We start from the raw sequence: 57,671 nt of genomic DNA, 5'->3' as shown, positions 1-57,671 counted from the left end.
CCTGACGGATATCCCGCGGTGACCAGCTAAATTCGCGGCGAAAAAGCGTCGAAAAGTGGTTGCTGTCGCCGAAACCGCAGCGAAACGCAATGTCGGTAACGCTTTCATCGCTGTGGCGCAGCAGGTGGCGGGCCTTAATCAGGCGCAGGCGGTTGAGGTAGCGCTGCGGGGTCATGCCCGTGTGCTGCTTCAGCTGACGGTGCAGCGTACGCAGCGAGAGAGAGAAACGGTCAGCCAGCGACGCCCAGCAAACCTCATCCGCGAAGTGATCCTCCAGCCACGCCATCATCTGATTCAGGCGGGCATCGTTGTTAACGGCCCCCTCCTCAAGACTGCTCTTCCGCAGCAGCACCAGCAGCTGCATAAACAGGATCTCCCGGCTGGCAAGAGCGGCGGTGCTCTCCTCCTCGGCGCTCTGCTCCATCTGGCCGACGATCTGCCGCACCTGCTGTAGCGCCCCCTGGTTAACCCGCCAGTGGGAGGCATAGTGTCCGTCCTGCTCCTGAGGCAGCAGCTGGTTCAGCCCCGTCAGGAACTGGAAAGCCTCCGGCGAGCGGTAGAGCACGTTGGTCAGACAGAGATTATCCGTGTGTTCGTAGAGATGGCGATCGTGGTCACGGATGAAACAGACGCTGCCCCCGCTGATGGAGTAGGGCTGACCGTTAAAAACATGAATGCCCGTACCATGCTCAACAATAACAATCTCATGGAAATCATGGTGATGCTCAGGAAACGCCGACTGGGGAAGGCGCGGCTCAATAGCCACAGGCGTTTTACCTGACGGAAAAAAATCTACGCTGTGGAGTACGGTCATGACGGCTTCCTGAAATGGAGAACATGCCAAAAAGAGTAATGAAAGGCTGGCAATCCCACCTTGAATTTTTGACATCAAAGCGCGCAAACCCGGTCGCTTTTTCAAGAAACGGTGGGAAAGATCCGGAAATGCGGCTGGCGTCACACCAGTGATAAGAGGCGCTATTACTGGAAATTGTGAACGCTATCACGTTCATCTTTGCTTTCTTGCCAGCGCCTAATTTTGCCTGTCCATAGCAAGAAGGTACGCCGCTGAGGGGGTTCGTAGACTGTCGGCATTGACTCTCAGAGGACTCCACTATGACCTTTCGCCATTGTGTCGCGGTCGATCTCGGCGCATCCAGTGGGCGCGTCATGCTGGCGCGTTACGACAGTGAACAGCGCGCCCTGAGGCTGCGTGAAATTCACCGCTTCGTCAACTGCCTGCAAAACGTGAACGGCTTTGCTACCTGGGATATCGACAGCCTGGAGAGTGAGATTCGCCTTGGGCTAAACAAGGTCAGCGAGCAGGGTATTCAGATCGATAGCATCGGCATTGATACCTGGGGCGTGGACTATGTGCTGCTTGATGAACACGGCCAGCGCGTCGGTCTGCCGGTGTCGTACCGCGACGGGCGCACCCACGGCGTAATGGCCCGCGCCCAGGCGCAGCTCGGCAGAGAGACAATTTACCGCCGCAGCGGTATCCAGTTTCTGCCTTTCAACACGCTCTATCAGCTGCACACATTTGTCGAACAGCAGCCAGAGCAGGCGGCGCAGGTAGCTCATGCCCTGCTGATCCCAGACTACTTCAGCTTTCGTCTGACGGGCAAAATGAACTGGGAGTACACCAACGCCACCACGACCCAACTGGTGAATATCAATAGCAATGACTGGGATGACATCCTGCTGGCCTGGACCGGCGCTAACCCAGCGTGGTTTGGCACACCGACCCAGCCGGGCAACGTGATTGGCCACTGGCGAGGCCCGCAGGGGAGTGAAATTCCCGTCGTGGCCGTCGCCAGCCATGATACCGCCAGCGCCGTGATCGCCTCGCCGCTGAGCGATGCGGACAGCGCCTACCTCTCCTCTGGAACCTGGTCCCTGATGGGTTTTGAGAGCCAAACCCCCTATACCGACGAGGCGGCGCTGGCGGCCAATATCACCAACGAGGGCGGTGCCGAAGGGCGCTACCGGGTGCTGAAAAACATCATGGGCCTGTGGCTGCTACAGCGCGTGTTGAAAGAGCAGAACGTCACCGACCTGCCCGCCTTGATTGCGGAAACCGAGCAGCTAACCGCATGCCGGATGCTGATTAATCCCAACGATGAGCGCTTTATCAACCCGGAAAACATGAGCGCCGAGATCCGCGCTGCCTGCCGCGAGTCAAGCCAGCCAGAGCCAGCCAGCCAGGCTGAACTGGCGCGCTGCATCTTCGACAGCCTTGCCCTGCTCTACGCCGACGTGCTCGGCGAGCTGGCGGCGCTGCGCGGCAAACGGTTCAGCCAGCTGCACATTGTTGGCGGCGGCTGCCAGAACCGTCTCCTCAACCAGCTCTGCGCCGACGCCTGCGGCGTCACGGTGGTCGCGGGCCCCATCGAAGCCTCAACGCTGGGCAATATCGGTATTCAACTCATGACCCTGGACGAGCTGGACAACGTCGACGCTTTCCGTCAGGTCGTGACGGCCAATTACCCCCTGACAACCTTTATTCCACAACCTGACAGTGAAATTGCCCGCCACGTCGCGCAGTTTCAAACCAAACAACAGAGAAAGGAGCTTTGCGCATGACCACTCCCATTGAACAAGCCTGGGAACTTGCTAAGCAGCGGTTTGCCGCGGTAGGCGTTGACGTTGAGGAGGCGCTGCGCCAGCTCGATCGCCTGCCGGTTTCCATGCACTGCTGGCAGGGCGATGACGTGGCTGGGTTTGAGAACCCGCAGGGCGGCCTGACCGGCGGGATCCAGGCCACCGGCAACTACCCTGGCAAAGCGCGCAGCGCCCAGGAGCTGCGGGCGGATCTGGAGCAGGCTCTGAGCCTGATCCCCGGGCCAATACGTCTGAATCTGCATGCAATCTACCTTGAATCAGAGACGCCGGTGGAGCGTAACGCCATCAGGCCCGAGCACTTTACCAACTGGGTGGCGTGGGCAAAAGCGCAGAAGCTGGGCCTGGACTTTAACCCCTCTTGCTTCTCGCATCCGCTGAGCGCCGATGGCTTTACCCTCTCCCACGCCAACGACGAGATCCGCCAGTTCTGGATCGACCACGTTAAAGCCTGCCGCCGCGTATCTGCCTGGTTTGGCGAGCAGCTGGGTACGCCGTCGGTGATGAATATCTGGGTTCCGGACGGCATGAAAGACGTCACCGTTGACCGCCTCGCCCCGCGTCAGCGCCTGCTTGCCGCGCTGGATGAAGCCCTGAGCGAAAAGCTGAGCCTCGACCACCACATCGATGCCGTAGAGAGCAAGCTGTTCGGTATCGGTGCGGAGAGCTACACCGTCGGCTCGAACGAGTTTTATATGGGCTACGCCACCAGCCGCCAGACCGCGCTCTGCCTGGATGCGGGCCACTTCCATCCGACGGAGGTGATCTCCGACAAGATCTCCGCCGCCATGCTCTATATCCCGCGCCTGCTGCTGCACGTTAGCCGCCCGGTGCGCTGGGACAGCGATCATGTGGTGCTGCTGGATGACGAAACCCAGGCCATTGCCAGCGAAATCATTCGCCACGATCTCTTTGACCGGGTGCACATTGGTCTCGACTTCTTTGATGCGTCAATCAACCGCATCGCCGCCTGGGTGATCGGCACCCGCAATATGAAAAAAGCCCTGCTGCGTGCCCTGCTGGAGCCGACCGACCAGCTGCGCACGCTGGAGGCCGAGGGCGACTACACCGCCCGGCTGGCGCTGCTGGAAGAGCAAAAATCGCTGCCGTGGCAGGCGGTATGGGAGATGTACTGCCAGCGTCACGATACCCCGGCGGGGAGCCAGTGGCTGGACAGCGTGCGGGCCTATGAAAAAGAGATTTTAAGTCACCGTAAATAAACAGTAGGCCGGGTAAGCGCAGCGCCACCCGGCATTTTCAAAGGAACTATAAGACTATGCAGACCATCACTACTTCATGGTTCGTCCAGGGGATGATCAAAGCGACCTCTGACGCCTGGCTGAAGGGCTGGGACGAGCGCAACGGCGGCAACCTGACCCTGCGGCTGGACGACGGCGATATCGCCCCGTTTACGGCCGAATTCCACGCCAGCCCGCGCTATATCGCCCTGAGCCAGCCGATGCCACTGCTGGCCAATACGCCGTTTATCGTCACTGGCTCCGGCAAGTTTTTCCGTAACGTGCAGCTCGACCCGGTAGCTAACCTCGGGATCGTTAAAGTCGACAGCGACGGCGCGGGCTACCACATTCTCTGGGGGCTCACCGATGAAGCGGTTCCTACCTCCGAGCTGCCGGCGCACTTTCTCTCCCACTGCGAGCGCATCAAGGCTACCGATGGCAAAGACCGGGTGATTATGCACTGCCACGCCACCAACCTGATCGCCCTCACCTATGTGTTGGAAAACGATACGGATGTGATCACCCGCAAACTGTGGGAAGGCAGTACCGAATGCCTGGTTGTGTTTCCTGATGGCGTTGGCATTCTGCCATGGATGGTCCCCGGCACCGATGAGATTGGCCAGGCCACCGCAGGGCAGATGTCACGGCACTCGCTGGTGCTGTGGCCGTTCCACGGCGTCTTCGGCAGCGGTCCAACGCTGGACGAAGCCTTTGGCCTGATCGACACCGCCGAGAAGTCTGCCGAGGTACTGGTGAAGGTCTACTCGATGGGCGGCATGAAGCAGACCATCACTCAAGAGGAGTTAATTGCCCTCGGTAAACGTTTTGGCGTCACCCCGATGGCCAGCGCACTACAGCTTTATAAATAAGAACATCGCGCCCCGCTCATTGAGACGGGGCGAAACCACACCTGCAAGCCCTACATAACTCACTCAATATCAGTGGAGTAAAAGCAATGAGAATAAAGACAAGCTTGATCCTCACCGTTGCCGCTCTGGCGTTGTCCGGTTCCGCATTAGCAGAAGTCAAAATTGCCCTGGTCGCAAAATCCCTCGGCAATGGTTTTTTTGAGGCAGCGAACGTCGGTGCCCAGGAGGCGGCTAAAGAGTTAGGGGATGTTAAAGTCATTTATACCGGCCCGACCACCACCACGGCGGAAGCGCAGATCGAAGTGCTTAACGGGTTGATCGCTCAGGGGGTAGATGCGATCGCTATCTCAGCAAACGATCCGGACGCCGTTGTGCCGGTACTGAAAAAAGCGATGCAGCGCGGGATCAAAGTTGTCTCGTGGGACTCCGGCGTGGCGAAAGCGGGTCGCCAGATCCATCTCAATCCATCCAACAATGCGCTGATTGGGGAAACCAACGTTAAGCTCGCCGCCGAGGCGCTGAAGGCGCTGAACGTGGAGAAAGGCGACGTGGCGATCCTCAGCGCAACGCCAACCTCGACCAACCAGAACATCTGGATTGAAGAGATGAAAAAGGTGCTGCCGAAGTACCCCTCCGTCAACCTGGTGACAGTGGCCTACGGCGATGACCTCTCCGATAAGAGCTACCGCGAAGCGGTCGGCCTGCTGAAAACCTACCCGGATCTGAAGGTGATCGTCTCCCCCTCCTCGGTAGGTATCGTGGCTGCCGCCCAGGCGGTGAAAGATCAGGGCAAGATTGGCAAGGTGTACGTCACCGGATTAGGCCTGCCGTCTGAGATGGCGGGCGCGGTGAAATCGGGCGCAACCAAGAGCTTTGCTATCTGGAACCCGATCGATCTGGGCTATGCCGCTACCTATCTGGCGGACGATCTGGTCAAAGGCACGGCCACTAAAACGGAAGCCAATATGGGCAAACTCGGCAAGGTGAAGCTGGATGCAGACGGCAGTGGTGCGATGTCTGAGCCGTTTGTCTACGATGCCAGCAATATTGATAAGTTTTCCAAAATTTTCTGATGTGATTTGTAGGAGAGATAAGCGCCAGCATCAACCGCCGTTCTGCCGGATGGCGCTGCGCTTATCCGGCCTACGATCCCCCGTCGATACGGAGACTTATCATGACACCACTGCTTCAGCTCAAGGGGATCACCAAGGTGTTCCCTGGCGTGCGCGCTCTTGAGAACGTACAGCTTGACCTCTGGCCTGGCAAAGTTACCGCGCTGATTGGTGAAAATGGCGCAGGCAAATCCACGCTGGTTAAAGTGATGACCGGCATCTATCAGCCTGAAGAGGGTGAAATCCTCTATAAGGCGATCCCTATCCAACTACCCGCGCCGGAATCCGCCCATCGGGTGGGCATTACGGCGATCCACCAGGAGACCGTGCTGTTTGATGAGCTGTCGGTAACGGAGAACATTTTTGTCGGTCAGTACCTCTATAAGGGCTTTTTGAAAAAGCTCGACTGGCCCGCCATGCACCAGAAAGCCCGGGATATCCTCGCTCGCCTCGAAGTGCAGATCGATCCCCATGCGACCCTGAAAACCCTGAGCATCGCCCAGCGCCACATGGTCGCCATTGCACGCGCCCTCTCCTTTGATGCGCAGGTAGTGATCCTCGACGAGCCTACTGCCGCGCTCTCCCAGCACGAGATTCTGGAGTTCTACCAGATCGTTGAGCGCCTGAAGCAGGAGGGCAAGGCGATCCTGTTTATCTCCCATAAATTCGACGAGATTTTTGAGCTGGCGGATCACTACACCATCCTACGCGACGGGGTGTACGTCGGCTCCGGGGCGATGAGCGAGATTAGCGAAGAGCGGATGGTGACGATGATGGTAGGCCGCGCCATTACCCAGACCTATCCCAAGATCGCCTGCGATCCTGGCGAAACGGTGCTGGAGGTGAAGGATCTCTGCCATCCCACCGAGTTTGCCCACATCAACTTTACCCTGCGCAAGGGCGAGATCCTTGGCTTTTACGGACTGGTGGGCGCAGGTCGTACCGAGCTGATGCAGGCGCTTTCCGGCGTGTCGCGCCCCTCTTCCGGCAGCATCGTGCTTAACGGCAAAACGGTGCAGTTCCACCAGCCTGCGGATGCCATCCGGGCCGGTATCGTCTGCGTGCCGGAGGAGCGGCAGAAGCAGGGTGCCATTATTGCCCTGCCTATCGCCCAGAACATCAGCCTGCCGCAGCTCGGCAAGCTAAATCCGAATGGCGTGCTGCACGACGACCGTGAGTGGCGACTCGCCGACGAGTATGCCAGACGGCTCCAGGTCAAAGCGTTCAGCTGGCAACAGCCGGTGGAGACGCTCTCCGGCGGCAACCAGCAGAAGGTGGTGATCGGTAAATGGCTCGCCACGCACCCCGACGTCATCATTCTTGATGAGCCTACCAAAGGCATCGATATCGGCTCGAAGGCGGCCGTACATCAGTTTATGTCCGAGCTGGTCGGCCAGGGGCTGGCAGTGATCATGGTCTCCTCGGAGCTGCCTGAGGTAATGGGCATGGCCGATCGGATCGTGGTGATGCATGAGGGGCGGATGGTCGCCGAATACGCGGCGGGTGAAGCCACCGCCGAGACCATCGTTAGCGCTGCCAGCGGTGCGAAACAGGAGGCAGCATAATGTGGCAACAACTGCTTAAAAACCGCGAGGCGCTGCTGGCCGCGGTGATCGTCCTGATGGTGCTGGCTATCGGCAGCCGCGTACCGTCGTTTATCGCCCCGGGCAACCTGGCAGAGATGTTTAACGATACGGCGATCCTGATTATTCTCGCCCTCGGCCAGATGATGGTGCTGCTGACCAAGGGCATCGATCTGTCGATGGCCGCCAACCTGGCGCTGACCGGGATGATTGTCGCCCTGCTCAACTTCCATCATCCTGATATTCCGGTCTGGGCGCTGCTGATCCTGGCGACCGGCCTCGGACTGGTGATGGGCGCGATCAACGGCCTGCTGGTGTGGAAGATGGGCATCCCGTCGATTGTGGTGACGCTCGGCACCATGAGCATCTATCGCGGCATTATCTTTCTACTTTCTGACGGGGGCTGGATCAACTCCCACCAGATGAGCGGTGATTTCCTTGCCCTGCCGCGTGCCAGCGTGCTGGGGCTGCCGCTGCTGAGCTGGTGCGCCGTCGCCGCGCTGCTGCTGGTAGGCTACTTCCTGCGCTACAGCCGCACCGGGCGGGCGCTCTATACCGCAGGCGGCAACGCCACGGCAGCCTACTACACCGGCATCAACGCTGGAAAAATGCAGTTCGTCAGCTTCTGCCTCTCTGGCGCGCTGGCCGGGTTCTGCGGCTACCTGTGGATCTCCCGCTTCGCCGTGGCCTATGTCGACGTCGCTAACGGCTTTGAGCTGCAGGTGGTGGCCGCCTGCGTAATCGGTGGGGTTAGCACCATGGGCGGTACGGGCCGCGTGCTCGGCTGCTTGTTTGGTGCGCTGTTCCTCGGCGTGATCAACAACGCGCTGCCGGTGATCGGTATCTCACCCTTCTGGCAGATGGCCATCTCCGGCACGGTGATTGTGATAGCGGTTCTGCTTAATGAGCGCGGCAATAAACGTAAAGGTCGGCTGATCCTGCGCGACGCGGCGCTGGCCCGACAGAAACAGGCGGTGAAATCATGAGTAAAATGTTAACCACTGACGGCCCAGGCAACCCTCCCGCAACGCTGCCGCTGCTGAAACGGCTCCTGTGCTGGGAGGGTTTCTTACTCGCCGTCACGCTGCTGGTGTTTTTAATTAACGCCTTCGCCTCTCCCTACTTTCTCAATATCTGGAACCTCTCTGACGCCACCTTTAACTTCACCGAGAAGGCGATCATCGTTCTGCCGATGGCGATGCTGATTATCGCCCGGGAGATTGACCTGTCGGTAGCCTCCACTATCGCCCTGAGCTCTACCGTGATGGGCTTTTGCGCCCAGGCGGGAGTGGATACACCGCTGCTGGTCGTTGTGGGGTTAGGTGTCGGTCTGCTGTGCGGGCTGTTTAACGGCCTGCTGGTGACGCGGTTTAATCTCTCCTCTATCGTCATCACCATCGGCACCATGAGCCTCTATCGCGGCATCACCTACATTCTGCTTGGCGATAAGGCGCTGAACGCATACCCCGAAAGCTTCGCGTGGTTCGGCCAGGGCTACGTCTGGGGGGCGCTGTCGTTTGAGTTTGCGCTCTTTATCGTGCTGGCGGGCATCTTTGCGTTCGTGCTGCACCGCACTAACTTTGGCCGCCGCACCTACGCCATCGGCAATAACCCAACTGGAGCATGGTACTCCGGCATCAACGTCAAGCGTCACAACCTGCTGCTTTTTGCCCTGGTGGGGCTGATGGCCGGACTGGCCTCGGTGCTGCTCACCTCGCGCCTCGGCAGTACCCGCCCCACTATCGCTACCGGCTGGGAGCTGGCGGTAGTGACTATGGCGGTGCTGGGTGGGGTCAATATTCTTGGCGGCTCCGGCAGCATGGTGGGCGTGATTATCGCCGCCTTCCTGATGGGGCTGGTGACCTTTGGCCTGAGCCTGCTCAACGTGCCGGGCATCGTGATGTCGATCATCATTGGCGCGATGCTGATTGTGGTCATCTCCCTGCCGATCATCACCCGCCGGATTGTGCAACGAAGACGAATATAGCTGCCGGGTGGCACTACGTTTACCCGGCCTACGATCCTGTAGGCCCGCGCAAGCGCAGCGCCGCCGGGCATAAAAATCACAGTAATGAACGGAGATCTATCATGAGCTTTATGTTGGCACTGCCTAAAATCAGCCTGCATGGCGCAGGCGCAATTGGCGATATGGTTAATCTGGTAGCAAACAAGCAGTGGGGCAAGGCGCTGGTTGTCACCGACGGTCAGCTGGTTAAGCTGGGCCTGCTCGACAGCCTGTTTGCCGCCCTGGATGCGCACCAGATGTCCTACCACCTCTTCGATAGCGTCTTCCCTAACCCCACCGAGGAGCTGGTGCAGGCGGGCTACGCGGCCTGGCAGGCGGCGGAGTGTGACTACATCATCGCCTTCGGCGGCGGTAGTCCGATCGATACCGCGAAAGCGGTAAAAATCCTCACCGCTAACCCTGGCCCCTCAACCGCCTACTCCGGTGTCGGTAAAGTGGTTAATCCCGGCGTGCCGCTGGTAGCCATTAATACTACCGCCGGTACCGCGGCGGAGATGACCAGTAACGCGGTGATCATCGACTCGGCGCGTCAGGTAAAAGAGGTGATTATCGACGCCAACATCATTCCGGATATCGCTGTCGACGACGCCAGCGTAATGCTGGCGATCCCGGCATCGGTCACCGCCGCCACCGGCATGGATGCCCTGACCCACGCGGTAGAGGCCTTTGTCTCCGTCGGCGCGCATCCGCTAACCGACGCCAACGCGCTGGAGGCAATTCGGCTGATCAACCTTTGGCTGCCGAAAGCGGTTGGCGACGGGCAAAACATCGAGGCCCGGGAACAGATGGCCTTCGGCCAGTATCTGGCGGGGATGGCGTTTAACAGCGCCGGGCTGGGCCTGGTACACGCTCTGGCACACCAGCCGGGGGCGACGCACAACCTGCCTCACGGCGTCTGCAACGCCATCCTGCTGCCGATCATCGAAAACTTTAACCGCCCGAACGCGGTGGCGCGCTTTGCCCGCATCGCTCAGGCGATGGGGGTCGATACCCGCGGCATGAGCGACGAAGCCGCCAGCATGACGGCCATTCAGGCGATTCGCGATCTCAGCGCTCGGGTAGGTATCCCTTCCGGCTTCAGCCAGCTCGGCGTGACCAAAGAGGATATCGAAGGCTGGCTGGACAAGGCCCTGGCCGACCCCTGCGCCCCCTGCAACCCGCGTACCGCCAGCCGGGACGAGGTGCGTGAGCTCTATCTGGAGGCATTATGATCCGCAAAGCCTTTGTGATGCAGGTCAACGCCAACGCCCACGAGGAGTACGAGCGCCGCCATACTCCTATCTGGCCCGAGCTGGAGGCGGTCCTGAAGGACCACGGTGCGCATCACTACGCGATCTACCTCGATAAGGCGCGTAACCTGCTGTTCGCCAGCGTAGAGATCGAGTCTGAGGAGCGCTGGAACGCGGTCGCTAACACCGACGTCTGCCAGCGCTGGTGGCAACATATGCGCGATGTAATGCCGACTAACGCCGATAACAGCCCGGTAAGCGCCGAGCTAAAAGAGGTGTTCTACCTGGCGTGAGGTGTTGCCAGGCTACTCCTGTTCAAACGTTTGTGCTCAGTCGCTGAGGCGTTGCGCCAGACTTGTCAGCAGCTGCTCCTTATCCGTGACCGCGTATGAGGCATAATATTGCTCTGCGCCCTGGGCGGTGAACATTACTGCTTTTGGCGTATTGGCAATAAAAATACCGCAGGCCTCCAGCCAGCCGGGGGCCTGCTGCAGCAGTTCTGGTGCCATATCGCTGCCGTCCTGTTTGAAGATCAAATACAGCGTTGCCAGGCCGTCACCCAGGCTTCTGAACACCGGAGTGGTACTGATGTGTTGATTGGTCAGTAATGCCTGGCATACTGCCTGCGCCCGTTCTGTCTCTGCTTGCCAGCCATGCTGTCGGCTATCCACGGTCATCGCCAGGGTGGGTAAATACCAGTCAATCTGCTGATATTCTCCGTCGGTGAGTGCCTGAGCGCGTTGATAGAACAGGGGTAAAGGGACATCGCCAGGAATAAACTGTAGATGAGGCGTATTTCTATCGCTGCTGGTTTCCAGCGAGTTTTGTACCAAAATATCCCCAGCCTGGCTGTAGCGGGTTAAATACTCGACCATCGCGGTGAAGTATTGCGTTTTATTCAAAAAATTGTCGCCGGCACGCAGCGCTGACTCATTGGCAAAAACATCATCGTTATACGTTTTTAGCTCAGCGATCGGAGCCTGATTGAAATAGAGCGCGCTATCATCACGCGTTTTGCACAATAAGAGATTATTTCTTTGCTGCTTTTGCTCCGCTCGGTACAGAGTGAAATCTGGCGTGACGATTTTCTGTCCAGCAAAGTAAGGTCGGGTAGGCTCCTGTTCAATAAAAGGCTGGCCGTTTAATGCGATCCTTTTGGGTTGTAATGCGTCATCACGCTGATAGAAGCGAGTGAGAGACGTCAGTTCGGCGTGTAGCTGGGCATGGCGCTCGGCTTTATTTCGGTCATCAATACCCAGCTGGTCCAGCAGGCGTTTTCTCGGCGCCTGAAGCACTTTTTCAGCAAAATTCAGCGCTTTTTGATCGCCAAGCAGGGCTATCATATAGGGCGACATGCCCCCCTCTTCACTGCACCCTGCCAGCGGATGGGTCATTTTCTCAATGCTGCTGGTGCTATTACCCGGCACGACATCCATTTTGATACATTCCCCGGCTGGCCTCTCCTGGGTTAGATGTGCCGTACGGGGTTTATTGCTCTCTTGCTGGAGCGGTATAAATTGGCCGATCGTGGATCGGTAATTATGGTTAATCATATTAGTTATTTCTTTATTGGGGGAGAAAGGGGCCATGATGGCCCCAGGTAAACCGGATCAGGCTGCCAGCCGATCGTTTAACAGACGGTGGGTAATGAAATGCTGCAGTAGCGGCTGCTGCTGCTCTTTGATGCGGTCAAACAGGGTGCTATCGACGTTGGCCCGGAAGTTATGCAGGGCGGAAACGGCCTGGTCCAGATCGTCAATCATGTAGTAGGTGAATAGTGACAGCACCTGATGGGTTTCGGGCTGGCTTGCGCGCAGCGGGAATTGGCTAACATACTCCCGGGCCAACTCTGCCCGGCTGTCAAACAACGCCGTCAGCTTCGGGTCGGCCTTGAGTGCGTTGAGGGACTGAGTTGCCGTTTGGTAAAAGCCCTGAATGTCATGGGTGATATCAATCAGTTTATCCATCGGCAACAGATTATTGGGGCTGTTACTGAACTGGATGTGTGGCAAATCGCGTTTCAGCGGCGCCTTGAACTGTTCGTTGGTGCGTTCCCGCAGTTGGGTTCTGGCTGGAAATGCCCTGTTCTCGGAACAATCGGGCTTCAACTCGGCATTTTGATCGTAGTTCATTAGCAGGGGAACGACAGCGAGCACCGTCTCGGGTAAATCGGCAGAGGAGAGATCCAGTTTAGGGATCTTATCCAGAACTTCGGGTAGGTTATCGTAAGTGGTAAGCTGCTTATTGAATAAAGCCTCGTTGGTAATTTGTAGCCCCTGCCCGCTGAATTTAGCCACGGTTATTTTTTCCAGCGGTTTAAAGGTATTGGCCGTCAGATTTTGCCTTATTTGTGCGTTGAGGATCTCTTTCTGTTCTTTTAATGCTGCGACAAACTGTTGGGGATCGGCATCACGGAATTTGCCCAAGACAAAACGTTGTAATGACGTGAGATGCGAGGCCTGGTCCAGCTCTTCTGCGGTAAGAAAAGGCTGGCACCGGTCGGTACCATGGAAGGTCATTAATTCAGAATCGCGTGATTCCGTTTCGTTTTGGCTGCTTGCAGAGCGGTGATGCGCGATCATTTCAGTACGAATACCCGTTTCAATCGGTGTTGTACTGTCTGGGTTGTGAATAACTACATAGCTCGCCCCCGGAATATGGCTGAACTCTTTTTGCAGATCGTCCATGGTTGGGAATTTAGTTGCCGCTTCGTTTTGGGTAAAACGGATACTTTTTTCGGTATCATAAGGAAACGCGGCCAGGCACTGTTCCGTGTTGGCCCGATCGGTACCGGCGGTACGTGTGGTAATCAGCTTAAACTCGGCAGCATAATTACTGTTGTCAAAGTGATACATCCACTCCCGGTATTTTCCGTCTTCTTTACTGGCCGGATTGTTCATAAAGCGGAAGTTGGACACTCCCGGAATATCGCCTAGCTGATAAGCTGCCTTGAACAGCTGCAGCGGCGTCAGTTTGGCATTTAAACAGCGCGGGTCGGTAATCTGCGATTTGATATTTTGCGCAGCAAAATCCAGTTTCGCGTAGTCGTCCTTTTTAACCGCGTGGTTTGCCATTTTTTCGTCATAGAATTGTTTGAAATCGGCATAGGTTTCCCTGTCGATCTCGCTGGCAGAAACGCCATAGGTTCCCCACTCTTTTAACAGCGTATTAAAAGAGCCTTTCAGATCGTCGTCAACGAGGGAGAGGAGCTCCAGCCGGAGCTGCGCCGTTTTGTCAGTGTCTGATAGCTGTTTATATTGGCTCTTTTCAACCTCGCCTAAATCGGTGATAGCCTGGAATCGGCTAGGCTGCGCAGTACTAAAGCTATACTGGCTAAGAACGGTATTAATCAAGTTCGGATTTTTAATTATCTCCATGGCATTACAGTGGGTGATCTTATCTATAAAATTTATGCCCATTGCCTCCACCGTGGAGAAAGCGACCGGGTTTAGTTTTACACTACTGTTTGTCACTGCTGAGAGCTGATATACCAGCCCTTTGTTTTTATCAATCAAAAAACATTCATTACCACTGTCCGTTTTTGCCTCAACAACGGCGACAGGATAATGAGTTGGCGTCAAATTGGTATTATTAATAACAGGCATACTTTGCATTTTCCCATGATTTTTAAAAGCGCCGTATTTTTTAGCTACCGCTATTTTTTGTCTTTCAAAAATCGATTATGGGATGCGTATCTGCAATGCTATCGGTAAAACCCACCTCTGGTGGGTTTTACCTTTTTAAACACCTTACCGATCAGCGCCTGGCTGGAAGCGGCGTTGTGTCTGAGGTGTTCTCTGTACGCCCTCTGCCGCTCAGCGTAAACGCCGATACCACCGTAATTGCCAGTACAAAGCAGCCCAGCATCAGGTAGGTATCCTGGAAGCCGATCCGGTCATACATATTCCCGGCAAAAGCGGAGAGGAATATCGCCGCGAGCTGCTTAGCAAACTGGAAGCCAATCAGGTAGATAGTGGCAGACAAACGGGTATCAAATACACCGGTAATGTATTTAAAGGCCCCTACCAGCAGGAACGGCACCTCCAGCGCATGCAGCATCTTCAGGGCGACCACCTCAACCACCGTCGTGGCAAACGACGAGCCAATAATACGCGTCGCCATAATCAGTCCGGCAATCAGCAGCGTGTTTTTTGCCCCGATGCGGTTAATGATCCACGGCGAGCAGAACATGATGATAGCGTTGCAGATCTCCCCGGCCGTGGTGGCAAAACCAAAGGCGCGGGTGCCCTCCTGCGGCGTAGCAAAGAAGGATTTGAAGAAGGTGGCAAACTGCTGGTCGAATACGTCATAGACGCAGGCAACGCCCACCACGTAGAGAATAAACAGCCACATTTTGCGCTGGCGGAACAGATTAAATACCGTTTTCGCCGTGATTTGCGGCTGGTTGGCCCCGAGCGCGTTCATCACCTCTGCCGTCTGATTTGGTTTTGGTTTGGCGATAATCAACAGCAGCATCAGCAATAGTGCCGCCGCCGAGCCCATCCAGAATACGTATGATGAGTCGATACCGAACAGGATCCCACCTGTCGAAGCGCAGAGTCCCCAGCCAAGGCAGCCAAACATGCGCGCCTTGCCATATTCGAAGTAGCTGTTGCGGCTTACGCGCTCAATATAGGCTTCGATAGCCCCCGAACCCGCCGAGAAAACAAAGCCAATGTACAGGCCGCCGCTTAATGCCCCCAGCCAGATGCTGGTTTTCAACAACGGGGCGAAAACGTAGAGGAAAAACGGTGCGAATAGAAACAGCAGCACCGCAATGATCCACAGCATGTGTTTTTTCAGCCCCAGCTTGTCCGAAATCACGCCCAGTACGGGCTGGAAAGCGATAGCAGAGAGCGAGATACAGGAGAAGACGATCCCCGTATGGGTTTTATTCAGGCCGATGATATCCGACAGCCAGATCGGCAGGAACGGAAAGCAGGTGGCCATAATGAAGAAGTAGAAAAAGAAAAACAGCCCGAAGATCCAGAAGTTAGGGTTGTCTTTATGGGTACAGGTTGTTGTGCTCATTATTATTATCCTCAGCCTGGGCCGGCTCCCCGGCCCATCACCATTACACCCGTTCGACACCAATCAGGATGGCGCTTTCCGGATCCAGAATCGGCAGTGCAATGCCCGCCTGCATCAACCACTCACCGCTTACCGTCTGCGGGGCTTCCATCCATGCAGGTAGTTTGCGCATGGTATGTCCGCCCTCGCCGGTTAAGCGAATGTCAGGATGATCGAGCAGCGTGATACGGTATTGCGCGCCCGCCTCCAGCCCCGGCATACGCAGCGGCATCATCAGGGTGTAATCTGGCATCTGAAGCTGGCTGACGATAAACAAGCCCTGGCCTCGATCCTGACTCACGACGCCCTGCACCAGCGTAGTGGTATCCGGCATATCCACGCGCCACTGAGTACCCGTGTGGATCACCTCGCGCCACCGCTTGTGCAGCGCGGCGTAATGCCGGTAGCCCTCACGCTCCTGCTGGTCGACGCTGAGCGGATCCAGCTCCAGCCCCATGTGGCCAAACAGCGCCGTCAGCCCGCGAAACGCAATGCTGTGCTGGCGGAAGGTGGCGTGGCATTTATGATGACCGATATGCGCGCCCATCACCTCCGGTGGGAAGAAGTAGCTCATCCCGCGCTGGATGGTATTACGCTCCAGCGCGTCGTTGTTATCGGATGCCCAGAAGCGATGGCAGCGGGTCAGCACCTCGTAGTCAATACGTCCTCCGCCCGAGGAGCAGGACTCAAACTCGACCTGTGGGAAGCGTTGGCCAAGGATATCGAGCAGGCGATAGAACTGGCGCGTTTGCGCATCGGCGGCGGCCTTGCCGTTGTGCCCCGGCTGCACCAGCTCCCGGTTCATGTCCCACTTCACATAGTCCACCGGGTGCTCACCCAGCAGCCAGGAGATACGTTCCAGCAGATATTCGAACGCTGCCGGAATATTCAGATTGAGGACGAACTGATGGCGTCCAGTGGGCTGCGTATATCCCGGCATTGCCAGCACCCAGTCCGGGTGCGTCCGGTAGAGATCGGAGTCCGGGTTGATCATCTCCGGCTCGACCCAGATACCGAACTCCATGCCGAGGTTTTTAACGTGGTTAATCACCGGCATCAGGCCGTTGGGGTACTTTTTCTCATCAAGATACCAGTCACCCAGCGCGGCGTGGTCGTCGTTGCGCCCCTTAAACCAGCCGTCGTCGATAATAAATCGCTCCACGCCCAGCGCTGCCGCTTCGTCCGCCATCCGCATGATGTAGTGCGGATCGTGGTCGAAATAGATCCCTTCCCAGGTATTGAGGTGCACCGGGCGCGGCTTATTTTCCGGGAAGCGGATAACGTTGTCCCGCAAATAGCGGTGGAACTGCTGGCTCATCCCGTTCAGTCCGTTTGCGGAGTAGCTGGCATACAGGCGCGGCGTCCAGAGGGTTTCCCCCTCGGCAACGGCTATCTCTCCCGGCAGGTAGAGCGCTTCGGCCTGCAGATAGCGGCGGCCATCGGTTTTGGCCTCGGCCCGCAGACGGTGATTGCCGCTCCAGCCAAGGTGCACGCCCCACACATCGCCGTGCATTTCACTGAATGCCTGGGTACCGCTAATTAGCCCCGGGAAGTGTTCATGAGAGGTGCGACCGCGACGGTTTTCAATCACGAAGCTGTCATGCTCGAGCTTCACGCGGTGCGGCTGGAATTCGCGGATCCAGCGTCCGTGAAAGGCCATCACCTCTCCGGCACGCTCGGCAATGGGCAGCGTGACGGCAAGGCGATCGACCTGCCACGCCTGCGCCCGCAGATTGGTTAAACCGTGGCATACCACCAGCACGCCGCTGGCGTCGAGGGCAAGCTCACTGACCAGACGCAGGCCAGCATGCTCATCTTCCGCGGTCACGGTGAGGGATTGCCCCTGCTGCTGCACGTGTGTGGTTTTGAATACTGGCGAGCTGTCTAAACCATCGCGATGGCCTTCAATGCCAGGCGTTCCAAACAGACCGTGACCCAGCTCGGCCATCAGCGTGACCGGCGAGTCAACGTCTAGTCTGCCGTTGGCAACCGGGCGAGACAAACTCTCTGCATCCTGCGGCGAAAAGTGGTTAAGGTGCGGGCCCCAGTAAAGAATTTCAGCAAACGGATGCGTTTTCAACACCACGTCTACCGACTTGCTTTCCAGTCGTAAAATCGAATCATGCATCAGACATCTCCTGTCGTCGGGATGTCTTGAGTGTTGATCCGAAACGTTTCGGATACAAACCAAAACGTTTCGGATTTGTGATCGGGTTTAGAGTTTCAGGAGATTTACGCCGTCTGCCCGGCAGAAAAGCCTGGCTGCCACAGCACCTGAAGCTGGGCGATATCCTCGCCGTTAATTAACCGCAGCACCATGTCGGCGATCTGTTTGCCGACGCCCTGACGGGTAGCCTGGATCACCGCCGCCACGTCGACATCCACGATGCTGTCCTGCGGCAGACCGTCGTAAACCACCAGCGAAACGGCATTATCGCCGGTTAATCGGCCAAGCTGGGACAGGGCCATCGCCACCCCATCGCCGTGGGTATTGCAGTCGGTAAGAATGGCCGTTGGAGGCGATGCCAGCGAGAGCAGATCCCGCGTCGTGGTATAGCCTGCACGCCGTGAAGGCGGCATGGTGCGCAGCCATTCGCTGGACAGCCCCGCTTCGGCCAGGGCATCAAGGTAGCCCTGGCGGCGTTGGGTGATAAAAGCCTGAGAATTATTTTCGCCCAGCAGGGCAATACGCTGATGGCCCTTATCAATCAGCCAGCGCGTGGCGTGATACATCCCGGCGTAGTTGTCGAAGTCAAACCACGCATACGGCAGCGGCAGCTGGCTGCGGCCCAGCGCCAGGAAAGGAAAACCGATACTCTGAAGCTGCTCAAGGCGCGGATCGTGGTCAAGCGTATGGGCTACGATCAGCGCATCCACGCGGCGGCTCTGTACCATGCGCATATAGCTGTGCTTATCGGCCAGATCGTCGTCGGCAATGAGCAGCAAATCAATCTCATGCCGCGCAAGCTCGTGGCTAATTTCGCCGACCATCTCCATAAATACGCTGTTATTGAGCGGAACCGGATGCACCGGGAAAACCAGCCCAACGGCGTCGATTTTGCCCATCTTCAGACGGCGGGCAAAGGTATTCGGACGATAGCCGCGGCGCTGTGCTTCCGCTTCAACCCGGGCACGCGTCTCTTTGGAGACATCATCATACCCGTTGAGTGCACGGCTAACGGTGGTAACGGACAGCCCCAGTTCTTTGGCAATGGCTTTAAGCGACATGTTTTTCCGTGTCTTGCTGTTTAATTTTGTTCCGCAACCAGAAGCGCATGCGTATCCGGCTCAAGCGCTTTAAAGATATGCGGCCGATCGGCGGGATAGCAGATGTAATCCCCTTCCCCCAGCTCTTCCGGCGCGTCGGTCAGCCCCACGAGCGCCCGACCCTGGGTCACAATGATGTGCTCCACCGATCCCGGCGGATGAGGCTGGGAGATGCGATCCGCGCCTGGCTGGGTCAGCAGTAAATAGATATCACGCCGCGCGCCCGGTGGACAGGCGGCCAGTAAAATTGCCTCATAGTTCGCCTGCCCGGCAACCACCTTCGTTCCCTCTCCCCGGCGAATTACCTGCGTCGCGGGCTGCTGCGGCTCCAGCAGACGGGCGAAAGGAATGTCCAGCGCCACGCACAGCGACCAGAGCGTCTCCAGGCTCGGGTTGCCGTTGCCTGACTCTAGCTGAGAGAGCGTGGATTTGGCGATCCCGGCCCGGCGCGCAATTTCTGCCAGGGAAAGTCCGGTTCGCAGACGTTCTCGCACTAAACTTTTAGCGATCACACTAATCGGCTGCGTCATATAACGGCCCTTGCTCTATATATCGAACGAATCGTTCATCTTGTAAAACGATCTGGATGCGTTCATTATAATGGATATTCGTTCGATATGGCTAAACCAATACGGCTAAAACAGTATGAAACATCATCTCTCTTGCCTGAAAGGCGACACGATAAAGGCGATCGTTCTGGTCTGCCTGGCGGTGGGTATTGTCGGCATGTCCTACGGTTCGCTGGCAATGGCGTACGGCTTCCCGATCTGGGTACCCTTTGTGCTCTCTATTACCGTGCTGGCGGGCGCGTCTGAATTTATGTTCATCGGCATCGTTGCCAGCGGCGGTAATCCGCTGGCCGCCGCCGCCGCTGGTTTACTGGTTAATGCCCGCCATGTGCCGTTTGGCGTGACGGTGCGCGACCTGGTCGGCAAGCGCGGTGCCAGCCTGCTCGGCTGCCATATCATGAATGACGAAAGCGTGGTGTTTGGCCTGTCGCAGAAAACGCCTGAACAGCGTAAAGCCGCCTACTGGTTGTGCGGATTAGGGGTGGCGATTATCTGGCCGCTTGGCGCACTGCTGGGTGCGGTAGTGGGTAAACTGCTGCCCGATCCAGAGACCATCGGCCTGGATGCGGTCTTCCCGGCTATTTTGCTGGCGTTAGTGGTACCGGCTTTTAAAAATCGCACCACGCTTATTCGCGCCTGTAGCGGTGCAGCGTTATCACTTGCCGCCGTACCCTTTGCGCCGGTAGGTTTACCGGTCCTGCTCTCTCTGCTCGGCCTGGCCGCAAGGAAAAAATAGTGGAAAACATGACGGTATTTATTCTCGGCATCGTCCTGTTATCAGCAGGTACCTATTTGATGCGCCTGGGCGGAGCCAAACTCGGTAGCCAGCTGGCCCTCTCTGAACGTTCGCAGGCATTGCTTTCCGATGCGGCCACCGTGCTGCTGTTTTCCGTGGCGCTGGCAACCACCTTTTACGAAGGGGATCATTTCGCCGGTATGGCGCGGGTGATCGGCGTCGCCTTTGCCGTATTCCTGGCCTGGCGTAAGATGCCGTTAATTGTGGTGATCGTGGCGGCAGCGGTGGTGACGGCGCTGCTGCGGCTGGCGGGCGTGGCATAAAAAAAGCGCCCGTAGGCGCTCTTTCAACGATGAAGATGTTATTTGGTCAACTCAGCGGTCATGTGTACATAGTTACCTGAGTAAGCCTGGGTAATTTTGTAAGATGACGCGCCAGCCTGCTCGGCCTGAGCGGCGATTTTTGCTTCCGCACCGGAGAGCGTAGTGTCAGTCGCGGAGACGGACTGGGCAGCAAAAGAACCGAAGGAAGCGGCAAGAGCGATAACTGCAACAAAAGTTTTGATGTTTTTCATGATGGTTACCCTTTAATTAAGTTGTTTGGATAAGGCGTGTCGCCTTGATGTGATAAATAATAGACCGGTTCATCACCAACTAAAAGTAAAGGGATTTGCTTACTACATTCAAATTTTTTGAATGTTCATTATGCGCCCACCAACCGCTGTGGATGGGTATAGATCGTTGCCCTGCCAGGCTTGCAAAAACCCACCAGCGTCAGGTTGCAGCGTTCGGCAACTTCGACCGCTAACGTTGTAGCCGCCGAGACCGCAAACAGAATTTCCACGCCGCACATGGCCGACTTCTGCACCATCTCATAGCTCGCCCGGCTGGAGACCAGCGCCGCCCCCTGCTGCCAGCCAGCGCCTTCCCGGGCGCGATGGCCCAGCAGTTTATCCAGCGCCACGTGCCTGCCGACATCCTCGTGCCCGCCCATCAGCTCGCCATCGGCCGCAATCCACGCCGCAGCATGGGTACAGCCGGTAAGCTGGCCGACCGGCTGGACGCTGCTCAGCTGGCGAAGCGCCCGATCCAGATTCGCCAGATCGAACGTCTGGGTAAAAGGCAGCGGGGTAACCGGCTTGCCGATATCATTAAGCTGCTCCACGCCACATACGCCGCAGCCGGTACGGCCCGCCAGCGCCCGACGACGCTCTTTCAGTCCCATAAAGCGGCGGCTGGAGAGCTCAATCTGCACCTCCAGACCGTTACAGGAGGGCACCACGTCCATCCCGTAGATCTCCGCCGGAGCGTCGATGATGCCTTCCGAAAGAGAGAACCCAATGGCGAACTCGCTGAGGTCCTTCGGCGAGGCCATCATCACCACGTGTGAAATCCCGTTGTAGACCAGCGCGACGGGCACCTCTTCCGCCACGCTGTCCGGCTGAGGATGCTGTAAATCTTCACGTTTCCACAGCGTCACCTGGCGGCACCCTGTGATATCGGTCGACTTTTTAGGAGTAGAGAGCATTTTATTGTTCACTTTTTGTTAACTGTATGGGAACAGGCCTGGTGACATTGTGGTATTCTGGCGGCAATTCCTCCAGGGCGAGGAGGACCATTCTATTCTGAACCTTTACGGCCATGCCCGCAAAGCGTAAAGACTCGAGATCACCATTCGAGACAATGTCGACATAAATAAAAAAGTAAGGAGCGACCCCATGCAGGTCAGCAGAAGGCAGTTCTTTAAGATCTGTGCTGGCGGTATGGCAGGTACAACGGCAGCCGCACTGGGCTTTGCACCCAGCGTCGCGCTGGCGGAAACACGGCAGTATAAGCTGCTGCGCACCCGCGAAACACGTAACACCTGTACGTACTGCTCCGTTGGCTGCGGGCTATTAATGTATAGCCTTGGCGACGGTGCAAAAAATGCCAAATCATCCATCTTCCATATTGAAGGGGATCCGGATCATCCGGTGAACCGCGGTGCGCTGTGTCCAAAAGGGGCCGGTCTGGTGGACTTTATCCACTCCGAAAGCCGCCTGAAATACCCGGAATACCGCGCGCCAGGTTCTGATAAATGGCAGCGTATCAGTTGGGATGAGGCGTTCGATCGCATCGCCAAACTGATGAAAGAGGACCGCGACGCCAACTATATCGCGCAGAATGAGCAGGGCGTGACCGTTAACCGCTGGCTCTCTACCGGTATGCTGTGCGCCTCTGCGGCCAGCAATGAAACCGGCTATTTATCCCAGAAATTTACCCGCGCACTCGGCATGTTAGCCGTCGACAACCAGGCGCGTGTCTGACACGGACCAACGGTAGCAAGTCTTGCTCCAACATTTGGTCGCGGTGCGATGACCAACCACTGGGTCGACATGAAGAACGCCAACCTCATCGTCGTGATGGGTGGGAACGCGGCAGAAGCGCATCCGGTGGGTTTCCGCTGGGCGATGGAAGCCAAGATCCACAATGGCGCGAAGCTGATTGTCGTCGATCCGCGCTTTACGCGAACCGCCTCGGTCGCGGATTTCTATGCGCCTATTCGTTCTGGTACTGACATCGCCTTCCTGTCAGGCGTCATGCTGTACCTGCTGAATAACGAAAAATATAACCGTGAATATACCGAAGCCTATACCAACGCCAGCCTGATCGTGCGGGAAGATTTCGGCTTTGATGACGGTCTGTTTACCGGCTATGACCCGGATAAGCGCAAGTATGACAAAGCCAGCTGGAACTATGAGCTGGATGAAAACGGCTATGCGAAACGCGACATGACGTTGACGCATCCTCGCTGCGTATGGAACCTGCTGAAAAAGCATCTGGCTCGCTATACGCCTGAGGTTGTGGAAAACATCTGCGGTACGCCAAAAGCCGACTTCCTGAAGGTCTGCGAATACATCGCCGAAACCAGCGCCCACGATAAGACCGCGTCGTTCCTCTACGCGCTCGGCTGGACGCAGCACTCGGTCGGTGCGCAGAACATTCGTACCATGGCGATGATCCAGCTGCTGCTCGGCAACATGGGGATGGCAGGCGGCGGCGTTAACGCCCTGCGCGGTCACTCCAACATTCAGGGTCTGACCGACCTTGGCCTGCTGACCCAGAGTCTGCCGGGCTACATGACGCTGCCGAACGATAAGCAGAACGATCTGGAAACCTACTTCGCCGGCAACACCACCAAGCCGCTGCTGGAAGGCCAGGTTAACTACTGGAGCAACTACCCGAAATTCTTCGTGTCGATGATGAAAGCCTTCTACGGCGACAAAGCGACGGCGGAGAACAGCTGGGGCTTTGACTGGCTGCCGAAGTGGGATAAAGGCTACGACGTCCTGCAGTATTTCGACATGATGGCGAAAAACGAGGTGACGGGTTACATCTGCCAGGGCTTTAACCCGGTGGCATCGTTCCCGAACAAAAACAAGGTTGTCTCGTCGCTGTCGAAGCTGAAGTTCCTGGTCACTATCGATCCGCTCAGTACCGAGACCTCGACCTTCTGGCAGAACCACGGCGAGCAGAACGACGTTGATTCATCGAAAATCCAGACTGAAGTGTTCCGTCTGCCATCAACCTGCTTTGCGGAAGAGGACGGCTCTATCGTCAACTCCGGGCGCTGGTTGCAGTGGCACTGGAAAGGTCAGGACGCTCCGGGCGAAGCGCTGAACGACGGCGAGATCCTGGCGGGTATCTTCCTGCGCCTGCGTAAGATGTACGCGGCCGAGGGCGGTGCGAACCCGGACCAGGTTCTGAACATGTCCTGGAACTACACCACGCCAGAGAACCCTTCCCCACAGGAAGTGGCGATGGAGAGCAACGGCAAAGCGCTGGAAGATATCATCGACCCGGCGAGCGGCAAGGTGCTGGCGAAGAAGGGCGATCAGCTCTCCTCCTTTGCCCATCTGCGTGATGACGGTACCACCTCCAGCGGCTGCTGGATCTTTGCCGGTAGCTGGACGCCGGACGGTAACCAGATGGCGCGCCGTGACAACGCCGATCCGTCAGGGCTGGGGAATACCCTTGGCTGGGCATGGGCGTGGCCGCTGAACCGCCGCATCCTCTATAACCGCGCCTCGGCGGACCCGCAGGGTAAACCGTGGGATCCGAAACGCCAGCTGCTCTCCTATGCCAATGGTAAATGGGTAGGGGCTGATATTCCGGACTACAACACCGCGCCTCCGGGTAGCAACGTTGGGCCGTTTATCATGCTGCAAGAGGGCGTCGGACGTCTGTTCGCGATCGATAAGATGGCGGAAGGACCGTTCCCGGAGCACTACGAGCCGTTTGAGACGCCGCTGGGTACCAACCCGCTGCATCCGAATGTGATCTCTAACCCGGCCGCTCGCGTGTTCAAAGATGATATGGACGCGATGGGTAAAGCGGATAAGTTCCCGTACGTCGGGACCACTTACCGCCTGACCGAGCATTTCCACTACTGGACCAAGCACGCGCTGTTGAACTCGATTGCGCAGCCAGAGCAGTTTGTGGAGATCGGCGAGAAGCTGGCGGGCAAGCTGGGCATTGCCCAGGGCGATACGGTGAAGGTCTCCTCTAACCGCGGCTATATCAAGGCCAAAGCGGTGGTGACCAAACGTATTCGCACCCTGAACGTGCACGGCCAGGAAGTCGACACCATCGGGATACCTATCCACTGGGGTTATGAAGGCGTGGCGAAGAAGGGCTTTATTGCCAATACGCTGACGCCGGTTGTTGGTGATGCGAACACGCAGACGCCGGAGTTCAAGGCGTTCCTCGTGAACGTGGAAAAGGTGTAACGGAGACGACCTATGGCTTATCAATCGCAAGACATTATTCGTCGTTCCGCGACTAACAGCTTTACCCCCGCGCCTCAGGCGCGGGATCACCAGCTCGAGGTGGCGAAGCTCATCGACGTGACCACCTGTATCGGCTGTAAAGCCTGTCAGGTGGCCTGTTCCGAGTGGAACGACATCCGTGATGACGTGGGTCATAACGTCGGGGTATATGATAATCCGGCGGATCTGACGGCCAAATCCTGGACGGTGATGCGCTTCTCGGAAGTCGAGCAGAACGACAAACTGGAGTGGCTGATCCGTAAGGATGGCTGCATGCACTGTGCCGATCCTGGCTGTCTGAAGGCCTGTCCGTCTGAAGGGGCAATCATTCAGTACGCTAACGGCATCGTCGACTTCCAGTCTGAGCAGTGCATCGGCTGCGGCTACTGCATCGCTGGCTGTCCGTTCGACGTTCCGCGCCTGAACCCGGAAGATAACCGCGTCTACAAATGCACCCTGTGCGTGGATCGCGTGACCGTCGGCCAGGAGCCAGCCTGCGTGAAGACCTGCCCAACCGGCGCTATCCACTTTGGTTCCAAAGAGGATATGAAAACGCTGGCGGGCGAGCGCGTCAATGAGCTGAAAACCCGTGGTTACGATAATGCAGGCCTGTACGATCCGGCAGGCGTTGGCGGTACGCACGTGATGTACGTGCTGCACCATGCCGACAAGCCGAATCTCTATCATGGCCTGCCGGAAAACCCGGAGATCAGCGCCACCGTGAAGTTCTGGAAAGGTATCTGGAAACCGCTCGCCGCCGTTGGCTTTGCGGCGACCTTTGCCGCCAGCGTCTTCCACTACGTGGGCGTCGGGCCAAACCGCGCTGACGATGATGAAGACAATCTTCACGACAAAAAAGATGATGAGGTGCGCAAATGAGAAAACGTGACACCATCGTGCGCTATACCGCGCCGGAACGCATCAACCACTGGGTCACCGCCTTCTGCTTCGTGCTGGCGTCGGTGAGCGGGCTGGGGTTTTTCTTCCCCTCCTTTAACTGGTTGATGAATATTCTCGGCACGCCGCAGCTGGCGCGGATCCTCCACCCCTTCGTTGGGGTGGTGATGTTTGCCTCGTTTATCATCATGTTTTTCCGCTACTGGCACCACAACCTGATCAACCGGGACGATATCTTCTGGGCGAAAAACATCCAGAAAATCATCGTTAACGAAGAGGTTGGCGACACCGGGCGCTATAACTTTGGTCAGAAGTGCGTCTTCTGGGCAGCGATTATTCTGCTGGTGCTGCTGCTGGTCAGCGGAATTATCATGTGGCGTCCGTGGCTCGCGCCTTACTTCTCCATCCCAACAATCCGCCTGGCGATCATGCTGCATTCATTTGCCGCAGTTGGGCTAATTGTGGTTATTATGGTGCATATCTACGCCGCCCTCTGGGTAAAAGGCACGATTACCGCCATGGTAGAAGGATGGGTAACGAAAACCTGGGCGGAGAGACATCACCCGCGCTGGTATCGTGAAGTCCGGAGCAAATCGGAAAAAGAGGCTGAATGAGTATTCGCATAATCCCGCAAGATGCGTTGGAGAAAGGCGAGAAACGTGCGGCGGAAGCCATTCCGCCGTTGCTGTTTCCCCGGCTGAAAAATCTCTATAACCGTCGAGCAGAACGCCTGCGCACGCTGGCCGAGAGCAATCCGCTGGGTGACTATCTGCGCTTCGCCGCGCTGGTGGCCCATGCCCAGGAGGTGGTGCTGTACGATCATCCATTAACCATGGATTTGACCGCACGCATCAAAGAGGCTGCTGACCAGGGCAAGCCGCCGCTGGATATTCACGTCCTGCCACGCGACACCCACTGGCACAAGCTGCTGCACTCTCTGATTGCCGAGCTGAAACCAGAGATGAGCGGCCAGGCGCTGGCGGTGATTGAGAATCTGGAGAAGGCTTCGACTCAGGAGCTGGAAGAGATGGCGAGCGCCCTGTTCGCCAGCAACTTCGCGACGGTGAGCAGCGATAAGTCGCCGTTCATCTGGGCGGCGCTGTCGCTCTACTGGGCGCAAATGGCCAGCCTGATCCCGGGTAAAGCCCGCGCCGAGTACGGTGAGCAGCGTCAGTTCTGTCCGGTCTGCGGCTCAATGCCGGTGTCCAGCATCGTGCAGATTGGTACCTCACAGGGGCTGCGCTATCTGCACTGCAACCTGTGTGAAACCGAGTGGCACGTGGTACGCGTGAAGTGCAGCAACTGCGAGCAAACCCGCGATCTGCATTACTGGTCGCTGGACAACGAGCAGGCTTCGGTCAAAGCAGAGAGCTGCGGCGACTGCGGTACCTACCTGAAGATTTTGTATCAGGAAAAAGATCCGAACGTCGAGCCGGTGGCAGACGATCTGGCCTCGCTGGTGCTGGACGCGCGCATGGAGCAGGAGGGCTTCGCCCGCAGCTCCATCAACCCGTTCCTGTTCCCGGGTGAAGGGGAGTAGTCCTCTTTAACAATGCCGGGCGGCGCGACGCTTGCCCGGCATTCTCAATAAAAACGCATGGGTTATTTTTGGGTGCACGGTTTTAATTGTTCTTATCGAGCCAGGACTTAATAGTGCTTAAATGCGCCATTACCGCATCATACTGCACATCAGTATCGATATTATTGTTGCCAAATATACAGAAATCTTTATCTGCAACAGAATGATGTAATAGCGCGTGCGCGTTTTTTTTATCCTCAGCGCTGGTATTGAAATTGCTAAGATATTGCAGGGCGGTGGTGACCTTACGCATCCCCTTTTGAGCGTTCACGGCATCGCGATCTGCACATGCCAGAATAGCATCCAGATGCCCACTGAGTTGATTCATTGTTATATTCACCTGTTTGGGCGAGCTCATAAAACCGATCATCTCCGGCGGTAATGCTGGCTTTGTTATACCCTGCGTTTCAGTGGCAGACGCTGCGGATTTTTCAGAACGTTCAGCAGCGTCGAGGGCGCGAAACATGTACTTACCCCCTCTCAACGCTGTCAGCTGATCGTTATATTTCTGCGCTTTTTTCAGTTCGTAACGAACCTCACTATTATTAACTTTCTCGAGTTTTTTTATCAGCTTACTCTGCATTCTTATATTCTTCGTATCGTCTTTTAACGCCAGCTCAACGTTGGCACTGGTGCTATTCAGTAAATACGCTTTCAAATAAGTCACTGTTTTCATAATCTTCCCCAAAATGGATAATATTGCGATCGCATTATAAAAACAGGTCGGGGCAGCAATACTCTAAAGTGATTTTTATATTTTGCCGATAAAATAGATCGTTTCCGGCGCATGACGCGCCGGGATTGCCGTTACTCCTCCTCGTTACCGCCCTCTTCGTACGAACCGAAGGGTTTCGCTGGCAGCACGATAAAGATGCCTTCAAAAATGGCGCCGGCGACGTCGTTGCCGAACAGCTCAACCTGCAGCTGCACGCGAGCTTTGCGGCCGCGGGCCAGACGGTCGAGATCGCCGCTGAGCGAACCCAGGTCGGCAATCGCGCTGGGTCTGCCGGTGACAGGGTGGCTGTAGCGAATATGGGCGTCAGCGAGAATAATGGTGCCGCCGAGGTGACGCTCGCGCAGCATCAGCCAGATCAGCCCCCAGCCGGTCAGCGTGGCGAGAGAGAAAAGACTCCCGGCAAACAGCGTATTGTGTGGATTCTGGTTACCCGTCTCCGGCATGGTCGTAATAAACTTCTGCCCGGTATACTGCTGAATGCGCACGCCCATCTTCTCGCTGAGCGGAATGTGCTGATACCAGGCCTGCTGTAACTGCCCACACCAGTCGCCGCGATGCAGAATATCGTCCAGCGAGGCGATGGGTTTCATCATGAGAAAGTGGCGCAGCGGTGTGGTTTGCGGGGCGGTGATCTCACCTTCGTTGACAAACCCAAGCTTGGCAAAAAACTCAACGGCGTCCTCGCGGGCGCTACAGGTGACTCGCTTAACCCCCTCCTGGCGCGCCACCGACTCCAGGGTCATGGCCATCAGCGTGCCGAGCCCTTTATCCTGCACGTCAGGGTGCACGGCCATAAAGCGAATCGAGCCTTCGTTGTCGGCGTTGATATACAGCCGCCCAACGGCAACCAGCTGGCCCTCTTCATCCAGCACCATCTGATGATGCGCCATCGCATCCCAGGCATCGCGCTCGGAGCCGCGCGGCTGATGAAGGGGCTTACGCAGCATTTCCCAACGAAACGCGTAGTAGCGCTCTAACTCTGCTTCGGTTTGCGGTACGCGAAGATGATACATAGCAGCACTCTCTCTTGTGACCTGGGGCCAGGCTAACTGTTGGCTCATACTTGCAGCCAGAAGGTAACCGGACCGTCGTTGACTAGCGAAACCTGCATATCGGCAGCGAACTGCCCAGTTTGCGTAACGATCTCCTGCTGGCGGCAGCGCTCGACAAAGTAGTCATACAGCGCTTCGGCGCGATCCGGGGCTGCGCCCCGAGAGAAACCCGGACGCATGCCGCGCTCGGTATCCGCTGCCAGCGTAAACTGCGATACCACCAGCACGCTGCCACCGGCCTGCTGAACGTTGAGGTTCATCTTGCCGTCGGCATCGCTGAAGATACGGTAGCCTAATACGCGTTCGCAAAGACGGTTCGCTTTTTGCTCATCGTCCTCTTTTTCGACACCTAACAGCACCAAAAGTCCGGGGCCAATTTCACCCGTCACGTTACCTTCCACGGTCACGCTGGCACGGGAAACACGCTGAATTAATGCAATCATGGTTGGTCTAATGTCTCTTGCTCTGCGGCTAATTTGAGTTTGCGGTACTCCCCGAGAGTGACAGTTATTTCTGCACCAAGCAAGACGATACACCAGGTCCAGTAGACCCAGACAAAGAGAATGGGCACCACCGCCAGCACGCCGTAGATGAGCTGGTAGGAGGGAAACATGGTGATATAGAGCGCGAACGCCTTTTTCCCCAGCTCAAAGAGCAGCGCGGCCACCAGCGCGCCAACGACGGCATCGCGGTTGGGCACGCGAGTGGTCGGCACGATGCTGTAGAGCAGCCAGAACGAGAGCCACGACAGGATCAGCGGAAAGATACGCAGGACGTGATCGATCACGCTATTCAGATCGGTTGCCCAGCGCAGCGAGAGCAGATAGGAGCTAATCGCCAGGCTTGCCCCCGCCAGCAGCGGCCCCAGGGTCAGGATCATCCAGTAGACGGCAAAGGAGTAGACTTTTGGCCGCGCCCGCTTGCTACGCCAGATGGTATTCAGGGCGCTATCAATGGCATACATCAGCAGCAGCGCGGTGACAATCAGGCCGCACGCCCCTACCGCCGTCATTTTGCTGGAGTTAGCAACAAACTGTTCGATATAGCGCTGAATGATATCGCCGGTTGATGGCAGGAAATTGGCAAAAACAAAGTGCCGCAGCTGCATGCTGACGTCATTAAACATCGGAAATGCGGCGAAAAGCGCAAAAATTACCGCCACCAGCGGTACCAGTGAAAGCAGCGAAACGTAGGCGAGATTACCCGCCAACGTCGTCATATTGTCTTCGTCGATGCGCTGCCAGAGCAGCCGGAGCCACGCCCACAGCGGGCGGGCATGGTGGCTGGCTTTATGATGAACGGTTTTTAGCATAGCTGTTTTGCAAAGTAGTTCGGTATCGTCTCTTTTCCGGTCACCAGAATTGAGGTAATACCTAACTGATTAGCTCCCTCTATATTATCGTCATTATCGTCAAAAAAGACCGCATCCTCGGCCGAGAAACCCTCTTCCTGCAACACCGCCTGGTAGATACGCGCCTCGGGCTTACGCATCCCCATCTCCTGGGAGAGGTAGATCTTATCCGCTGCGGCGCGCACTTCAGGATACTGCTCTGGCCAGAAGGTGGTGTGCAGGCGGTTGGTATTGGAGAGCACCACCACACGGTGCCCCTGCGCACGCAGCTTATGCATGATGTCGATCACCTCCGGACGCAGCCCGACAAACACCGCCTGCCAGCCGTGGGAGAACTGCTCATAACTCAGCGGTAGCGACATCTCCAGACACAGCGCCTCGGCAAAATCTTCATCCGACAGCTCGCCCCGCTCGTGGCGGTGAAACGCCTCTCCCATGGTAAAGCTCTGCTTCAGCGTCGCCAGTGGGATCCGGCTGAGATCGCTCCATGCGCCCAGCACGCGATTAAAGTCGATATCAACAATCACGTTACCTAAATCAAAGATATAGAGCATGTTTCTCTCCTTGCTTGCCGTGGAAAAATAACTGTAGCGGGAAAGATACGCTTTGGCTATGCGTTAGCGTCAGCCTGAAAGGGGGCAGGCTCCCTCAGGAAGAGAGCCTGTAGAGTAGATTTAAAGCGGGGCCTGGCTCGCCTGCTCGTCAGCCATGACGTCTACCGTCTCTACCTGGCTTGCTTTAAGCAGTTTTTGTAGCACCGGGCCGGGAAGCTCATCGGTAAAGAGCGCCGTTACCTGCGAGACGTTGCCGATCTCAACGGCAGCAGAGGCGTGGTATTTCGTATGATCGGCAGCCAGCAGAATATGACGCGAATGCGCCATCATTGCCTTCACTACGCTGGCCTCGTTCACGTCAAACTCCATCATTGCGCCGTCGGTTTCGACCGCGCCTACGCTGGTGACCAGATAGTCAGCCCGGAAGCCGGAGACGAATGCCGTGGCAGCAGGCCCGATAATACCGCCGTTGTGGGAGCGCAGCGTACCGCCGGGTACCATCACCTCAAGGCGGGGATTTTTATACAGAATATGCGCCACGCGCAGGCTATTGGTGATAATACGCAGATGATTATGGTTAAGTAACGCACGTGCAACATGCTCGACGGTAGTGCCGATGGTAATAAATATCGTCGATCCATCTGGGATATAGTCGGCAATGGCCTCACCAATGGCACGCTTCTCCTCCGTCAGCGACACTTCCCGCTGCTCAAACGCGGTATTCACCACGCTGGAAGCGCGCCCCGCTCCGCCGTGATGACGGGTGATCAGCCCCTGCTCGCTAAGCTTGCGGATGTCGCGGCGCACGGTTTGCGTAGAGACCGCTAACAGCTGCGCCAGTTCGTCAATATTCATGTAGCCACGATCGGCGATCAGCGTCAGCAGGCGATCGTGCCGCGGGTTGCCGGTCAGTTCGGTAAGGCTCATGGATTGTCCTCGAAAAACCATTACGTTTCGCATTCTATACAAAAAGGGACAAAAAAGAGCGGGTTTGATCACAGTCAGGGATCCCTGCACGTCCACCGGGCCGGGTGCATTTTAACGCGGCAACGGCACTGGCAAAACGTACCGCCTCGGCAGAGGCGTCATGCTGCGCCAGGCTTACCGCCAGCGCGCCGTGAAAAACATCTCCCGCCCCGGTGGTATCCACGACCTCTACCTTAAAACCTGGCTGATGGCATACGCGGTCACCTTCCAGCCAGACGCACCCTTCTGCGCCCTGAGTAACATAAACGCGACCCTTTGTGAGCATTTGTGCGCGTTTAAGAGCGGCAACGGTCTCCCTCTCCTGGGTCAGGCGTTGCAGGCCCGGCGCAGAGAAGGCGACATGATCGCTTAAGGCCACCAGGTCAGCGATATTTTGCGGGGTCACATCCGCGTCCAGCAGCGTAGTCACCCCCTGCTGCCGGGCCAGCGTAAACGCGCGCTTAGCTCCCTCGTGCCAGCGCACGTCCGCGAGTACCGTGTCCCAGCGGGAGAAGTCGATAGCGTCAAGCCAGTCCGCCGACTCTGGCAGATCGGGGCTGGGGTAGTTAGCAATGATCCGCTCTCCCTTTCCATCAACCAGCACCGCCGACTGGGATGAGCGTGCGCCCGGCACAACCCGGGTATAGCGTGTATTTACCCCCAGGGCGTCCAGCTCCGACAGCAGTCTCCTCCCCGTATCGTCATCCCCCACGCGGCCAATAAAATCCACCTCCGCGCCCAGCTTTGCCGCTGCCACCGCTGCCGTTGCGGCTGGCCCGCCTCCCACTTCCGTATAGTCATGCGCCACATACTTTCCCCCTTCGACAGGTAAATCAGCGAGATACCAGATGCGATCCAGTACGGTAATACCGATACAGGCTATTCGAGCCATAGTGAGTTTCTCCTGTTTTCTGATAGTGACATTTTAATTTGACCAAATGTTTAAAAAGTGACCCATGTCTATTTTTTGACTTTAAATTACAAATACGATCAAAAACAGACAACACAAACGCGCAGAAATTGACACGATGTGACAGGAGAGAGGCATGTCAGCAATCGCATTTATCGGTTTAGGGCAGATGGGCGCGCCAATGGCGAAGAATCTGTTGCAACAAGGTCACCAGCTTCAGGTCTTTGATGTGAACCCGCACGCGGTTCAGGCGCTGGTGGAGAGCGGCGCGCAGGCGGCGGGAACGCCAGCGCAGGCAGCAACGGATGCCGAATTTGTGATCACCATGCTGCCAAACGGCGACCTGGTGCGCAGCGTACTGTTCGGCGAGCACGGCGTTTGCGAAGGATTATCCCGTGAAGCGCTGGTGATTGATATGTCTACCATTCATCCACAGCAAACCGACGCGCTGATCCGCGACATGGCTGAGCGAGGCTTCAGCATGATGGACGTCCCCGTCGGACGTACGTCTGACCATGCTATTGCTGGAACGCTGCTCCTGTTGGCAGGCGGCACGGCGCAGCAGGTTGAACGTGCGACACCCGTATTAATGGCGATGGGCAACGAGCTCATTAACGCTGGCGGGCCAGGCATGGGCATCCGCGTGAAGCTTATCAACAACTACATGAGCATCGCTCTGAACGCGCTCTCCGCTGAAGCCGCCGTGCTGTGCGAGGCGCTGGGACTCTCCTTCGATGTCGCGCTGAAGGTGATGAGCGGGACGCCTGCCGGAAAAGGGCACTTCACCACGTCGTGGCCGAACAAGGTGCTGAAGGGGGATCTTTCACCCGCCTTTATGATCGATCTGGCGCATAAAGATCTGGGCATTGCCCTGGATGTCGCCAACCAGCTGCACGTTCCAATGCCGCTGGGCGCGGCTTCCCGCGAAGTTTACAACCAGGCGCGCGCCGCCGGGCGCGGGCGCGAAGACTGGACGGCCATTCTTGAACAGGTTCGCGCATCTGCCGGGCTGAAAAAATCACACTGATACGAAAGGACTGAGGAATGACGACGTACACCCTGAAAGATATCACCCGACCCTCCGGCGGTTTTGCGATGCTGGCCGTGGATCAGCGCGAAGCGATGCGCCTGATGTTTGCCGCAGCGGGTGCCCCGGTGCCGGTTAGCGACCAGCATCTGACCGATTTTAAGGTCAACGCGGCGAAGATTCTGTCGCCGTACGCTTCAGCGATCCTCGTCGACCAGCAGTTTTGCTATCGCCAGGTCGTTGAGCAGCACGCGATAGCCAAAAGTTGCGCGATGATTGTCGCAGCCGACGAGTTTATTCCAGGCAACGGTATTCCGGTCGACAGCGTGGTGATTGATAAAAATATCGACGCGCAGGCGGTGAAGCGCGACGGCGGCAAGGCGCTGAAGCTGCTGGTGCTCTGGCGCAGCGATGAGGATCCGCAGCAGCGTCTGGAGATGGTGAAGGCGTTCAACACGCTGTGCCACAACCACGGGCTGCTGAGCATTATTGAGCCGGTGGTGCGTCCTCCGCGTCGGGGTGACACCTTCGACCGCGAGCAGGCCATTATCGAGGCGGCGAAAGAGCTGGGTGACAGCGGGGCCGACCTCTACAAGGTGGAGATGCCGCTGTTTGGTAGAGGCTCGCAGCAGGCGCTGCTGGCCGCCTCGCAGAGGCTGAACGAGAACATCGCTATGCCGTGGGTGATCCTCTCCTCCGGCGTGGACGACAAACTCTTCCCCCGTGCGGTACAGGTTGCTATGCAGGCGGGCGCATCCGGTTTCCTTGCTGGCCGAGCCGTCTGGTCGTCAGTGGTGGGCCTGCCGGACACCGAAATGATGCTTCGTGATATTTCTGTACCGAAACTGCAGCGTTTAGGTGAGATCGTCGACGAAATGATGGCTCGCCGTTAAGAAAGGATCTGAACATGAAATGGTTTAACACCCTGAGCCACAACCGCTGGCTTGAACAAGAGACCGACCGCATTCTCGATTTCGGTAAAAACGCCGCCGTGCCGACCGGCTTCGGCTGGCTCGGCAATAACGGCCAGGTACGCAGCGACATGGGCACCCATCTCTGGATCACCGCCCGTATGCTGCACGTGTACGCGGTGGCGGCGAATATGGGCCGCCCCGGTGCGTATGCGCTGGTTGAGCACGGCATTAATGCCCTCAACGGCCCGCTGCGCGACACGCAGCACGGCGGCTGGTACGCCTGCGTAAACGATGAAGGCGTGATAGATGCCTCCAAGCAGGGTTACCAGCACTTCTTCGTGCTGCTGGGGGCGGCGAGCGCGGTGACCACCGGCCATCCACAGGCGCGTCCTCTCCTCGACGAGGCGATTGCGGTGATCGAGCGCTACTTCTGGAGTGAAGAGGAGCAGATGTGCCTCGAGTCGTGGGACGAAGCGTTCAGCAAAACAGAGGATTACCGTGGGGGCAATGCCAATATGCACGCCGTAGAAGCGTTCCTCATCGTCTATGACGTCACCCACGACCGTAAATGGCTCGACCGCGCCCTGCGCATCGCCTCGGTCATTATTCACGACGTGGCCCGCAAAGGGGAGTATCGCGTTAACGAGCATTTCGACACTCACTGGAACCCGATCCGCGACTACAACATCGATAACCCCGCCCACCGCTTCCGCGCCTACGGCGGCACTCCGGGCCACTGGATTGAGTGGGGCCGCCTGATGCTGCACCTGCGCGCCGCGCTGGAAGCCCGCTTTGAAACCCCACCTGACTGGCTGCTGGAGGATGCAAAAGGCCTTTTCCACGCCACTATCCGCGATGCCTGGGCACCCGACGGGGCGGATGGTTTTGTCTACTCGGTGGGCTGGGACGGCAAGCCTATCGTGCGCGAGCGCGTACGCTGGCCAATTGTCGAGGCGATGGGCACGGCCTATGCCCTCTACACCGTGACCGGCGAGGCGCAGTACGAAGCCTGGTATCAAAAATGGTGGGATTACTGCATCACGTACCTGATGGACTACGAAAACGGTTCATGGTGGCAGGAGCTGGATACCAATAACAAAGTGACCACCAAAGTCTGGGACGGCAAGCAGGATATCTATCACCTGCTGCACTGTCTGGTGATCCCCCGCCTGCCGCTGGCACCGGGACTCGCCCCGGCTGTTGCCGCCGGTTTACTGGATAGCCAGGCCAAATAAGAAAGACGGAGTTTTTATGCGTACCCTACACAATATAGATCTGAAAAATAGTGAAAATGGTTTCACCCTACGTTGGCAAAACCGCCTGATTTTGTCCCACTCCGCCGATGCGCCCTGCCTGTGGATCGGTGCGGGTGAGGCGGATATCGAAATGTTTCGCGGCAACTTCAGCATCAAAGACCGCCTGAACGAGAAGATCGCGCTGACTGAGGCTACGGTTACGCAGCAAGACGCGGGCTGGGCGATCCGCTTCACCCGCGGCGACGCGGTGAGCGCCACGCTGCGGGTGGGTGTGGATGCAGAGGGTCGACTGGAGCTCAAGCTGAAAAACGACGCCACCAGCCATAACCGCATCTGGCTGCGGCTGGCAGCGCAGCCTGAGGATCATATCTACGGCTGCGGCGAGCAGTTCTCATATTTCGACCTGCGAGGCAAACCGTTCCCGCTGTGGACCAGCGAGCAGGGCGTAGGCCGTAATAAGCAGACCTATGTGACCTGGCAGGCCGACTGCAAAGAGAATGCGGGCGGTGACTACTACTGGACCTTCTTCCCACAGCCAACCTTCGTCAGCACCCAGAAGTACTACTGCCACGTGGATAACAGCTGTTATATGAATTTCGACTTCAGCGCCGCGGATTTCCACGAGCTGGCCTTCTGGGAAGATAACGCCACGCTGCGCTTCGAATGTGCAGAAACCTACGTCGATCTGCTGGAAAAACTGACCGCGCTGCTGGGCCGCCAGCCAGAGCTGCCGGACTGGGTGTACGACGGCGTGACGCTGGGTATTCAGGGCGGCACCGAGGTGTGTCAGCAGAAGCTGGATAAGCTGCGTAACGGCGGCGTGAAGGTTAACGGCATCTGGGCGCAGGACTGGTCCGGCATTCGCATGACCTCCTTCGGCAAACGCGTGATGTGGAACTGGAAGTGGAACAGTGAGCTATACCCGCAGCTGGATAAGCGCATTGCGCAGTGGAAACAGGAAGGTGTGCAGTTCCTCTCCTATATCAACCCGTATGTCGCCAGCGATCGCGATCTATGCGAAGAGGCGGCGGCGCGTGGCTATCTCACCAAAAATGCCAGCGGCGAGGATTATCACGTCGAGTTCGGTGAGTTCTACGCGGGCGTTATCGACCTGACTAACCCTGAAGCCTACGACTGGTACAAAGAGGTCATTAAAAAGAACCTGATTGAGTTGGGCTGCGGCGGCTGGATGGCCGATTTCGGTGAGTATCTGCCGACCGACACCTTCCTGCACAACGGCGTAAGCGCGGAGATCATGCATAACGCCTGGCCAGCGCTATGGGCGAAATGTAACTACGAGGCGCTGGAGGAGACCGGTAAGCTCGGAGAGATCCTGTTCTTCATGCGTGCGGGCTATACCGGCAGCCAGAAACACTCCGTGATGATGTGGGCGGGCGATCAAAACGTCGACTGGAGCCTGGATGATGGGCTGGCCTCCGTGGTCCCTGCGGCGCTCTCTCTGGCGATGACCGGACATGGCCTGCACCACAGCGATATCGGTGGCTATACCACCCTGTTCGAGATGAAACGCAGTAAAGAGCTGCTGCTGCGCTGGTGTGATTTCAGCGCCTTCACGCCGATGATGCGCACCCATGAAGGAAACCGCCCTGGCGATAACTGGCAGTTTGACGGTGATGCCGAAACCATTGCGCATTTTGCACGTATGACTACCGTCTTCACCACCCTGAAGCCCTATATCAAAGATGCCGTGGCGCAGAACGCACAGCGTGGCCTGCCGGTGATGCGTCCGTTGTTCCTGCACTACGAGGACGACGCGCGCGCCTACTCGCTGAAGTATCAGTATCTGTTTGGCCGCGATCTGCTGGTGGCGCCTGTTTATGAAGAGGGCCGCAGCGAGTGGACGCTCTATTTGCCAGAGGACAGCTGGGTCAATGCCTGGACGGGGGAAATTTACCGTGGCGGTGACGTGACCGTTGATGCCCCGCTCGGCAAGCCGCCGGTCTTCTATCGCCAGCAAAGCGAATGGGCAGATCTGTTTAGCACTCTGCGTCATATCTGATCAGGCTCGCCCGCAGGGCACCCTGCGGGCAGATGGAGAACAATAATGAGTCAACAATCATCTGACCCGGCAACCCTACGCCTGCCGTTTAAAGAAAAACTTGCTTACGGGATGGGCGATCTCGGCTCTAACATCCTGCTGGATATCGGCACGCTGTACCTGCTGAAGTTCTACACCGACGTGCTGGGTCTGCCCGGCACCTATGGCGGTATTATTTTCCTGATCGCTAAGTTCTTTACCGCCTTTACCGACATGGGTACCGGGATCATGCTCGACTCGCGGCGCAAAATTGGCCCCAAAGGCAAGTTCCGTCCGTTCGTGCTCTATGCGGCGTTTCCGGTCACGCTGCTGGCCATCGCCAATTTTGTCGGCACGCCGTTTGAAATCACCGGCAAAACGGTGATGGCGACGGTGCTGTTCATGCTGTACGGCCTGTTCTTCAGCATGATGAACTGCTCCTACGGGGCCATGGTGCCCGCCATTACCAAAAACCCGGATGAGCGTGCGTCGCTGGCCGCCTGGCGTCAGGGCGGTGCCACGCTGGGTCTGCTGCTCTGTACCGTCGGGTTTGTGCCGGTAATGAACCTGATTGAAGGCAATGACCAGCTGGGTTACATCTTTGCCGCTACCCTCTTCTCGCTGTTCGGGCTGTTCTTTATGTGGTGGTGCTATAAGGGCGTGACCGAGCGTTACGTCGAGGCGCAGCCCGCCAGTGCGACGCATAAGCCCGGGCTGCTGCAGTCGTTTCGCGCCATCGCCGGTAACCGTCCGCTGTTTATTCTGTGCATCGCCAACCTGTGCACGTTAGGGGCGTTCAACGTCAAACTCGCCATTCAGGTTTACTACACGCAATATGTGCTCAACGACCCGATCCTGTTGTCGTATATGGGTTTCTTCAGCATGGGCTGCATTTTTATCGGCGTATTTATGATGCCCGGTGCGGTGCGTCGCTTCGGCAAGAAGAAAGTCTATATCACTGGCCTCCTGATCTGGGTAGCAGGCGATCTCCTTAACTATTTCTATGGCGGCGGCTCGGTCAGCTTTGTCGCATTCTCCTGCCTGGCGTTCTTCGGATCGGCGTTTGTGAACAGCCTGAACTGGGCGCTGGTCTCCGACACGGTGGAGTATGGCGAATGGCGTACCGGCGTACGTTCGGAAGGAACGGTCTATACCGGATTCACCTTCTTCCGTAAGGTGTCCCAGGCGCTGGCGGGCTTCTTCCCGGGGATTATGCTCACGCAAATTGGCTATGTACCGAACGTGGTGCAGTCTACGGGAACGGTTGAAGGCCTGCGGCAGTTGATTTTCATCTACCCCAGTATTCTGGCGGTGATCACCATTGTAGCGATGGGATGCTTCTATAACCTTAACGAGAAGATGTATATGCGCATCGTTAAGGAGATAGAGCTGCGTAAGCATCCGGCCTGAATAACTTGAGATAGCGCTCTTCAGGGCGCTATGAGGATCGACTATGAACCGCCTCCCTGATCCGTTGACCCTAAAACTAAGCCTGCGCGAAAAATGTGCCTATGGGATGGGCGATTTTGGCTCTAACCTCATGCTCTGTATTGGCACGCTCTATTTGCTAAAGTTTTACACCGATGAGTTAGGTATGCCTGCATTTTACGGCGGGATTATCTTCCTGGTCGCAAAGTTTTTCACAGCGTTTACCGATATGCTGACCGGCGTAGTGCTGGACTCCCGACGTCATATCGGCGCGAGGGGAAAGTTCCGGCCATTCATTCTGTATGCCTCCGTGCCGGTGGCGCTGGTTGCCACGGCGCAGTTTATGGCCAACGATTTTAGCCTGACGGTGAAAACAGCCCTCGCCACCGTGCTCTTTATGATGTTCGGCCTGTGCTATAGCCTGATGAACTGCTCTTACGGCGCAATGGTACCGGCCATGACCAAAAATCCGAACGAGCGGGCGCAGCTTGCGGCATGGCGCCAGGGCGGCGCGACGGTGGGGCTGTTACTCTGCACCGTCGGCTTTATGCCCATTCAGGCGCTGTTCATCAACCAGCCCTCCCTCGGCTATCTGGTGGCCGCGCTGGTGTTTGTCACCGGCGGCTTATTCTGCATGTGGTGGTGCTACAGCGGCGTAAAAGAGCGGTATGTCGAGATCTCGCCCGATCACCATAAGCCCGGCATCCTGAAGTCCTTCTGCGCTATCTTCCGCAACCCACCGCTGCTGGTACTGTGCATCGCGAACCTCTGCACCCTGGCGGCGTTTAACATCAAGCTGGCGATTCAGGTCTATTACACCCAGTACGTGCTCAACGATCTGCATTTGCTGTCGTGGATGGGCTTTTTCAGCATGGGGTGCATTCTGATTGGCGTGTTTCTGGTGCCCGGTGCGGTGAAGCGTTTTGGCAAGAAGCCGGTCTATCTGGGCGGGCTGGCGCTGTGGGCGGTGGGCGATGTGCTGAACTTCTTCTGGGGAACCAGCTCGCTGCTGTTCGTGCTCTTTTCCTGCATGGCCTTTTTCGGCACTGCCTTTGTGAATAGCCTGAACTGGGCCCTGGTACCGGATACCGTAGACTATGGCGAGTGGAAAACAGGTATCCGTGCAGAGGGGTCGGTCTATACGGGTTATACATTCTCACGCAAAATCTCTGCCGCGCTTGCCGGTTTCCTGCCGGGCATCATGCTGACGGAAATTGGTTATATTCCGAATGCCGTGCAAAGCGCCACCACGCTATTAGGCTTGCGCCAGCTGATATTCCTCTGGCCTTGCGCCCTGGCGATCATGGCTGCCGTTATCATGGGGCTTTTCTATAAGCTCAGTGAACAGCGTTTCGCCTCTATTATCGCTGAGATTGCGCAGCGCAAAACATCCGCTTCCTCCGCCAGAGAGACCGAAGACAGAGAGAACACTCCTGCCAGCATTGCATAAAAAAAGCCGCTGATATTCAGCGGCTTTTATCGTCATGCGAAAAACAGATTACGCGTCGCGAGGACCACGCATCGCACGTTTACGGTCGTTCTCGGTCAGGTGACGTTTACGGATACGGACAGAGGTCGGGGTGACTTCTACCAGTTCGTCGTCATCGATGAACTCCAGCGCCTGCTCCAGGGACATCTTGATCGGCGGAACCAGAACCGTTGCTTCGTCGGTACCCGACGCACGCATGTTGGTCAGTTTCTTACCGGTCAGGCAGTTCACGGTCAGGTCGTTAGAACGGCTGTGAATACCGATGATCTGGCCTTCATACACTTCAGCACCGTGACCCAGGAAGAGCTTACCGCGATCCTGCAGGCTGAACAGCGCGAACGCGACGGCTTTGCCCTGGCCGTTGGAGATCAGCACGCCGTTGTTACGCTGGCCGATTTCGCCCGGACGCACGTCGTCGTAGTGGCTGAAGGTGGAGTACAGCAGACCAGTACCAGAGGTCATGGTCATGAACTCGGTACGGAAGCCGATCAGGCCACGTGCCGGGATCAGGTAGTCCAGACGAATACGGCCTTTGCCGTCAGGGATCATGTCTTTGACATCGCCCTTACGCTCGCCCATTGCCTGCATAACCGAGCCCTGATGCTGCTCTTCGATATCCAGGGTCACGTTCTCGAACGGCTCCTGCATACGACCATCGATCATACGGTTGATAACTTTCGGACGGGAAACCGCCAGCTCAAAGCCTTCACGACGCATGTTTTCGATCAGAACTGACAGGTGCAGCTCGCCACGACCGGATACGCGGAATGCGTCCGCATCTTCAGTCTCTTCTACGCGCAGCGCCACGTTGTGCACCAGCTCTTTGTTCAGACGGTCAAGGATCTGACGCGAGGTCACAAACTTACCTTCTTTACCGCAGAACGGTGAGGTGTTGACGTTGAAGAACATGGTTACGGTCGGCTCATCAACGGAGAGTGCCGGCAGCGCTTCGACGTTTTGCGGATCGCAAAGGGTGTCGGAGATGTTCAGCTCGCCCAGACCGGTGATCGCGATGATATCGCCCGCTTCAGCTTCGGTGGATTCAATACGCTCCAGACCGAGGTGGGTCAGTACTTTACCCACTTTACCGTTGCGTGTTTTACCTTCGCTGTCGATCAGGGTGATCTGCTGGTTCGGCTTAACCTTACCGCGCTTGATACGACCGATGCCGATAACGCCAACGTAGTTGTTGTAGTCCAGCTGAGAGATCTGCATCTGGAACGGACCGTCAAGGTCAACGTTCGGTGCCGGAACGTGGTCAACGATCGCCTGATACAGCGGGGTCATGTCTTCCGCCATGTCAGTGTGGTCGTTACCCGCGATACCCATCAGTGCAGATGCATAGATGATCGGGAAGTCCAGCTGCTCGTCGGTGGCGTCGAGGTTAACGAACAGATCGAAGACCTGATCCACAACCCAGTCAGGACGCGCGCCCGGACGGTCAACCTTGTTGATAACGACAATTGGCTTCAGGCCGTGCGCAAACGCTTTTTTGGTTACAAAGCGGGTCTGCGGCATTGGGCCGTCCATAGCATCGACCACCAGCAGTACGGAGTCTACCATGGACATGACACGTTCAACTTCACCACCGAAGTCGGCGTGACCCGGGGTATCAACGATGTTGATACGGTAGTCATTCCATTTAATAGCGGTGTTTTTCGCGAGGATGGTAATCCCACGCTCTTTCTCCAAATCGTTGGAGTCCATCACGCGTTCGGTAGTCTCAGCACGCTCGCTGAAGGTACCAGACTGCTGCAGCAGCTTGTCAACCAGGGTCGTTTTACCATGGTCAACGTGCGCAATGATGGCGATGTTACGCAAATTTTCGATCACAACTTTGCCTCAGGCATTAGAAATAGCGCGTTATTGTACACGTATTAATCGCAGTACAGAACAGGATCACAAAGAACCTTTACAAACAATGTAGAAAGTAGGGCTTTGTGATCGGTTTCACGAAGCGGTAGAGAGCCGCCTTAATGTAAATTGCACCAATACAGTGCACTACGATCGCGCATATGCACTATATTGATGCAAGATAACCATTATGGTGCAGCCCTTTTGCACTATGACGTGCATGATAGCGCCTTTTGGGGGTGTTTTAAAAGTTGGCACAGATTTCGCTTTATCTTAGGCAAGGCGATTGTGCCACTTATAAAGTGTAGAACCTCGTTACCACGACGACCAAAAATTCCGGGAGAGTTAAGTATGTCCGCTGAACACGTTTTGACGATGCTGAACGAACATGAAGTGAAGTTTATCGATCTGCGCTTCACTGATACCAAAGGTAAAGAGCAGCATGTCACTATCCCAGCCCATCAGGTTAACGCTGACTTCTTTGAAGAAGGCAAAATGTTTGATGGTTCTTCGATTGGTGGCTGGAAAGGCATCAACGAATCCGACATGGTGCTGATGCCGGACGCCTCTACCGCAGTTATTGATCCGTTCTTCGAAGAGACTACCCTGATCATCCGTTGCGATATTCTTGAGCCAGGCACGCTGCAGGGCTACGATCGCGACCCGCGCTCCATCGCGAAACGCGCTGAAGAGTACCTGCGCTCCACCGGCATCGCAGACACCGTTCTGTTCGGGCCAGAGCCAGAGTTCTTCCTGTTTGACGACGTTCGCTTTGGCGCCAACATTTCCGGTTCCCACGTGGCTATCGACGATATCGAAGGCGCATGGAACACCTCCACCAAATACGAAGGTGGTAACAAAGGTCACCGTCCGGCGGTGAAAGGCGGTTACTTCCCGGTTCCGCCGGTTGACTCCTCTCAGGACATCCGCTCTACCATGTGTCTGGTGATGGAAGAGATGGGCCTGGTCGTTGAAGCGCACCACCACGAAGTAGCGACCGCAGGTCAGAACGAAGTGGCGACCCGCTTCAACACCATGACCAAAAAAGCGGACGAAATTCAGATCTACAAATATGTCGTGCACAACGTCGCGCACCGCTTCGGCAAAACCGCGACCTTTATGCCAAAACCGATGTTTGGCGATAACGGTTCCGGTATGCACTGCCACATGTCTCTGTCCAAGAACGGCACCAACCTGTTCTCTGGCGACAAATATGCTGGCCTGTCTGAAGAAGCCCTGTACTACATTGGCGGCGTAATCAAACACGCTAAAGCGATCAACGCCCTGGCGAACCCGACCACTAACTCCTACAAGCGTCTGGTCCCGGGTTACGAAGCACCGGTTATGCTGGCCTACTCTGCGCGTAACCGCTCTGCCTCTATCCGTATTCCAGTTGTAACCTCGCCGAAAGCGCGCCGTATCGAAGTGCGCTTCCCGGACCCGGCGGCTAACCCGTACCTGTGCTTCGCTGCCCTGCTGATGGCGGGTCTTGACGGTATCAAGAACAAGATCCACCCGGGCGAAGCCATGGACAAAAACCTGTATGACCTGCCGCCGGAAGAGGCGAAAGAAGTTCCGCAGGTTGCTGGCTCCCTGGAAGAGGCCCTGCAGGCGCTCGATGCAGACCGCGAGTTCCTGACCGCAGGCGGCGTGTTCACTAACGACGCGATCGATGCCTACATCGCCCTGCGTATCGAAGAGAATGACCGCGTTCGTATGACGCCGCACCCGGTTGAGTTCGAACTCTACTACAGCGTTTAATTTAGTAATGCTCTGCGTGAAAGTGCAGAGAATTTTAGTTGCCGTGGAAACTTTAGCCCATCCCTGATGGGCTTTTTTCTCCGCCAACGGCCTGATAATACGCGCTTTTTAAGTATAAAAAGCTATAATGCACTAAAACAGTGCACCTCATTTCAGGAGACTGCTTAATGGCAACTGGCACGCTGCCCGATGCTGGGCAGATCCTCAACGCTTTGATCAACAGCATCCTGCTGGTTGATGACGAGCTGGCGATTCACTACGCGAACCCTGCCGCTCAACAGCTGCTGGCACAAAGCTCACGCAAGCTGTTTGGTACACCTCTTCCGGAGCTGCTGAGCTACTTCTCCCTGAACGTCGCCCTGATGCAGGAGAGCCTGGAGGCCGGACAAGGCTTTACCGATAACGAAGTCACTCTGGTGATCGATGCCCGCTCGCACATTCTCTCCGTCACGGCACAACGACTGCCTGAGGGGCTGATCCTGCTGGAGATGGCACCAATGGATAACCAGCGACGCCTGAGCCAGGAGCAGCTTCAGCAGGCCCAGCAGGTCGCCGCACGCGATCTGGTACGTGGCCTCGCCCATGAGATTAAAAATCCGTTGGGCGGCCTGCGCGGCGCGGCGCAGCTGCTGAGCAAAGCGCTGCCCGATCCGGCGCTAACCGAATACACCAACGTCATTATTGAGCAGGCGGACCGGCTACGTAACCTGGTGGATCGCCTGCTGGGGCCGCAGCATCCTGGCATGCACGTGACCGAGAGCATTCACAAAGTCGCGGAGCGCGTGGTGAAGCTGGTCTCAATGGAGCTGCCGGAGAACGTTACGCTGGTGCGTGATTACGATCCCAGCCTGCCAGAGTTACCGCACGATCCCGACCAGATTGAGCAGGTTCTGCTGAATATCGTACGCAATGCTCTGCAGGCGCTGGGACCAGAAGGCGGCGAAATTACGCTGCGCACCCGTACGGCTTTCCAGCTTACGCTGCACGGCGCACGCTATCGTCTGGCGGCGCGTATTGATATCGAAGATAACGGGCCGGGTATCCCATCGCATCTGCAGGACACGCTGTTTTACCCCATGGTAAGCGGACGCGAAGGTGGCACCGGGCTTGGGCTGTCAATTGCCCGCAGTTTGATTGATCAACACTCCGGCAAAATTGAATTTACCAGTTGGCCGGGTCATACCGAGTTTTCGGTTTACCTGCCAATTAAAAAATAAAGGTGACGATGATGCAACGAGGGATAGCATGGATTGTTGATGACGATAGTTCCATCCGCTGGGTGCTTGAACGCGCCCTTGCCGGTGCTGGCTTGAGTTGTACAACGTTTGAGAGTGGGAATGAGGTGCTCGATGCGCTGACCACTAAAACCCCGGACGTGCTGCTGTCGGATATCCGCATGCCAGGCATGGACGGCCTGGCACTGCTGAAGCAGATCAAACAGCGGCATCCCATGCTCCCGGTCATCATTATGACCGCGCACTCCGATCTCGATGCGGCCGTCAGCGCCTACCAGCAGGGAGCGTTTGATTACCTGCCTAAACCGTTCGATATCGACGAGGCGGTGGCGCTGGTTGAGCGAGCCATCAGCCACTATCAGGAGCAGCAGCAGCCGCGTAACGTGCAGGATTTTGGCCCGACCGCGGACATCATCGGCGAAGCGCCCGCCATGCAGGATGTGTTTCGCATCATTGGCCGCCTCTCCCGCTCGTCGATTAGCGTACTGATCAACGGCGAGTCCGGAACCGGTAAAGAGCTGGTTGCCCACGCGCTGCATCGCCATAGCCCGCGCGTTAAAGCGCCCTTTATCGCCCTCAACATGGCCGCTATCCCAAAGGATCTCATTGAGTCCGAGCTGTTTGGCCATGAGAAGGGGGCGTTTACCGGCGCGAATACCGTTCGCCAGGGGCGTTTTGAGCAGGCCGACGGCGGGACGCTGTTCCTGGACGAAATTGGCGATATGCCGCTGGACGTGCAGACGCGTCTGCTGCGCGTGCTGGCAGACGGGCAGTTTTACCGCGTCGGCGGTTATGCGCCGGTGAAGGTGGACGTGCGCATCATTGCCGCCACCCACCAGAATCTTGAGCTGCGGGTGCAGGAGGGCAAGTTCCGTGAGGATCTCTTCCATCGCCTGAACGTGATCCGCGTGCATCTCCCGCCCCTGCGTGAGCGGCGGGAAGATATCCCTCGCCTGGCGCGTCACTTCTTACAGGTGGCCGCCCGTGAGCTGGGGGTAGAGGCCAAGCAGCTGCATCCGGAGACCGAGGCGGCGCTGACCCGCGTTGCCTGGCCGGGCAACGTTCGCCAGCTGGAGAACACCTGCCGCTGGCTGACGGTGATGGCCGCGGGTCAGGAGGTGCTGATTCAGGATCTCCCCAGCGAGCTGTTTGAGACAACGGTACCCGACAGCCCGACCCAGACGCTGCCGGACAACTGGGCCACGCTGCTGGCGCAGTGGGCGGATCGCGCGTTGCGTTCCGGTCATCAAAACCTGCTCTCTGAGGCGCAGCCGGAGATGGAGCGTACCCTGCTGACCACGGCCCTGCGTCATACTCAGGGACATAAGCAGGAGGCGGCAAGGCTGCTCGGCTGGGGACGCAATACCCTGACGCGCAAGCTGAAAGAGTTAGGGATGGAGTAGCGGGAAAACGCCCGGTAGCGCGATGCTTACCGGGCCTACCGATACCGCTCTATTAAATTACGCGGGAAAACTGCTGCAGTCGCGCCTTCTGACGCAGATAGGTGTCAAAGCACATGCAGATATTGCGGATCAGCAGCCGACCTTTCGCCGTTACTTGAATGCCATGCGCATCCACCGCCACCAGCCCGTCCTTCGCCAACGGGGCAAGCAGATTTAAATCTTCCGCAAAGTAGTCGGCGAAATCGAGATCCCACTGTTTTTCTACTGCGCTAAAATCCAGCCTGAAGTTGCAGATCAGCGACTTGATGACGTCCCGGCGGATGCAGTCATCTCTTGTCAGGGCAATGCCCCGCCACAGCGCGTTACCGGTCTCGTCCACCTGCTGATAATAGTGCTTCAGCTCTTTTTGGTTCTGCGCGTAGCAGTCGCCAATCATGCTGATAGCCGATACGCCCATGCCTAACAGGTCGCTATCGCCCTGAGTGGTGTAACCCTGGAAGTTGCGGTGCAGCACCCCTTCGCGCTGGGCCACGGCCAGCTCGTCATCCGGGCGCGCAAAGTGATCCATGCCGATAAACTGATAGCCCTCCTCGGTGAGCGAGGTAATCGTCTGCTGCAGAATATCCAGCTTCTGCTGCGCCGAAGGCAGATCGGCATCCTTAATCTTCCGCTGCGCGGCAAAAAGCGTTGGCAGGTGTGCATAGTTAAATACGCTCAGCCGATCCGGGTTGAGCTCCCCAACGCGTTTCAGGGTAAAGGCGAAGCTTTCCGGCGTCTGCTTCGGCAGGCCGTAGATCAGATCGATATTGGTCGAGGTGAAGCCGATCTCGCGCGCATGACGTAACAGCGCAAAGATAAACTCCTCATCCTGCTCGCGGTTGACCAGCCGCTGCACCTCTTTGTTGAAGTCCTGTACCCCCATGCTCAGGCGGTTAAAGCCCTCGGCGCGCAGGTGGTCGAGCACGTTCAGCTCAATTTCACGCGGATCGACCTCAATAGAGATCTCAGCGTCGGCGTTAAAATGGAAGTGGTGGCGCAGCAGCCCCATCAGGCGGCTAATTTGCGCTTTGTTGAGATAGGTTGGCGTTCCGCCGCCCCAGTGCAGCTGGCTAACATGGCGACCGGCAAACAGCGGTGCACGGTGGATAATCTCCTGCTCAAGCGCATCAAGATACTGGTCTGCCTTATGCTGCTGGCGGGTGACGATCTTATTGCAGCCGCAGAAGTAGCACAGGCGATGGCAAAATGGGATATGCACGTAGAGCGACAGCGCACGCTCAGGATAGCGGGTCACGGCCTGCTGGAAATCTGCTTCGCCAAAGGTATCGGCGAACTCAAGGGCGGTCGGGTATGAGGTATAGCGCGGCCCAGAATAGTTATATTTCTGGATCAGGGCCAGATCCCAGTCGATTAACTGCGAAGACATGCTCACTCCTTCGGGTAGCGTCGCTGACGACGACGACGGCCTGGCCTGCCCCCATGACGAAGTGCAAGCCGGTTGCGCAGCCACTTTTGTCGCTGCGACAACCGGCGTAGTTTAACGAATAACCACGCCAGATAACACATAACCGGAAGGGTTATAAGCAGGACGAGCAAGTCCATGCTGTAAAGCGAGTAGTCCAGGGATTATTAGTTGCCACCTTTGAGCAGGCGCATCATATCCTCTTTTTCCTCTTCCTCTTCTTCGTCTTCATCGTCGTCATAGGAGAGACCGAGCTGCTGCATCAGCGCGTCAATGCGGTCCAGTTTAGCGTCAACCCATGCCTGATCTTCTGCGCTCAGGGTGTCGCCATTCTCCAGACGTTCCAGCAGCGCATCCAGGCGCTCATCAGTTTCCAGCAAATCCAGTTCAGCCTGCGGTGAAAGCATAGGTTTCTCGCTCTTGGGTTTGTGCTGACGGGTGACCGGAGTAGTGGTTACGCCCAACGGTACGGGAGTTTTACTGCCGATACGGGGATCTTTCTGCTGCTTCTGGCCGCGCGAGCCGGATGCGCCATCGCTGCCGGTTGCACGGCTGCCTGCCGCGTTGCCGCGATGCTTTTTATCACGCTTACGGTCGCGTGCTTCTTGATTGATTTCATCGCGCGTTTTGCGGTGCGCTTTTGCGGGGCCTTTGCCACGCGGAGACGATGCGGGTTTATTCATCATAGTTGGTCTTTGAGCCGTTTTATTCAGTATAGAATTGCGGCGGAATCTAGCAGAAAGCAAGCAAAGAAAAAAGGCGACAGAGTAAACTGTCGCCTTTTTTCTTGACCACCCACCCTCAGCGGGTTAACTATTCCGTGTTTGCTTACAACCGACCCTGTTTATCCCTTAGCATGAACGTTCCCTGTTGCGGTCCATTTCCCTGTGTAACACGTCTCCTGACGTTCGCCATCCTGGCTATCCAGCGTCTTCGCCTCCTGGCGCTCCTGACCCCTTTTCCCTAAGTCACGTTCCTCGGCGCTCCTCGCCTTTGCCCGCTACTTTACCGTGTTAGAAAAAAGTAACAAGACGCAAAGTGGCATAAAAAGCTAAATTCAGAAAATTCTAATCAACCATCTATTTGATTTAAATAGAGTTACACCTTTATCAAACCTGCAATTACTCTGAAATATCGCAGACGTAAAGTAGCCAATCTCTTACAAGGTCACTAGCCAGTAAGGTCATGAAAGGGGTATGGCGAGAAAAGCCGCCTTTTTCCTGCGTTCAGGTATAATCCCCCAAAGCTTTACTTATGGAGACGACCGCTTTGACTAATTTGAATTATCAACAGACGCACTTTGTTACCAGTGCGCCTGATATTCGCCACTTACCTGCCGATACCGGAATAGAAGTGGCCTTTGCTGGCCGTTCCAATGCGGGTAAATCGAGCGCCCTGAATACCCTGACGCATCAGAAGAGCCTGGCGCGAACCTCCAAGACGCCGGGTCGTACCCAGCTTATCAACCTGTTTGAGGTCACAGAAGGCAAGCGTCTTGTTGACCTGCCCGGCTACGGCTACGCCGAAGTTCCGGAAGAGATGAAGATCAAATGGCAGCGCGCCTTGGGTGAGTATCTGGAGAAGCGCCAGTGTCTGCAGGGCGTGGTAATCCTGATGGACATCCGCCATCCGTTGAAAGATCTCGATCAGCAGATGATCCAGTGGGCGGTTGAGAGCGAAATTCAGGTGCTGGTGCTGCTGACCAAAGCCGACAAGCTGGCGAGCGGCGCGCGAAAAGCGCAGTTGAATATGGTGCGTGAGGCGGTGCTGGCGTTTAACGGTGACGTCCAGGTTGAGGCGTTCTCATCCCTGAAGAAGCTGGGCGTGGACAAGCTGAAGGCGAAGCTGGATAGCTGGTTTAGCGGTTTGACGCCGGTGACGGAAGCAGACGCCGAAGCGTGATCCAATAAAAAACGCCCCAGTCATTACTGACTGGGGCGGCTAAAATATTCAGCCAAATCCGATTACGTGAAGTAAAAGGTCTGAAAGATAGAACATCTTACCTCTGTACCCTACGTCTTTAACTCTACTCTTTTTTTAGACAGTTACAAACGCTTTTTGTAATTTTTTTTCATTCTTTACATAGGTAATTCTAATGATCATCACAAAAAGCTCTATCTTATGTTGCTTACTTACATAAAACTGCGTCATTACGCCAACGGCTAGTGCGCCAGATCCCAGTTTTCACCACTGCCCACCTCCACCAGCAACGGAACATCCAGCTGGGTGCTGTTCTCCATTAGCTCATGGATCTTCTGGGAAACCTGCTCCACATCATCTTTGTGCACTTCAAACACCAGTTCATCGTGAACCTGCATAATCATACGCACGCGCGGCTGCTCCGCCTGTAGCCAGGCATCCACAGCGATCATTGCCCGCTTGATGATATCTGCCGCCGTGCCCTGCATCGGGGCGTTGATCGCAGCACGCTCAGCGCCAGCCCGGCGCGCGGCGTTGCTGGATGTGATGTCCGGCAGGTAGAGGCGACGCCCCTCTAACGTTTCAACGTAGCCCTGCTCTTTTGCCTGCGCCCGGGTGCGTTCCATATACTCACGCACGCCCGGATAGCGCTCAAAGTAGAGATCCATATAACGCTGCGACTCTTTGCGCGGGATGTTCAGCTGGCGCGAGAGACCAAAGGCGCTCATGCCGTAGATCAGGCCAAAGTTAATCGCCTTCGCGCTGCGGCGTTGCTCGTTTGATACGCTCTCCAGCGGCATGCCAAATACCTCTGCCGCCGTGGCTCGGTGGATGTCCTGGCCCTCGGCAAAAGCAGAGAGCAGCCCCCGATCGCGAGACAGGTGCGCCATGATGCGCAGCTCAATCTGCGAGTAGTCCGCAGAGACGATGACGTAATCCTCCGGCGCAATAAACGCCTGACGGATGCGCCGTCCCTCGTCGTTACGCACAGGAATATTCTGCAGGTTCGGATCGGTAGATGAGAGTCGTCCCGTTGCGGTGACCGCCTGGTGATAGGAGGTGTGCACGCGCCCGGTTTTAGGGTTGATCATCAGCGGCAGCTTATCGGTATAGGTCGATTTCAGCTTCGACAGGCCGCGATGCTCCAGAATAACCTTCGGCAAAGGATAGTCCAGCGCCAGCTCTTCCAGCACCTCTTCTGAGGTTGACGGTGCGCCACCCGGCGTCTTCTTCAGCGGTTTGATGCCCTGCTTTTCAAACAGGATAACCTGCAGCTGTTTGGTTGAAGAGAGGTTAAACGCTTCGCCCGCGATCTCATGGGCCTTTTTCTCCAGCTCGGCCAGACGCAGCGTGATTTCGCCGGAGTGCTTGTGCAGCACCGCCGGATCGATCTTCACCCCGTTACGCTCGATGCGGGAGAGCACCGGCACCAGCGGCATTTCGATGTTCTGGAAAATATTCAGCGGGCCTGCATGTTTCTCCAGTTTTGGCCACATCTTGAGATGCAGCTGCAGCGTGACGTCAGCATCTTCCGCCGCATAGTGACCGGCCTCTTCCAGTGCGATCTGGTTAAAGGTCAGCTGGTTTTTACCCTTGCCGGCAATCTGCTCAAAGGTCACGGTCTGGTGCTTCAGCCAGCGAGCGGAGAGGCTGTCCATATCGTGACGTCCAGCGACGCTGTCGAGAATATAGGACTCAAGCATGGTGTCAAAGGCGATGCCACGCAGCTCGATGCCGTAGTTCTGCAAAATGCCGCGATCGAACTTAAGGTTCTGTCCGACCTTCAGTGCTTTTTCATCTTCCAGAAGCGGCTTCAGCAGTTCCAGGACACGATCGCGGGAGAGCTGCTCTGGTGCATCAAGGTAGTCATGTGCAACCGGCACATAGGCCGCCAGACCCGGCTCGGTAGCAAACGACAGGCCCACCAGCTGAGCGCTAACGTTATCCAGGCTATCCGTTTCCGTATCGAAGGCAAACACCGGCGCTCTTTTCAGTCGCGCAATCCACTCGTTCAGCGTCGGCTCATCCAGAACGGTAACGTAATGCTCTGCGGAGAGCGGTGTCGCAGGTTCATCGTCTTCAACCTCAGCGACAGGTGCCGCCTGCGGCTTCGCGGCCGGTTTCGCGCCTTTACCCTGCAGCCAGGTTCCCGCTTCGACATCCGTCGTCCAGCGTTTGAATTCGTATCGTTTAAACAGGCTCAGCAGCTCATCTGCGGCAGGCTGCTGTACCGTCAGCTGTTCGCAGGAGAGATCCAGCTCAACGTCGGTCTTGATGGTCGCCAGCTGATAGGAGAGGCGAGCCACCTCTCTATTCTGCTCCAGCTTCGCCGCCATGGTTTTCGCCCCGCGGAAGCTGAGAGTGGCGATCTTATCCGACTCGTTTAGCAGCGTTTCCAGACCGCCCAGCCCCTGCAGCAGCGCCTGTGCGGTTTTTTCACCCACGCCCGGCACGCCGGGGATGTTATCTGAGGAGTCACCCATCAATGCCAGGAAATCGATGATCAGCTCAGGCGGCACGCCATATTTATTGATCACCTCTTCCGGGCCGAGAATGGTGTTGGTCATGGTGTTAATCAGGGTCACGTTCGGCGTAACCAGCTGGGCCATATCTTTATCGCCAGTGCTGATCAGTACCGGGCGACCCATTTTTTCGGCCTCCAGCGCCAGCGTACCGATAACGTCATCTGCCTCAACGCCGGAAACAGCCATCAGCGGCAGGCCCATCGCTTTTACCATCGCATGCAGCGGCTCGATCTGCGAGCGCAGGTCGTCAGGCATCGGCGGTCGGTGGGATTTATAGTGCTCAAACAGTTCGTCACGGAACGTCTTCCCTTTGGCATCAAACACCACTGCGGCATGCGTGGGTTGATACTGCATGATCAAGCTTCTGAGCATGTTCAGCACCCCGTACATAGCGCCGGTTGGCTCTCCTGCGCTGTTAGTCAGCGGTGGAAACGCGTGGTAAGCGCGATAGAGATAGGAGGAGCCATCAACGAGGATTAGCGGGTTTTCTGGGATCTGAACCATGATATCCGTGCCTGTTTAATAATTTATGGTTAAAGGATGCCACATACCGGACGAAAACTTGAGTTTTTCACGGTAATTCGTGGAAAAGATTTCCGGATCGTCGCGATCGTTCGCATTATTATCCTGTGGATAACTTTGTGCATGCTTTTTTGCTGAAGAAATAATAGACCATGTGAATTTGGCGGGGCGGTTTATTTATCTATTTAAATCATATAAATAGAAAAAGGATCGCGATCCTTATGTCCATTAGGTGACAATTTACTCCATGTGGATATAAGCTTTGCTCCTGATATAGAACCTATAAAAAAGCCGGTCATTGACCGGCTTTCTGATTACTTCTGGCCAACCAGATATTTTACCGTTGCGGCATACTGCTGAACGAAGATATCCATGCTGCTGGCATCCATACCCTGCGGGTTAACCTGGTACTTACCGTTAACAAACATGGCTGGAACACCCTGCAGCTGCAGATCGGCGGCCGCTTTCTCCTGCTGGGCAACCAGGGATTTCACCACAAAGCTGTTCCACGCGGCGTCATAGTCTTCGCCTTTAATACCGGCATCAACAAACACTTTGCGAATATCGGCGACGGAAGTCACGGTCTGGGACTTCTGCACCGCTTCAAACATCGGGGCAGTGATCTTATCTTCTACGCCCAGCGCCATCGCGACAGCCCATGCCTGGGTCAGATCTTTACCCAATGGGCCAAGGAATTCGACGTGATATTTCGTCATTTTAGTGCCTTCCGGCAGCTGCTGTTTCACCGTGTCAGAAACATGCCACACGCGTTCAAAATCGTAGCAGTGCGGGCAGTAGAAGGAGAAGAACTCCAGCACCTGCGGCTCTCCCACCGCCGGTTTATCAAGGGCGATATACTGTTTGCCCTCGGTGAACTGAGCCGCAGATGCGCTAAATGCCAGAATGAGACCTGCAAGCGCCAGCCAAATTTTCTTCATGGTTAATACTCTCCTGAACGTGTCAAATTAATACATCGGCGTAAGTTGCAAAGGCGGTTCTTGCAGAACCTTAACCTGCTCAATAAAGGTCAGAGTTTGCCTGTGCCAATAGTCTTCCCCGGTAAGCCACGGGAAATTTTTGGGGAATGCGGGATCGTCCCAGCGGCGGATCAGCCATGCCAGATAATAAACCATACGCATGGCACGTAAAGGTTCGATGAGGGCGATTTCATCAGTGTTGAACTCGCTAAACTCTTCATAGGCTTCAACGATCGTCTCAAGCTGCATACGCCGCTCGGCCTTATCGCCGTTGAGCAGCATCCACAGATCCTGAACGGCCGGACCGTTACGGGCATCGTCGAGATCGACAAACAGCGGTCCATCACGCCAGAGAATGTTCCCGGCATGGCAGTCGCCGTGCAGGCGCAGCAAATCGAAACGCGTATGCCAGTGCGCCATTACCGCCTCGATAAGAGAATCCGTGGCATTAAGGAAGGCGGCTTTCAGGCCTGAGGGGATAAGCGTCGACTGTTCAAAGACGTTACGAGGCTCAATCAGGTACTCATTAACGTCGATGGAGGGGCGATGGGTGAAGCGTTTTTTACGCCCGGTTTGATGCAGGCGGCCGAGGTAACGCGCTACCCACTCCATCTGATCCAGGCTATCGGCTTCGAACTGACGACCGCCAAGGCTGGGGAATACGGCATAGTAGTACCCCTGATGCGTCAGCAGCGTCTGGCCGTTGAATTCAAGCGGGGCAGCAACCGGAACCTCATCGTTCATTAGCTCATGGGCGAACTGGTGCTCTTCGCTGATTTGTTCTGCCGACCAGCGCTGCGGACGGTAAAACTTCACCACGTAACGGTGGCGATCTTCATCCTGAAACTGATAGACACGGTTTTCGTAACTGTTGAGCGGGGTAAGACCGGAATCCACCCGGATCCCCTGTTCGAACAGCGCATCCATGATGGTATCCGGGTGTAGCGTCTGGAAAGTAAAAGCGTTGTCGTTCATCCCATCATCCGGAAATTACTACGAATAGTTCAGGATATCATTTCGTAGCGTTTTCCGTTGCACCGCTTACAACCTTTTACTCTTTAATGACGCCCCGGGCACGCAGCAGAGCGGTTTTGAAATCCTCTTCATAATCTTTCTGGATCCCGGGAATAACCGCATCCTTTGCCGAGTCGCGCATTTTGAGATGATAGATCAGGATATCGTCAGAAAGATCGGTTAGCTCACCGTCATAGCCTGACTCCTGCGCCAATTTTTGCAAGAATTGCATCAGGTTAAGCTCGGGCTCTTTTTGCCAGGCGGGCTGGAGGAGTTCAATTACTTCGTTCAGACGTTTACATTTCATGGCCAGTGCTCCTTACTCTTGAGAGAGACACGTTAGCAGGGTCAAACCCACAATAAAAGAGGCGATATTGGTGAATAGTGGACTAGACATTACGGGCGTCGTGCTGGCTGGCGGCAGAGCGTCGCGTATGGGCGGAGAAGACAAAGGATTATTGCTGCTCAACGGCATTCCGCTCTGGCAGCACGTCGCTGACAGTCTGGCTAAACAGGTAGACCGTGTCGTACTGAGCGCTAACCGCAACCTCGATCGCTATCGGGCAAGCGGCCTGGTCGTTATTGAAGATACGCTGGAGAACTTCCCCGGCCCGTTGGCCGGTATGCTGGCCGTGATGCATCAGACGGCAGCCGACTGGTTTCTGTTCTGTCCGTGCGATACACCGGGCATACCGTCCGATCTGGCAGCACGGCTAGCCTCTGGGCGTAAAGACGCGCCGGTAGTATGGGTGACGGACGGCGAACGCGATCACCCCACCGTTGCGCTAGTTCATCGCCGGGTGATCCCACAGCTTGCGGCTTATCTGGCCGCCGGTGAACGGCGGGTGATGCTGTTTATGCGCCAGGTCGGAGGGCATGCCGTGGACTTTAGCGATTGCCGGTCGGCATTTATCAATATCAATACGCCGGACGATCTCATCGCCAGACAGGAGAAATAATGAAGCCGATCCTCGCCATTGCCGCATGGAGCGGTACAGGTAAAACCACGCTGCTTAAGCGTCTAATCCCTGCTCTCTGTGAACGGGGTATTCGTCCGGGCCTGATTAAGCATACGCATCACAATATGGATGTCGATAAGCCCGGCAAGGATAGCTATGAGTTACGTAAGGCGGGTGCAGCACAAACCCTCGTCGCCAGCCAGCAGCGGTGGGCACTAATGACCGAAACGCCGGATGAAGCGCCGTTAGACTTAGCATTTCTGGCCAGCAGAATGGATCACACGAAATTAGATCTGGTTCTGGTAGAGGGGTTCAAACATGAGCCGGTAGCGAAGATCCTACTTTTTCGCACAGATACCGGGCACCAGATAGAGGAGCTGGCGATTGACGATCGTGTTATTGCGATCGCCAGTGACGTTGTGATTGACGCTGCCGTTCCGGTGTTAGATTTGAATGACGTGCCAAATATTGCCGATTTTATCGTGCAGTGGTTAAAGCGTCAGAGTAAGTAAGGTAGGACAGGCGTCATTTGTAGGCCCGGTAAGCACAGCGCCACCGGGCGTTCAGCAACACAACGCAAAAAGGCCATCCTTACGGATGGCCTTCTGCTTGTTTGATGCCTGGCAGTTCCCTACTCTCGCATGGGGAGACCCCACACTACCATCGGCGCTACGGCGTTTCACTTCTGAGTTCGGCATGGGGTCAGGTGGGACCACC

Annotated in this window: 50 protein-coding genes and 1 rRNA gene (1 of these 51 running past the window's edge); 27 read left to right on the top strand and 24 right to left on the bottom strand. The window is 56.5% G+C overall.

Translation table 11 applies throughout. From position 1 onward, the window contains the following. Positions 1 to 814 carry the 5' portion of an HTH-type transcriptional activator RhaS gene (gene rhaS / locus NR795_RS19685; protein ID WP_144818851.1) on the bottom strand. The gene continues 23 nt to the left of window position 1, outside the view, so 814 of the gene's 837 nt are visible here — the first part of the coding sequence; it begins with the start codon at positions 812 to 814; its stop codon lies beyond the left edge, outside the window. Positions 815 to 1,113: 299 nt separating this feature from the next. Between rhaS (NR795_RS19685) and rhaB the strand changes: the two genes are divergently transcribed. The 9 genes from rhaB (at position 1,114) to rhaM (ending at position 10,969) form a co-directional block, all read left to right on the top strand. Then, complete coding sequence (gene rhaB / locus NR795_RS19680; protein ID WP_257759128.1) at positions 1,114 to 2,583, top strand: rhamnulokinase; 1,470 nt, start codon at positions 1,114 to 1,116, stop codon at positions 2,581 to 2,583. Then, entirely contained in the window at positions 2,580 to 3,839 is a 1,260-nt protein-coding gene (rhaA, locus tag NR795_RS19675; RefSeq protein WP_257759126.1) for an L-rhamnose isomerase, read from the top strand. Before rhaB ends, rhaA begins: the two co-directional genes overlap by 4 nt. Before the next feature lie 56 nt (positions 3,840 to 3,895). Next, positions 3,896 to 4,726, top strand: a complete 831-nt coding sequence (gene rhaD / locus NR795_RS19670) for a rhamnulose-1-phosphate aldolase (RefSeq protein WP_144818857.1) — start codon at positions 3,896 to 3,898, stop codon at positions 4,724 to 4,726. Positions 4,727 to 4,812: 86 nt separating this feature from the next. Further along, the gene (gene rhaS / locus NR795_RS19665; RefSeq protein ID WP_103821692.1) at positions 4,813 to 5,799 is read left to right on the top strand and encodes a rhamnose ABC transporter substrate-binding protein; all 987 of its coding nucleotides are present in this window, start codon (positions 4,813 to 4,815) and stop codon (positions 5,797 to 5,799) included. A 101-nt stretch (positions 5,800 to 5,900) separates the two neighbouring features. Continuing rightward, positions 5,901 to 7,403, top strand: coding sequence for a sugar ABC transporter ATP-binding protein (locus tag NR795_RS19660; RefSeq protein WP_257759125.1), 1,503 nt, complete (start codon positions 5,901 to 5,903; stop codon positions 7,401 to 7,403). Next, positions 7,403 to 8,407 carry an ABC transporter permease gene (locus tag NR795_RS19655; RefSeq protein WP_257759124.1) on the top strand — a complete coding sequence of 335 codons (1,005 nt, stop codon included), beginning with the start codon at positions 7,403 to 7,405 and terminating at the stop codon, positions 8,405 to 8,407. Before NR795_RS19660 ends, NR795_RS19655 begins: the two co-directional genes overlap by 1 nt. Further along, a complete protein-coding gene (locus tag NR795_RS19650) occupies positions 8,404 to 9,408 on the top strand; it encodes an ABC transporter permease (RefSeq protein WP_257759123.1) in 1,005 nt (334 codons plus the stop codon). Before NR795_RS19655 ends, NR795_RS19650 begins: the two co-directional genes overlap by 4 nt. Before the next feature lie 101 nt (positions 9,409 to 9,509). Further along, complete coding sequence (gene fucO, locus NR795_RS19645) at positions 9,510 to 10,658, top strand: lactaldehyde reductase (protein ID WP_257759122.1); 1,149 nt, start codon at positions 9,510 to 9,512, stop codon at positions 10,656 to 10,658. Further along, positions 10,655 to 10,969 carry an L-rhamnose mutarotase gene (gene rhaM / locus NR795_RS19640; protein ID WP_257759121.1) on the top strand — a complete coding sequence of 105 codons (315 nt, stop codon included), beginning with the start codon at positions 10,655 to 10,657 and terminating at the stop codon, positions 10,967 to 10,969. Before fucO ends, rhaM begins: the two co-directional genes overlap by 4 nt. Positions 10,970 to 11,005: 36 nt before the next feature. On the opposite strand, the gene NR795_RS19635 is transcribed toward rhaM, so the two are convergent. The 6 genes from NR795_RS19635 to NR795_RS19610 form a co-directional block, all read right to left on the bottom strand. Beyond that, entirely contained in the window at positions 11,006 to 12,265 is a 1,260-nt protein-coding gene (locus NR795_RS19635) for a hypothetical protein (protein ID WP_257759120.1), read from the bottom strand. Positions 12,266 to 12,286: 21 nt separating this feature from the next. After that, entirely contained in the window at positions 12,287 to 14,281 is a 1,995-nt protein-coding gene (locus tag NR795_RS19630; RefSeq protein WP_257759119.1) for a hypothetical protein, read from the bottom strand. A gap of 151 nt (positions 14,282 to 14,432) precedes the next feature. Continuing rightward, positions 14,433 to 15,707, bottom strand: a complete 1,275-nt coding sequence (locus NR795_RS19625) for an MFS transporter (RefSeq protein ID WP_257759118.1) — start codon at positions 15,705 to 15,707, stop codon at positions 14,433 to 14,435. A gap of 43 nt (positions 15,708 to 15,750) precedes the next feature. Beyond that, positions 15,751 to 17,874, bottom strand: a complete 2,124-nt coding sequence (locus tag NR795_RS19620; protein ID WP_257759117.1) for an alpha-galactosidase — start codon at positions 17,872 to 17,874, stop codon at positions 15,751 to 15,753. A 104-nt stretch (positions 17,875 to 17,978) separates the two neighbouring features. Further along, positions 17,979 to 18,974: a LacI family DNA-binding transcriptional regulator gene (locus NR795_RS19615; RefSeq protein ID WP_257759116.1), complete on the bottom strand. Its 996-nt coding sequence runs from the start codon at positions 18,972 to 18,974 to the stop codon at positions 17,979 to 17,981. 20 nt (positions 18,975 to 18,994) lie between these two features. Next, positions 18,995 to 19,543 carry a helix-turn-helix domain-containing protein gene (locus NR795_RS19610; protein ID WP_144818878.1) on the bottom strand — a complete coding sequence of 183 codons (549 nt, stop codon included), beginning with the start codon at positions 19,541 to 19,543 and terminating at the stop codon, positions 18,995 to 18,997. Positions 19,544 to 19,658: 115 nt separating this feature from the next. Between NR795_RS19610 and NR795_RS19605 the strand changes: the two genes are divergently transcribed. Next, the gene (locus tag NR795_RS19605) at positions 19,659 to 20,318 is read left to right on the top strand and encodes an AzlC family ABC transporter permease (protein ID WP_144818879.1); all 660 of its coding nucleotides are present in this window, start codon (positions 19,659 to 19,661) and stop codon (positions 20,316 to 20,318) included. Beyond that, positions 20,318 to 20,641, top strand: coding sequence for an AzlD domain-containing protein (locus NR795_RS19600; RefSeq protein WP_257759115.1), 324 nt, complete (start codon positions 20,318 to 20,320; stop codon positions 20,639 to 20,641). The genes NR795_RS19605 and NR795_RS19600 overlap by 1 nt, the downstream gene beginning before the upstream one ends. A 38-nt stretch (positions 20,642 to 20,679) precedes the next feature. On the opposite strand, the gene NR795_RS19595 is transcribed toward NR795_RS19600, so the two are convergent. After that, positions 20,680 to 20,892 (bottom strand): DUF1471 domain-containing protein, encoded by a 213-nt coding sequence (locus NR795_RS19595; protein ID WP_042394493.1) that lies wholly within the window; start codon positions 20,890 to 20,892, stop codon positions 20,680 to 20,682. Between the two features lie 128 nt (positions 20,893 to 21,020). Further along, positions 21,021 to 21,845, bottom strand: coding sequence for a formate dehydrogenase accessory sulfurtransferase FdhD (fdhD, locus tag NR795_RS19590; RefSeq protein ID WP_257759112.1), 825 nt, complete (start codon positions 21,843 to 21,845; stop codon positions 21,021 to 21,023). A 190-nt stretch (positions 21,846 to 22,035) separates the two neighbouring features. On the opposite strand from fdhD, the gene fdnG reads away from it, so the two are divergent. Genes fdnG through fdhE form a run of 4 tightly spaced genes read left to right on the top strand, consistent with a single transcriptional unit; the run spans position 22,036 to position 27,562 of the window. Continuing rightward, positions 22,036 to 25,086: a formate dehydrogenase-N subunit alpha gene (fdnG, locus tag NR795_RS19585; protein ID WP_257759111.1), complete on the top strand. Its 3,051-nt coding sequence runs from the start codon at positions 22,036 to 22,038 to the stop codon at positions 25,084 to 25,086. Between the two features lie 12 nt (positions 25,087 to 25,098). Beyond that, positions 25,099 to 26,004 carry a formate dehydrogenase subunit beta gene (gene fdxH / locus NR795_RS19580; protein ID WP_144818885.1) on the top strand — a complete coding sequence of 302 codons (906 nt, stop codon included), beginning with the start codon at positions 25,099 to 25,101 and terminating at the stop codon, positions 26,002 to 26,004. After that, a complete protein-coding gene (gene fdoI / locus NR795_RS19575; RefSeq protein ID WP_042394479.1) occupies positions 26,001 to 26,636 on the top strand; it encodes a formate dehydrogenase cytochrome b556 subunit in 636 nt (211 codons plus the stop codon). Before fdxH ends, fdoI begins: the two co-directional genes overlap by 4 nt. Beyond that, positions 26,633 to 27,562, top strand: coding sequence for a formate dehydrogenase accessory protein FdhE (gene fdhE, locus NR795_RS19570; RefSeq protein WP_257759110.1), 930 nt, complete (start codon positions 26,633 to 26,635; stop codon positions 27,560 to 27,562). The genes fdoI and fdhE overlap by 4 nt, the downstream gene beginning before the upstream one ends. 82 nt (positions 27,563 to 27,644) lie before the next feature. On the opposite strand, the gene NR795_RS19565 is transcribed toward fdhE, so the two are convergent. The 7 genes from NR795_RS19565 to NR795_RS19535 form a co-directional block, all read right to left on the bottom strand. Then, positions 27,645 to 28,277 (bottom strand): hypothetical protein, encoded by a 633-nt coding sequence (locus NR795_RS19565; protein ID WP_257759109.1) that lies wholly within the window; start codon positions 28,275 to 28,277, stop codon positions 27,645 to 27,647. A 131-nt stretch (positions 28,278 to 28,408) separates the two neighbouring features. Further along, the gene (gene fabY / locus NR795_RS19560; protein ID WP_186370588.1) at positions 28,409 to 29,350 is read right to left on the bottom strand and encodes a fatty acid biosynthesis protein FabY; all 942 of its coding nucleotides are present in this window, start codon (positions 29,348 to 29,350) and stop codon (positions 28,409 to 28,411) included. Positions 29,351 to 29,394: 44 nt separating this feature from the next. Next, positions 29,395 to 29,832: a D-aminoacyl-tRNA deacylase gene (gene dtd / locus NR795_RS19555; protein ID WP_144818893.1), complete on the bottom strand. Its 438-nt coding sequence runs from the start codon at positions 29,830 to 29,832 to the stop codon at positions 29,395 to 29,397. Then, the gene (locus NR795_RS19550; protein ID WP_144818895.1) at positions 29,829 to 30,701 is read right to left on the bottom strand and encodes a virulence factor BrkB family protein; all 873 of its coding nucleotides are present in this window, start codon (positions 30,699 to 30,701) and stop codon (positions 29,829 to 29,831) included. The genes dtd and NR795_RS19550 overlap by 4 nt, the downstream gene beginning before the upstream one ends. Further along, positions 30,695 to 31,294: a glucose-1-phosphatase gene (gene yihX / locus NR795_RS19545; RefSeq protein ID WP_144818897.1), complete on the bottom strand. Its 600-nt coding sequence runs from the start codon at positions 31,292 to 31,294 to the stop codon at positions 30,695 to 30,697. The genes NR795_RS19550 and yihX overlap by 7 nt, the downstream gene beginning before the upstream one ends. A gap of 120 nt (positions 31,295 to 31,414) precedes the next feature. Further along, entirely contained in the window at positions 31,415 to 32,221 is an 807-nt protein-coding gene (locus NR795_RS19540; protein WP_257759107.1) for a DeoR/GlpR family DNA-binding transcription regulator, read from the bottom strand. A 34-nt stretch (positions 32,222 to 32,255) separates the two neighbouring features. After that, positions 32,256 to 33,152, bottom strand: coding sequence for a sugar kinase (locus NR795_RS19535; protein ID WP_257759106.1), 897 nt, complete (start codon positions 33,150 to 33,152; stop codon positions 32,256 to 32,258). 154 nt (positions 33,153 to 33,306) lie between these two features. Here NR795_RS19535 and yihU point away from each other — a divergent pair, with 154 nt between their 5' ends. From yihU to NR795_RS19505, 6 genes are read left to right on the top strand one after another with little or no spacing between them, the layout of a single operon-like run. After that, positions 33,307 to 34,197, top strand: a complete 891-nt coding sequence (gene yihU, locus NR795_RS19530) for a sulfolactaldehyde 3-reductase (RefSeq protein ID WP_257759105.1) — start codon at positions 33,307 to 33,309, stop codon at positions 34,195 to 34,197. Positions 34,198 to 34,214: 17 nt separating this feature from the next. Continuing rightward, positions 34,215 to 35,090: a sulfofructosephosphate aldolase gene (gene yihT / locus NR795_RS19525; RefSeq protein WP_144818905.1), complete on the top strand. Its 876-nt coding sequence runs from the start codon at positions 34,215 to 34,217 to the stop codon at positions 35,088 to 35,090. 14 nt (positions 35,091 to 35,104) lie between these two features. Continuing rightward, a complete protein-coding gene (gene yihS / locus NR795_RS19520) occupies positions 35,105 to 36,346 on the top strand; it encodes a sulfoquinovose isomerase (RefSeq protein WP_257759104.1) in 1,242 nt (413 codons plus the stop codon). A gap of 16 nt (positions 36,347 to 36,362) precedes the next feature. Further along, on the top strand, positions 36,363 to 38,387 hold the full coding sequence (locus tag NR795_RS19515; protein ID WP_257759103.1) for an alpha-glucosidase: 2,025 nt from the start codon (positions 36,363 to 36,365) through the stop codon (positions 38,385 to 38,387). 45 nt (positions 38,388 to 38,432) lie between these two features. Further along, positions 38,433 to 39,815 (top strand): MFS transporter, encoded by a 1,383-nt coding sequence (locus NR795_RS19510; protein WP_257759102.1) that lies wholly within the window; start codon positions 38,433 to 38,435, stop codon positions 39,813 to 39,815. Between the two features lie 43 nt (positions 39,816 to 39,858). Next, positions 39,859 to 41,283, top strand: a complete 1,425-nt coding sequence (locus tag NR795_RS19505) for an MFS transporter (protein ID WP_144818913.1) — start codon at positions 39,859 to 39,861, stop codon at positions 41,281 to 41,283. 48 nt (positions 41,284 to 41,331) lie between these two features. Here NR795_RS19505 and typA read toward each other — a convergent pair whose 3' ends face one another. Further along, positions 41,332 to 43,155: a ribosome-dependent GTPase TypA gene (gene typA / locus NR795_RS19500; protein ID WP_144818915.1), complete on the bottom strand. Its 1,824-nt coding sequence runs from the start codon at positions 43,153 to 43,155 to the stop codon at positions 41,332 to 41,334. Between the two features lie 372 nt (positions 43,156 to 43,527). On the opposite strand from typA, the gene glnA reads away from it, so the two are divergent. The 3 genes from glnA (at position 43,528) to glnG (ending at position 47,575) form a co-directional block, all read left to right on the top strand. Beyond that, entirely contained in the window at positions 43,528 to 44,937 is a 1,410-nt protein-coding gene (gene glnA, locus NR795_RS19495) for a glutamate--ammonia ligase (protein ID WP_144818917.1), read from the top strand. 167 nt (positions 44,938 to 45,104) lie between these two features. Further along, positions 45,105 to 46,154, top strand: coding sequence for a nitrogen regulation protein NR(II) (gene glnL, locus NR795_RS19490; protein ID WP_042394460.1), 1,050 nt, complete (start codon positions 45,105 to 45,107; stop codon positions 46,152 to 46,154). Positions 46,155 to 46,165: 11 nt separating this feature from the next. After that, positions 46,166 to 47,575 carry a nitrogen regulation protein NR(I) gene (gene glnG, locus NR795_RS19485; protein WP_144818919.1) on the top strand — a complete coding sequence of 470 codons (1,410 nt, stop codon included), beginning with the start codon at positions 46,166 to 46,168 and terminating at the stop codon, positions 47,573 to 47,575. Positions 47,576 to 47,627: 52 nt separating this feature from the next. On the opposite strand, the gene hemN is transcribed toward glnG, so the two are convergent. Together hemN and yihI are read right to left on the bottom strand one after the other, a co-directional pair. Further along, complete coding sequence (gene hemN, locus NR795_RS19480; RefSeq protein ID WP_257759101.1) at positions 47,628 to 49,001, bottom strand: oxygen-independent coproporphyrinogen III oxidase; 1,374 nt, start codon at positions 48,999 to 49,001, stop codon at positions 47,628 to 47,630. Between the two features lie 203 nt (positions 49,002 to 49,204). After that, positions 49,205 to 49,720, bottom strand: coding sequence for a Der GTPase-activating protein YihI (gene yihI, locus NR795_RS19475; RefSeq protein WP_257759156.1), 516 nt, complete (start codon positions 49,718 to 49,720; stop codon positions 49,205 to 49,207). 586 nt (positions 49,721 to 50,306) lie between these two features. Here yihI and yihA point away from each other — a divergent pair. Next, positions 50,307 to 50,939, top strand: a complete 633-nt coding sequence (yihA, locus tag NR795_RS19470; RefSeq protein ID WP_186370587.1) for a ribosome biogenesis GTP-binding protein YihA/YsxC — start codon at positions 50,307 to 50,309, stop codon at positions 50,937 to 50,939. 260 nt (positions 50,940 to 51,199) lie between these two features. On the opposite strand, the gene polA is transcribed toward yihA, so the two are convergent. The 4 genes from polA to NR795_RS19450 all read right to left on the bottom strand — a co-directional run bounded on the left by polA (position 51,200) and on the right by NR795_RS19450 (position 56,302). Beyond that, complete coding sequence (gene polA, locus NR795_RS19465; protein WP_257759100.1) at positions 51,200 to 53,986, bottom strand: DNA polymerase I; 2,787 nt, start codon at positions 53,984 to 53,986, stop codon at positions 51,200 to 51,202. Between the two features lie 332 nt (positions 53,987 to 54,318). After that, the gene (gene dsbA / locus NR795_RS19460) at positions 54,319 to 54,942 is read right to left on the bottom strand and encodes a thiol:disulfide interchange protein DsbA (protein WP_144818927.1); all 624 of its coding nucleotides are present in this window, start codon (positions 54,940 to 54,942) and stop codon (positions 54,319 to 54,321) included. Between the two features lie 27 nt (positions 54,943 to 54,969). After that, the gene (locus NR795_RS19455; protein ID WP_257759099.1) at positions 54,970 to 55,956 is read right to left on the bottom strand and encodes a serine/threonine protein kinase; all 987 of its coding nucleotides are present in this window, start codon (positions 55,954 to 55,956) and stop codon (positions 54,970 to 54,972) included. Between the two features lie 76 nt (positions 55,957 to 56,032). Next, on the bottom strand, positions 56,033 to 56,302 hold the full coding sequence (locus NR795_RS19450; RefSeq protein ID WP_042394445.1) for a YihD family protein: 270 nt from the start codon (positions 56,300 to 56,302) through the stop codon (positions 56,033 to 56,035). A gap of 70 nt (positions 56,303 to 56,372) precedes the next feature. Here NR795_RS19450 and mobA point away from each other — a divergent pair, with 70 nt between their 5' ends. Further along, entirely contained in the window at positions 56,373 to 56,954 is a 582-nt protein-coding gene (gene mobA / locus NR795_RS19445; RefSeq protein WP_144818931.1) for a molybdenum cofactor guanylyltransferase MobA, read from the top strand. Next, complete coding sequence (mobB, locus tag NR795_RS19440) at positions 56,954 to 57,466, top strand: molybdopterin-guanine dinucleotide biosynthesis protein MobB (RefSeq protein ID WP_257759098.1); 513 nt, start codon at positions 56,954 to 56,956, stop codon at positions 57,464 to 57,466. The genes mobA and mobB overlap by 1 nt, the downstream gene beginning before the upstream one ends. 106 nt (positions 57,467 to 57,572) lie before the next feature. Here the strand turns inward: mobB and rrf are convergent. Then, positions 57,573 to 57,671, bottom strand: a 5S ribosomal RNA gene (gene rrf, locus NR795_RS19435); the annotation flags it as partial.

It is taken from the genome of Pseudescherichia sp. L3 (assembly GCF_024656065.1).
GTDB lineage: Bacteria > Pseudomonadota > Gammaproteobacteria > Enterobacterales > Enterobacteriaceae > Pseudescherichia.
This window is presented reverse-complemented; position numbering and strand designations above follow the sequence as displayed.

Excerpts from the sequence above, each read along its gene's own strand:
- rhaB (WP_257759128.1), top strand. The coding sequence starts at position 1,114 with ATGACCTTTCGCCATTGTGTCGCGGTCGATCTCGGCGCATCCAGTGGG.
- rhaA (WP_257759126.1), top strand. The coding sequence starts at position 2,580 with ATGACCACTCCCATTGAACAAGCCTGGGAACTTGCTAAGCAGCGGTTT.
- rhaD (WP_144818857.1), top strand. The coding sequence starts at position 3,896 with ATGCAGACCATCACTACTTCATGGTTCGTCCAGGGGATGATCAAAGCG.
- rhaS (WP_103821692.1), top strand. The coding sequence starts at position 4,813 with ATGAGAATAAAGACAAGCTTGATCCTCACCGTTGCCGCTCTGGCGTTG.
- NR795_RS19660 (WP_257759125.1), top strand. The coding sequence starts at position 5,901 with ATGACACCACTGCTTCAGCTCAAGGGGATCACCAAGGTGTTCCCTGGC.
- NR795_RS19655 (WP_257759124.1), top strand. The coding sequence starts at position 7,403 with ATGTGGCAACAACTGCTTAAAAACCGCGAGGCGCTGCTGGCCGCGGTG.
- NR795_RS19650 (WP_257759123.1), top strand. The coding sequence starts at position 8,404 with ATGAGTAAAATGTTAACCACTGACGGCCCAGGCAACCCTCCCGCAACG.
- fucO (WP_257759122.1), top strand. The coding sequence starts at position 9,510 with ATGAGCTTTATGTTGGCACTGCCTAAAATCAGCCTGCATGGCGCAGGC.
- rhaM (WP_257759121.1), top strand. The coding sequence starts at position 10,655 with ATGATCCGCAAAGCCTTTGTGATGCAGGTCAACGCCAACGCCCACGAG.
- NR795_RS19635 (WP_257759120.1), bottom strand. The coding sequence starts at position 12,265 with ATGGCCCCTTTCTCCCCCAATAAAGAAATAACTAATATGATTAACCAT.
- NR795_RS19630 (WP_257759119.1), bottom strand. The coding sequence starts at position 14,281 with ATGCCTGTTATTAATAATACCAATTTGACGCCAACTCATTATCCTGTC.
- NR795_RS19625 (WP_257759118.1), bottom strand. The coding sequence starts at position 15,707 with ATGAGCACAACAACCTGTACCCATAAAGACAACCCTAACTTCTGGATC.
- NR795_RS19620 (WP_257759117.1), bottom strand. The coding sequence starts at position 17,874 with ATGCATGATTCGATTTTACGACTGGAAAGCAAGTCGGTAGACGTGGTG.
- NR795_RS19615 (WP_257759116.1), bottom strand. The coding sequence starts at position 18,974 with ATGTCGCTTAAAGCCATTGCCAAAGAACTGGGGCTGTCCGTTACCACC.
- NR795_RS19610 (WP_144818878.1), bottom strand. The coding sequence starts at position 19,543 with ATGACGCAGCCGATTAGTGTGATCGCTAAAAGTTTAGTGCGAGAACGT.
- NR795_RS19605 (WP_144818879.1), top strand. The coding sequence starts at position 19,659 with ATGAAACATCATCTCTCTTGCCTGAAAGGCGACACGATAAAGGCGATC.
- NR795_RS19595 (WP_042394493.1), bottom strand. The coding sequence starts at position 20,892 with ATGAAAAACATCAAAACTTTTGTTGCAGTTATCGCTCTTGCCGCTTCC.
- fdhD (WP_257759112.1), bottom strand. The coding sequence starts at position 21,845 with ATGCTCTCTACTCCTAAAAAGTCGACCGATATCACAGGGTGCCGCCAG.
- fdxH (WP_144818885.1), top strand. The coding sequence starts at position 25,099 with ATGGCTTATCAATCGCAAGACATTATTCGTCGTTCCGCGACTAACAGC.
- fdoI (WP_042394479.1), top strand. The coding sequence starts at position 26,001 with ATGAGAAAACGTGACACCATCGTGCGCTATACCGCGCCGGAACGCATC.
- fdhE (WP_257759110.1), top strand. The coding sequence starts at position 26,633 with ATGAGTATTCGCATAATCCCGCAAGATGCGTTGGAGAAAGGCGAGAAA.
- NR795_RS19565 (WP_257759109.1), bottom strand. The coding sequence starts at position 28,277 with ATGAAAACAGTGACTTATTTGAAAGCGTATTTACTGAATAGCACCAGT.
- fabY (WP_186370588.1), bottom strand. The coding sequence starts at position 29,350 with ATGTATCATCTTCGCGTACCGCAAACCGAAGCAGAGTTAGAGCGCTAC.
- dtd (WP_144818893.1), bottom strand. The coding sequence starts at position 29,832 with ATGATTGCATTAATTCAGCGTGTTTCCCGTGCCAGCGTGACCGTGGAA.
- NR795_RS19550 (WP_144818895.1), bottom strand. The coding sequence starts at position 30,701 with ATGCTAAAAACCGTTCATCATAAAGCCAGCCACCATGCCCGCCCGCTG.
- yihX (WP_144818897.1), bottom strand. The coding sequence starts at position 31,294 with ATGCTCTATATCTTTGATTTAGGTAACGTGATTGTTGATATCGACTTT.
- NR795_RS19540 (WP_257759107.1), bottom strand. The coding sequence starts at position 32,221 with ATGAGCCTTACCGAACTGACCGGCAACCCGCGGCACGATCGCCTGCTG.
- NR795_RS19535 (WP_257759106.1), bottom strand. The coding sequence starts at position 33,152 with ATGGCTCGAATAGCCTGTATCGGTATTACCGTACTGGATCGCATCTGG.
- yihU (WP_257759105.1), top strand. The coding sequence starts at position 33,307 with ATGTCAGCAATCGCATTTATCGGTTTAGGGCAGATGGGCGCGCCAATG.
- yihT (WP_144818905.1), top strand. The coding sequence starts at position 34,215 with ATGACGACGTACACCCTGAAAGATATCACCCGACCCTCCGGCGGTTTT.
- yihS (WP_257759104.1), top strand. The coding sequence starts at position 35,105 with ATGAAATGGTTTAACACCCTGAGCCACAACCGCTGGCTTGAACAAGAG.
- NR795_RS19515 (WP_257759103.1), top strand. The coding sequence starts at position 36,363 with ATGCGTACCCTACACAATATAGATCTGAAAAATAGTGAAAATGGTTTC.
- NR795_RS19510 (WP_257759102.1), top strand. The coding sequence starts at position 38,433 with ATGAGTCAACAATCATCTGACCCGGCAACCCTACGCCTGCCGTTTAAA.
- NR795_RS19505 (WP_144818913.1), top strand. The coding sequence starts at position 39,859 with ATGAACCGCCTCCCTGATCCGTTGACCCTAAAACTAAGCCTGCGCGAA.
- glnA (WP_144818917.1), top strand. The coding sequence starts at position 43,528 with ATGTCCGCTGAACACGTTTTGACGATGCTGAACGAACATGAAGTGAAG.
- glnL (WP_042394460.1), top strand. The coding sequence starts at position 45,105 with ATGGCAACTGGCACGCTGCCCGATGCTGGGCAGATCCTCAACGCTTTG.
- glnG (WP_144818919.1), top strand. The coding sequence starts at position 46,166 with ATGCAACGAGGGATAGCATGGATTGTTGATGACGATAGTTCCATCCGC.
- hemN (WP_257759101.1), bottom strand. The coding sequence starts at position 49,001 with ATGTCTTCGCAGTTAATCGACTGGGATCTGGCCCTGATCCAGAAATAT.
- yihI (WP_257759156.1), bottom strand. The coding sequence starts at position 49,720 with ATGAATAAACCCGCATCGTCTCCGCGTGGCAAAGGCCCCGCAAAAGCG.
- polA (WP_257759100.1), bottom strand. The coding sequence starts at position 53,986 with ATGGTTCAGATCCCAGAAAACCCGCTAATCCTCGTTGATGGCTCCTCC.
- dsbA (WP_144818927.1), bottom strand. The coding sequence starts at position 54,942 with ATGAAGAAAATTTGGCTGGCGCTTGCAGGTCTCATTCTGGCATTTAGC.
- NR795_RS19455 (WP_257759099.1), bottom strand. The coding sequence starts at position 55,956 with ATGAACGACAACGCTTTTACTTTCCAGACGCTACACCCGGATACCATC.
- NR795_RS19450 (WP_042394445.1), bottom strand. The coding sequence starts at position 56,302 with ATGAAATGTAAACGTCTGAACGAAGTAATTGAACTCCTCCAGCCCGCC.
- mobB (WP_257759098.1), top strand. The coding sequence starts at position 56,954 with ATGAAGCCGATCCTCGCCATTGCCGCATGGAGCGGTACAGGTAAAACC.